This window comes from Tsukamurella ocularis (assembly GCF_024807615.1).
Taxonomy (GTDB): domain Bacteria; phylum Actinomycetota; class Actinomycetes; order Mycobacteriales; family Mycobacteriaceae; genus Tsukamurella; species Tsukamurella ocularis.
Genome location: NZ_JANUCJ010000002.1, coordinates 1,077,632 through 1,119,040, shown reverse-complemented (window position 1 = coordinate 1,119,040; position 41,409 = coordinate 1,077,632). Strand labels below are relative to the sequence as shown.

Below are 41,409 nucleotides of genomic sequence, written 5' to 3'. Positions count from 1 at the left end.
CCGAACCCGGAAGCTAAGCCCTCCAGCGCCGATGGTACTGCACTCGCGAGGGTGTGGGAGAGTAGGACACCGCCGGACTAAAATTAGATACAGGAGAAGACCCTCGGGTCGGTGAGCAGAGATGCTCTCGACGCGGGGGTCTTTTTCGTGTCCGCAGGTGATTCCATGTGGTCCGTAGTGCGTTTCAGACCGCTCCGCCGCGCCCCCGCGGGCCGGCGGGGGCGCGGCACCGTCGAACCGGTGCCGTAAGGTGGACCTCGTGCGTGTCGTGATTGCCGAGTGCCAGGTCGACTACGTGGGCCGGCTGACCGCCCACCTTCCGATGGCCCGGCGCCTGATCCTGGTCAAGGCCGACGGATCCGTCAGCATCCACGCGGACGACCGGGCCTACAAGCCCCTGAACTGGATGAGTCCGCCCTGTTGGCTGGAGACCACGCCGTCGGAGGACGACGCCAAGGACGTGCCCGAGGGGCATCAACTGTGGATCGTCCGGAACAAGGCGGAGGAGCAACTCCGCATCCTCATCGGTGAGGTCGAGCACGACAGCAGCCACGACCTGGGGATCGATCCGGGACTGGTGAAGGACGGCGTCGAGGCCCACCTCCAGGAGCTCCTCGCAGAGCACACCCACACCTTCGGGGACGGCTACACCTTGATCCGGCGCGAGTACATGACGGCGATCGGCCCCGTCGACCTGCTGTGCCGCGACGCGGATGGCAGAACCGTTGCCGTGGAGGTCAAGCGCCGCGCGGAGATCGACGGCGTGGAGCAGTTGACGCGCTACCTGGAGTTGCTCAACCGTGACCCGCTGATCGCACCCGTCACGGGCATTCTCGCGGCCCAGCAGGTCAAGCCCCAGGCCCGAACCCTCGCCGAGGATCGGGGCATCCGGTGCGTCACCGTCGATTACGACGTGCTGCGCGGCACCGAGGACACGTCCTACAAGCTCTTCTGATGGGCCGCAGGCCCGTCTCCCGCAAGCGAGCGGCGGCGCGGGACGGGCACCGTCCCCTCAGCGCCGGCGGCTTCGGCTCGCGGGTCGACCTCGGTGACGAGGCCTACCAGGTGCGTACGGTCACCGGGTCGGGCGCAGTCAAGGAGTACCGCTGTCCGGGATGCCACCAGGTGATCCCCGTGGGGACCGCGCACGTCGTGGTGTGGCCGTCCGCAGAGTGCGGGGGCGTCGCCGACCGACGGCACTGGCATCGCGGATGCTGGTCCCAGGAGGCCGGTCGGCGGGCGCGCTAGCGCTTCTCGATCGCTACCTGCTCCGTGACCGCCTCGTCGGTGGCGAAGTCGTCCGCGCCCAGGACCTGCTGCGCGCGCTGCGCGGCGGTGGGGGCGTCGTCGGCGAGGTGCTCCGCCTTGGGCGCCGCCGCGGGATCGAACGGGGCGGGGCCGATCCGCTTGTCCACGATCTCAGGCTCGCCGTCGCCGGTCGCGAGGGCTTCGGGTACCAGGGAGAGCTGTCGGCGCACCGTCTCCAGCTGATCGAGGATCGACGCTCGCAGCGCCTGCATGTCTTCCGTGATCCGGCGGGCGTTCGCGACCTGCGTGGCGATCCGGGTGTTCGTGTCCTCGAGTTTCTGCTCCGCAGTCGCGTTCGCGGTATTGAGGGTTTGCTCGGCGCGCTCGTTCGCCGAGTCGACCCGCTCGCGGGCCTCATCCTTCGAGGCGTCCTCGAGCTCGGTGATCGTGCGGATCGCCTTGTCCCTGCGCATCGACATCGCCATGTCGAAGTCGTCCTGGACGCGTTCGCGGTTCTCCGCGGCGGCCTGCGCCAGCTTCTCCGATTCCGCCTTCGCCTCGGCCTTGATGCGCTCCGCCTCGGCGTGTGCGTCCGTCATCGTCTTCTCGTGCTCGGACTCCATGGCCTCGCGGCGCGCGGTCATGTCCGAGCGCATCCGATCGGCCTCTCGCCGGGTGGTCTCCGCCTCCTGGCGGGCCAGAGAGCGCACCTCGGCGGACTCGTTCTGGGCCGCCGCGCGGATCTCGGATGCCTCGTCGGAGGCGAGGCGCATCATGCGGGCGATGCGGTCGCTCATGCCCTCGGCGCTCGTCGGCGGGACGCTGAGGCGGTCCACCTCGCGGCGCAGGTTGTCGATCTCGTCCTGGGCCTCGTCGAGGAGGTCCGTCAGCTCGCGCGCGTGCGCCGAGGCCGCGTCGCGGTCGGCGGCGAGCACACGCAGCTCGGCCTGGTACCGATGGAACTGCTCGGTGACCTGGTCCCGGTCGTACCCACGCAGGACCACCGCGAACGGTGCGGGCGCCGGGCCGCCCGGGAAGTTGTCCGTATTCGCCATGCTCCGAATGGTACGTGGACGGCCCGCGCTCGCGGCGTCAGCAGTCGCAAAAGGTCCGAATTGTGGCCCGCGCCTGTCAGGATGCGGGTTCGACCAGTTCGACGAGGATCCCGCCGGCGTCCTTCGGGTGCAGGAAATTGATCTGCGAGCCCGCGGTGCCGCCCCGCGGGGCGTCGTACAGCAGCCGCACGCCCTGCTCCTGCAAGTGCGCCGTGACGGCCGCGAGGTCCGAGACCCGGTAGGCCAGCTGCTGCATGCCGGGGCCGTTGCGGTCGATGAACTTCGCGATCGTCGACTCGGGGGTCAGGGGAGCGAGGACCTGCAGCTGGGCCGCGCTCGACGGTGCGCCGTCGGCCGCCAGCAGCGAGGCGGGGGAGAGCATGCCCTCGCGGACGCCCTGCGCCTCGTTGATCTCCTCGTGCGTGCACACCATTCCCAGTACGCGGGCGTACCACTCGAGGGCCGCGTCGAAGTCGGACACGGCGACGCCGACGTGGTCGATACCCAGCAGGTATTCGGCCGGGACGGCGTGCGCACCGGGGTGCTCGCCGTGGGCGGTGTGATCTGTTTGTCGCGATTGGCTCTCCGTCATACCTCGAATGTAGCTTTGAGGTGGAAGACCCCTGCCCACTAGGAGGAACGAAGTGGCCCCGTCCGCACCCCATCAGGACCCCACGGTCATCGTCGCCGGCGCTCGGACGCCCTTCGGCAAGCTGCTCGGCGCGCTCAAGTCGCAGTCCGGCACCGACCTCGGCGCCGTCGCCATCCGCGGCGCGCTGGAGAAGAGCGGCGTCGACCCGCAGACGATCGACTACGTGATCATGGGCCAGGTCCTCACCGCCGGCGCCGGGCAGATGCCCGCGCGCCAGGCCGCGATCGCGGGCGGCGTGCCGTGGGACGTCCCCACCCTGACCATCAACAAGATGTGCTTGTCGGGCATCAACGCCATCGCGCTCGCGGACCAGCTGATCCGGGCCGGCGAGTACGAGGTCGTCGTCGCCGGCGGCCAGGAGTCGATGACGCAGGCACCGCACATCCTCACCGGCAGCCGCGAGGGCCACAAGTACGGCAGCATCGAGATGCTCGACCACACCGCCTACGACGGCCTGCACGACGTCTTCACCGACCAGCCGATGGGCGGGCTCACCGAGCAGCTCAACACCACCGACACGGTGACCTACTCCCGCGAGGAGCAGGACGCCTTCGCCGCCGACTCGCACCGCAAGGCCGCCGAGGCCTGGGCCGCCGGCAAGTTCACCGACGAGGTCGTCCCCGTCGAGATCCCGCAGCGCCGCGGCGAACCGATCCGCGTCACCGAGGACGAGGGCGTCCGCGGCGACACCACCGCCGAGTCGTTGGCCAGGCTGCGCCCGGCCTTCGCCAAGGACGGCAGCATCACCGCCGGCAACGCCAGCCAGCTCACCGACGGCGCCGTCGCCGTCATCGTCATGCGCAAGAGCAAGGCGCAGGAGCTGGGCCTGGACTACCTCGCCGAGATCGGCGCGCACGGCGTCGTTGCCGGCCCGGACTCGTCGCTGCAGCACCAGCCCTCCAACGCCATCAAGAAGGCCTGCGAGAAGCAGGGCATCAGCCCGGCCGACCTCGACCTGCTCGAGATCAACGAGGCCTTCGCGGCCGTCGGCCTCGCGTCCACCGCCGACCTCGGCGTCGACGCCGAGAAGGTCAACGTCGATGGTGGTGCCATCGCCATCGGCCACCCGCTCGGCGCTTCCGGCGCCCGCATTGTCCTGCACCTCGCGCTCGAGCTCGCCCGCCGCGGCGGCGGCACCGGTGCCGCCGGGCTGTGTGGCGCCGGCGGCCAGGGCGACGCGCTCATCATCACCGTCCCCGGGAAGTAGAGAGAACTCCGCATGAACGAATCCCTCGCGTCCAAGATCGTCACCGCCTTCAAGGTCGTCGCCTTCCTCGAGGCCCTCACCTGGGTGTGGTTGATCATCGGCATGATCATCAAGCGGGTACAGGACAAGCCTGAAGCGATCGCAGTACCCGGCATGACGCACGGCGTCGTCTTCATGGTGCTGGTCGTGCTGACCGTCGCCACCGCCTACGCTCGCAAGTGGGATCTCAAGACCCTCGCGCTCGGCCTGCTCGCCACGGTGCTGCCTTTCTGCTCCGTCGTCTTCGAGGTGTGGGCGCAGCGCGCCGGCAAGCTCGACGCTCCCGCGGCCGCCGCGACGCAGCCGTCCGAGCCCGCCGACGCGATCGGCGGATAGGACGGCGCGCCGCCCCGCCTGCCGGTACGTTGACTCGCTGACGGAGGCTGTGGAGAGGTGGGGTACATGGTGGACATCCTGGGCGGACTGCCCGGTGGGAAGGCGCTCGAGGCGTCGGTGAACCGCCTGGCCGCGACGGCGCGCAACGGCTTCGAGGTGCTCACGCAGGGCGGCCTCGAGACCGGCGCCAAGCCCTCGCAGTTCACGGTCGTCGAGCGCTCGCCGATGTACCGCCTACGGCGGTACTTCGCGGACCGGGCGCCGGCGCCCGCGGTGGACGACCGGCCGGTGATCCTGCTGGTGCCGCCCATGATGGTCGACGCCAACGTCTTCGACGTCACCGAGAACAACGGCGCCGTCTCCGTGCTGCACCGGGCGGGACTCGACCCGTGGGTCATCGACTTCGGCGCCCCCGACCGCGAGGAGGGCGGCCTCGAGCGCAACCTCGCGGATCACGTCGTTGCCATTTCCAAGGCGATCGAGCAGGTCGCGGTGTTCCGCGGCCGCGACGTGCACATCGGCGGCTACTCGCAGGGCGGCATGTTCTGCTACCAGGTGGCCGCCTACCGGCAGTCGCGGTCCATCGCGAGCCTCGTGACCTTCGGGAGCCCCGTCGACATCTCGGCCGGCCTGCCGCTCGGCGCCCCGCCCGCCTTGGTCAATAAGGGCGCCGAGTTCGTCGCCGACCACGTCTTCAACCGCTTCTACCTCCCCAGCTGGATGGTGCAGCGCGGTTTCGAGATGCTCAACCCTGTCAAGGCGGTGCGCTCGCGGCTCGACTTCGTCCGACAGTTGCACGACCGCGACGCGCTGCTCCCACGTGAGGACCAGCGTCGCTTCCTCGAGGCCGACGGCTGGGTCGCCTACGCCGGGCCGGCGGTGGCAGACCTGCTCAAGCAGTTCGTCGTGCATAACCGCATGCTCACCGGCGGCTTCGCCATCGACGGCAATGCAGTCTCCCTCGCGTCCATCACGAGTCCCGTTCTCGCCTTCGTCGGCCTCTCGGACCAGATCGGCCGGCCCAGCGCCGTCCGCGGGATCCTGCAGGCCGCCCCGAAGGCCAAGGTCTACGAGGCGCAAGTCTCGGCCGGCCACTTCGGTCTCGTCGTCGGCAGCTCGGCGGGCGCGGTCACGTACCCGACGGTGACGCAGTGGATCAACTGGCAGGAGGGGCGCGGGCCGAAGCCGGAGAACGTCGCCGTGATGCAGCCCGACGATGGCCGCGATGTCGGCGTCAACCCGCTCGTCGCGGGCCTGGGCGGCATCGCCACCGTGGGCTTCGTCGCCGCGCGCGATGTGCTCGACGCGGCCTCGGGCGCCGCGGCCGGTGCCTCCGCCGTGGCTCGCGAGGTGACCCGCGGGCTGCCGAAGCTGGCCCGCCTCGGGCAGCTGCAGGCGCACACTCAGGTCTCGCTCGGCAAGCTGCTCGCGGAGCAGGCCGCGGCCGATCCGCACGGCGAGCTCTTCCTCTACGAGGACCGGGTGCACACCAAGCAGGCGGTGAACGAGCGCATCGACCGCGTGGTCAGTGGCCTGATCCAGGTCGGGGTGCGGCAGGGTGAACACGTGGGCGTGCTGATGCACACCCGGCCGTCCGCTCTGGTCGCGATGGCCGCGTTGTCGCGACTCGGCGCCGTGGCGGTGCTGCTGCCGCCGGGTACCGACTACGCCGCCGCGCTACGACTGGGGGAGGCCGCTTCGGTGGTGACCGATCCCGAGCACGCGCAGGAGGCGGTGGCCGTCGCCGAGCGCGTCTTCGTCGTCGGCGGTGGCGACCGCCGCGACCGGCCGGGGGCCGCCCGGCAGGACCTCGGCGCGGAACGTGTCGACCTCGAGCAGGTCGACCCGGACAACGTGCGGATCCCGCGCTGGTATCGGCCCGACTCGGGCCTGGGCCGCGACCTGGCCTTCGTGATGTTCTCCGAGGTAGGCGGGCGGCTGCGGGCCAAGCGGGTCACGAACGGCCGGTGGGCGCTCTCCGCCTTCGGCACCGCCTCGGCCGCGCGGCTGTCGCAGAGCGACACCGTCTACTGCCTCACCCCGCTCAGCCACAGCTCGGGCCTCATGACCAGCCTCGGCGGCGCGCTCGCGGGCGGCTCGCGCATCGCGCTCACCCGTGACTTCGATCCGGACCGGTTCATGGCGGAGGTCCAACGCTACGGGGTCACGGTGGTTTGTTATACCTGGAACCTCATGCGCGCGGTGCTCGACACCCCCGGCCTGGAAATCCCGCGCTACCACCCGGTGCGCGCCTTCATCGGTTCCGGCATGTCGGCGGAGCTCTCGCGCCGCGTCGGCGAGACCTTCGACGCGCAGGTCGTCGAGTTCTACGCCTCCACCGAGGGTGAGATCGTGCTCGCCAGGGTCCGCGCCGGCAAGCCGGGTGCGAAGGGCCGGCGTTTGCCGGGCAGCGCCGACGTGGCCCTGGTCGACTACTACTTCGACTCCGGGCGCTTCGTCGAAGACGGGGACGGCTTCCTGCAGGAGGTCGGGGACGGCGAGGTGGGCGTGCTCATCGGCCGTGCCGATCCCGACGCCACGCACCGCGATGTGTTGCTGCGCGGCGTCTTCCGGCCGGGCGACGCCTGGTTCTCCACGGGCCACCTCTTCCGGCGCGACGAGGACGGCGACTACTGGCTGGTCGACGACGTCCGCACCGTCGCCGTGACGGAGCGTGGGCCGGTGTACTCCATCCCGATCACCGACGTGCTCGAGCAACTCGGGCAGGTCGAGCAGGCCGTCGTGTATCAGGTCCCGGGCGACGGGGCCGACGGTGCGCCGCGCGTCGTCGCGGCGGTCACGGTGCGGGACGACGCGGAATTGACCGCCGACGAGATCAGCGACGCCTTCGCCGGCAGGCACGGCCAGTATCCCGATGCGGTGCACATCGTCGACGAGGTGCCGCTCACCAGTTGGTACCGCCCACGGCGGGGCACGCTCGCCGCCGCAGGGATGCCCGCACCCGGGCCCGCGTCCTGGCGGTTCGACCCGGATCAGCAGCGCTACCGCTGATCCCGGGCCGGGCGGTCGCCGCGCGCGGCCGCTGCATCGGGCGTGCCAAGATGGAAGGGTGACTACACCTCGAGGCGCGTCTCCACAGGATCAGGCACGAGCGCTGCGCACCGCCGCGGCGATGGCCGGGGCGGTCGACCTCTCGGGCCTCAAGGCTCGCGCGGACGCGAAGGCCGCCCAGCAGGCCCGCCCGGCACCGTCGGGCGAGGCGGAGCCGGGCGGCGCCGCCCCTGGGTCCGGCGTGGTCGACGTGACGGACCAGAGTTTTCCGGTCGAGGTCATCGACCGTTCCGCGAACCAGTTGGTGGTCGTACTGCTGGGCGCGTCGTACAGCGAGCAGTCGCAGTCGATGGCGGCCGTGTTGGAGAAGCTCGCCGCGGATGACGCGGGCCGGTGGACCCTCGCCCGCGTCGACGTCGACGGGGCGCCCGGCGTCGCGCAGGCCTTCGGCGCGCAGTCGGTGCCGATGGTGGTCGCCGTCGCCGCCGGGCGCGCGGTGACGGCGTTCGCCGGCGCCCAGCCGGAGCAGGCGGCGCGGCAGTGGCTCGACGACGTGCTCGCGCAGCTACCGCCGGAGTTCGGGGGCGGCGCGGCGGCGGGCGAGGCCCCGTCGGATCCGCGGCGCGACGCGGCGGAGCAGCTCGCGGGCGACGGTGACTACGAGGGCGCTCGCGCTGCCTATGAGGCGATCCTCCACGCGAATCCGGGCGACGCCGAAGCCGCGGCGGCGGTGAAACAGATGGCCTTCTTCGCCCGTGCGACCCGGGGCGAGCCCGGGGCGATCGCGCGGGACGATGCCGCGGCGGGCGCGACGGGCGAGGAGCGGGTCGCACCGGCCCTCGCCGCTGCCGACGAAGAGCTGCTCACCGGCTCGCCGAAGGGGGCCTTCGACCGGCTCATCGCCGCGATCCGCGTGACCGCGGGCGACGACCGGTCGGCGCTGCGCACCCGACTGCTGGAGCTCTTCGAGCTCTTCGATCAGGCGGATCCCGTGGTGCTCGCTGCCCGCCGCGATCTGGCGGGCGCCCTGTTCTGACGCGGCCCGGTCCGCGAGCTGGACGAAGGTTTGCGATACTTACCCGGTGTCTGACCATGGTGTGTCCCGGCGGGCGGTGCTGACCGGCGTCGGCGGCCTGACTCTTGCGGGCGCCCTCGCGGCGTGCGGTGGTAACACCGGTCGCGGCGGCGGGGCCCGCGGTGACCTACGGGCCTGGTTCCACCAATACGGCGAGCAGGGTGCGCCGGAGGCGCTCACGCGCTACGCCGGCGAGTACCCGGACGGCGGCGTGCGGGTCAGCACCTTCCCCGGCGACTACGACCAGAAGGTGTCGTCGGCGCTGGTCAGCGGCGACGGCCCCGACGTCTTCGAGTTCGGTAACGGCCCCACGATCGACATGATCGCCGCCGGCCATGTGGCGGACCTCACCGACCTGCTGGGCGACGCGCGCTCCGACTTCACCCCGGCGCTGCTCGACCGGATGACGCTGGGCGGCCGGGTCTACGGGATTCCGCAGGTCACCGACACCCAGCTGCTGGTGTACCGGAAGTCCATGCTCGCCGAGGCGGGCGTCGTCCCGCCGCGCACACTCGACGAGCTGGTCTCGGCAGCGCGAGCGCTGAACCGTGGCCGGGTCAAGGGGCTCTTCCTCGGCAACAGCGGCGGCGCGGACGTCCTCGGCGGAGTCCTGCTCTGGTCGTCCGGGCACGATTACCTGACCCCCGACCACAGGCCGGGCTTCGTCGACGAGGAGGTCGCGGTCGGCCTGCGCGCCATGCGTGGCCTGTTCACGTCGGGGGACCTCTTGCTCGGCGCGCCACAGGACTGGTCCGACCCGGGGGCCTTCATCGCGGGGCAGACGGCGATGCAGTGGACGGGTCTGTGGGCGCTGCCCGCGATCCGGGCGGCGGTCGGCGACGACTTCGGCGTGCGGCCGTTCCCGGCGATCGGCCCGAACGGCGGCACCAGCGTGCCGTTCGGCGCGTACGGCGCCGCGGTCAACGCCGGAGGCAATGTCGAGCGGGCGAAGAAGTTCGTGCAGTGGCTGTGGGTTACCCGCACCGACCTCCAGCTCGACTGGGCGCAGGGCTACGGCCTGCACGTCCCGGCGCGCCGCTCGCTGGTGCCGCAGGCCACGAAGCTCGCCACCGGCGTGTACAACGAGGCGGCCGACCTGGTGAATTCTGTCGGCCGTCCCCAGACCCCGCTGCTGTGGACGCCGCGTAGCGCCACCGCCTACCGCGATGCGCTCGACCGGGTGATCCGCGGCGGCGCCGATCCGATGGCGGAGCTGCGGGAGGTCGCGTCGGTCGTTGAGAAGGAACTCGAGCGGTTCCCGCGCTGATGTCCCTCCGGCAGGCCCGTCGCTCGCCGTCCCGGCCCGACCCGGGCGGGGCATGGCGCGACTCGCCGCACCTGTGGTTCTGGTTGATGACGGGTCCCTTCCTCGCCGGCCTCGCGGTGTTCGTCCTCGTCCCGATCGGGTGGAGCGTGTGGCTGAGCCTGTTCGACGCCCACAACACGGTGACGCCGACGCGGTTCGTGGGCCTGGACAACTACCGGGACATGCTGGCGGACCCCGCTTTCCGCTCCAGCCTGGTCACGTTCGTCGTCTTCGCAGCGATCGTCGTGCCGCTGACCTTCGCCGGCTCGCTCGTCCTCGCGGTGCTCGTGAACGGGGTGCGCCGGTTCCAGGCCTTCTTCCGCTCGGTCTTCTTCCTGCCGCTGGCGTGCAGCTACATCGCCGCGTCACTGATCTGGCGCGGCGCGATCTTCCCCGGGGTGCCGACGGGCGTCGCCAACGCGGCGCTGCGCGCTGTGGGGGCCGAACCCGTCGCGTGGCTGTCGGTGGTCGATCCCCCCTGGTACTGGCTGGTACTGGTGACGCTGCGTCTGTGGCTGCAGCTCGGTTTCTACATGATCTTGTTCCTCGCCGCCCTGCAGCGCGTGCCGCGGCACTTGTACGAGGCGGCCGCGCTCGACGGCGCCTCGGGGTGGACGACGTTCATGCGCATCACGCTGCCGCAGTTGCGTGCAGTCTCCGTCGCGGTGTTGCTGCTGGCGACGGTCAACGCCTTCGAGGCCTTCGACGAGTTCTACGGCGTGATGGCCACCGCGCAGGGCTATCCGCCGTACGCCCGCCCGCCGCTGATCTACCTCTACTACGTGGCCGTCGGCAACGGCCAAGACTTCGGGCACGGCGGCGCGGGCGGGATCCTGCTCACCGCGCTGATCGCGGTGATCGCCCTGGCCCAGGGCCGGTTCACGGGGCTGTTCCGCGGACGGGGCGAGCGGTGAGCGCGGCCCGCGCGGGGCGGTACGTCCTGCTGATCGGCCTCGCGGCCCTCTTCCTGCTGCCGCTGTACCTGCTGGCGCGCGGCGCGGTCGGCACGCCGATGGACGTCGCGACGGGGGACTGGCTGCCGCGTCGCGTTGACGGCGCGGCCTTCCGGCAGATCTTCGCCGACGATGCCCGCCCGCTCGCTCGGGCGCTGCTCAACTCGACGACGGTGGCCGTGCTGCAGACCGCGGGAACCGTCGTCGTCGCGCTGCCCGCCGGGTACGCCTTCGCTCGGATCCGGGTGGTGTACGCCGACAAGGTCTTCGTCGTCGTGCTCGCGACCCTGCTCGTCCCCGCCGCCGTGACCTTCGTCCCGACGTTCGTCATGGTCTCCACGCTGGGTTGGGTGTCGTCGCTGCAGGGGCTGGTCGTGCCCGGCCTGTTCCAGGCGACCGCGGTCTTCCTGTTCCGGCAGCACTTCCTCGGTCTTCCCCGGGAGCTCGAGGAGGCCGCTGTGCTCGACGGTGCCGGGCCCGTCCGAGTATTCCTCGCGGTCGCGCTGCCCGGGGCGGGAGCGGTGACGGCGGCGGTCGCGACGATCACCTTCGTCGGGAGTTGGAACGCGTTCCTCTGGCCGCTGGTGATCGGTCAGGATCCGCAGTCGTGGACCGTCCAATTGGTGCTGTCGAGCTACATCACGGCGCAGTCGGTGAACGTGCCCGCGATGTTCGCGGCCGCCGTGGTATCGATCGCCCCCTTGCTGGCGTTCTTCCTGGTAGCGCAACGTTGGATCGCCGCCGGAGTGGAACGGACGGGGATCTCCGGCTGACCGCGCGTGACGTGCGTCATGACCGTCGGGGGCTCGTCGACCGGGACACGCCGGGAGTGGTGATAGCCCGATTCACTGGATCTATCGGTGGCATCGGCCTAGTCTGAACCGGTTCTGTTCGGCCCCGTCGGGGCCGGACGAGAGGAGACGATGATGTCGGTCACCGAACACCGCGGTGTGAGCGCCCAGTCGGCGCTGGCGATCGCGGGGGCGCGGCTGCTGCTCAAGCCCCTGATCGCGCTGTACCCGGTGCGGGCCTGGTCGTTCGCCCCGCTCGCCCTGGGCGAGGGACTGGCGAACCTCATCGGATGGACCCCGAACGACGTCGAGGTGGAGCGGATCGAGCTCGCCGGCGTCCCCGTGGAGCGGCTCGTGCCGACCGCGGGCGATCTGCGGCCCGACGTCGCGATCTGCTACTACCACGGCGGCGCCTTCCTCGCGGGCGGGCCCGGCACCCATCGCCGCGTGGCGGCGGCGCTCGCGCGCACCCTGGGTGTCACCGTCTTCAACGTGGACTACCGTCAGCTGCCCGACGTGGGCGTCGGCACGTCCGTCGACGACGGCTACCGCGTGTTCCGGGCGGTCACGGACTCCGGCCGGTACCAGCAGGTCGCGGTGGGCGGCGATTCCGCGGGCGGCTACATCTCGGCGAAGGTGGTGGAGCTCGCCTACCTCGACGCGGTGCCCACCCCGGCCGCCTACTTCGGTTTCTCGCCGCTGCTCACGCCCACCGTCATCGACGACGACCCGCGGCACGACATCGACGACGCGTATCTCACCGCGGGCAAGCTCGCCGGGCTGCGTGGCTTCTTCGACCGCGGCCCGATCGCGTTCCGCGGCCACGACGACGCCACCGAGATCGAGCCCGCGGCGTTCCCGCCGGCGCTCGTCATCGCCTGCACCGACGAGATGCTGCGCGTCGACGCCGAGCGCCTGCACGAGCGCCTCGACCGCGCCGGCAAGCCCTGCGACCTGCACCTCTACGAGGGCGGCGTACACGCCTTCCCCGTGCTCGCGGGCGTGACGCCCGAGAGTGCGCAGGCCGTCCAGATCACCACGCTCTTCCTCAACGCGGCGTTCGACGCGCGCCTGCAGTACCGCGCCGCCTGACCGGGCGCCGCGCGGCATATTCTGGGGCCATGCTGCTGCCGCACACGGTCACGCCCGTCCCGCCCGGCTCCGACGGTGAGCCGGCCGTCACCGTCGGGGGCCGCACCCTGACCCGGACCGAGCTCATCGGGGCCACCACGGCGGTCGCCGAGCGCCTGGGCGGACTCGGCGTGCGCGGCCCCGTCGCGGTGTGGGCCGAGCCGACGCTCGCCACCGTGATCGCGATCGTCGGCGGCATCCGCGCCGGCGTTCCGGTGGTGCCCGTCCCGCCGGACTCAGGGACCACCGAGATCGCCCATGTGCTCGTCGATTCGGGCGCGCAGGCGTGGCTCGGCGTGACCCCGCAGGACCCGCATGGACTGCCCGCGGTCCCCGTCCGTGAGCACGCCCGGGGTTGGCACGCGCTGCCCGAGCCGCCCGCGGCCGCGACCGCGCTGCTCATGTACACCTCGGGCACGACGGGTGCGCCGAAGGGCGTCCCCATCCGCCGAGAGGCCATCGCCGCGTGCATCGACGGCCTCGTGGACGCCTGGGGCTGGACCGCGAACGACACCCTGGTGCACGGCCTCCCGCTGTTCCACGTGCACGGCCTCATCCTCGGCGTCCTCGGCCCGCTGCGCGTGGGCAGCCCGCTGGTGCACACCGGGAGGCCTACGCCCGAGGCCTACGCGGCCGCGGGCGGCACCATGTACTTCGGCGTGCCCACCGTGTGGTCGCGCATCGCGCGCGATCCGGAATCCGCTGCGGCGTTGCGCGAGGCGCGGCTGTTGATCTCCGGCAGCGCGCCGCTGCCCGCGCCCGTCTTCGAGCGCATCCGCGAGCTCACGGGCCACGAGATCATCGAGCGCTACGGCATGACGGAGACTCTCATCACCGTCAGCGCCCGCGTCGACGGCGAGCGCCGCCCCGGTTGGGTCGGCGCGCCGATCACGGGCGTCGAGTCGCGGATCATCGCGGAATCGGGCGACGCGGCACCGCACGACGGCGAGTCGATCGGCGCCCTGCAGATCCGTGGCCCGATGGTCGGAACGAAGTACCTGAATCGCCCCGACGCGACGGCCGAGTCCTGGGTGGGCGACGGCTGGTTCGATACCGGCGACGTCGCGGTGATCGACGGCACGGGCTTCCACCGCATCGTCGGCCGCGCCTCGACCGATCTCATCAAGACCGGCGGTTTCCGCGTCGGCGCCGGCGAGATCGAGGCCGCGCTGCTCGGCCACCCGGACGTTCGCGAGGCGGCCGTCGTGGGGCTGCCCGACGACGATCTCGGGCAGCGCCTCGTCGCCTTCCTCGTCGCCGACGGCCCCTGCGACGACGCGGCAGCCGCCGCGATCGTCGAGTTCGTGGGGGAGACGCTGTCGAAGCACAAGCGGCCCCGCGAGATCCGCTTCGTCGACGACCTCCCGCGCAACCCGATGGGCAAGGTACAGAAGAAGCTCCTGCTGTAGGCGGTCCGCGCCGGGCGTCGTCCGCTGATCACCCCGTCTCGGCGGTGTCGAGGATGAAGTCGTGCAGGTGTCGGGTGGCCGGCGCAAGGGTGGTCGTCGCACGGGCCACAGCGACGGCGCGGCTGTACTCGCCCGTCAGCGGCACTTCCGCCACGTCCGACGGTGCGCGGTCGTCGTGCGGGAGCAGGGCAACGCCGAGCCCTCGGGCGATGAGCTCGCGGATGGTCGCGAACTCGGTGACCTCGACGGCGATCGCGGGCGTGAATCCGGCTGCCGCGCACCAGCGCTCGGTGCTGCCTCGCAGGTGGTAGTCGGGCGGATTGGCGATGAAGGTGTCGGACTGCAGCTGCGCCAGACGGATCTGCTTCTCCGCGGCGAGCGGGTGAGTGCGGGGGAGTGCGGCCAGGATCTCCTGGGATCCGATCACGGTGTGCGGCAGCCGCTCCGGCGGCGGGATGATCACCGCGAGGTCCAGGGCTCCTGCCTCGATCTCGCGGACGAGCTCCGACCCGTGCCCCTGCTTGAGCGTCACGGTGATCCCGGGGTGCGCGCGACGGAAGGCGGAGAGCAGGTCCGGTAGGCGACCCGAACCCATGGTGAGCGGGAAGCCGAACCGTACGGTGCCGTGTTCGCCGTCGCCCTCGCCCACCACCGCGTCGATCGCGAGGCCGAGCTCGCGCAGTGGATCCCGGATCCGCCGGGCCAGGTCCTCGCCCGCGGCGGTCAGGCGCACGGTGCGCCCGGCGTGGACGAGCAGCGGGGTCCGCAGATCGGCCTCGAGGGCGTGGATCCGGCGACTCATCGACGACTGGGGGATGCCGAGCGTGGCCGCGGCGCGGGTCATGTGCCCGCCGTGCGCCGCGAGGGCGGCGAGCGCCTGCAACTGCGGCGCGAACAGGCTCAGCCATTGATCCATATTCGGATCATATCTCCGCAAAATTTCATTGGACGGATGAATGCCTTACGTTCGATGCTGGTGCCGAACCCACCTAGAGGAGGATCCGATGGTCACCCACTCCACCCCGGGATTCGACGCCGACGTCGTCCTGATCGGCGGCGGCATCATGTCCGCGACGCTCGGCGCGATGCTCGCGCAGGAGCGGCCCGAGTGGCGGATCCTGCTGCTCGAGCGCGCCGACGCGCTCGCCACCGAGAGCAGCGGCCCCTGGAACAACGCCGGCACCGGCCACAGCGGCTTCTGCGAGCTCAACTACATGCCCGACCCCGCCGACGGCACGAAGGCCCTGTCGATGGTCGAGCAGTTCGGCCGCACGCGCGCCTGGTGGGACGGCCTCGTCGCGGCGGGTCTGCTCGACCGCGGCTTCCTGCACCCGACCCCCCACCTCGACGTCGTCTTCGGCGAGCGGGACATGACTTACCTCCGCCGGCGCTACGAGACCCTGCATACACACCCGGAGTTTGCGGCGATGGAGTACACCGAGAATCCCGAGACGATTCGGCAGTGGGCGCCCCTGGTCATGGAGGGCCGCGGGCCCGAGTCCATGTGGGGCCGGATGGCTGCCACCCGCCACCCGGGCGGCACTGACGTCGACTTCGGCGCGCTGACCCGCGGCCTCACCGCGATCCTCACCGACGCCGGCGGCGACGTGCGCTTCGGCCACGAGGTGACGCGGCTGCGCCGCACCCTCGCGGGCTGGACGCTGCGTGGCCGTGGGCCCCAGGGGCGCTTCGAGATCCGCGCCCGGCGCGTCTTCGTCGGCGCGGGCGGCAAGGCACTGCGGCTGCTGCAGAGCGCGCGGTTGCCCGAAGTGCGCGGCTACGCCGTGCTCCCCGTCGGAGCGGCGTTCCTGCGCTGCTCCGACCCCGCAGTGGCGCGCCGCCTCGACGGGAAGGTGTACGGGCAGGCCGACATCGGCGCGCCGCCCATGTCGGTGCCGCACCTGGACCGTCGGTACGTCGACGGTGCCGATCACCTCCTGTTCGGCCCGTACGCCACATTCAGCACGAAACTGCTCAAGCGTGGCCGGCTCATCGACTTCTTCACCACGCTGCGGCCCGGCAACCTGCACGTCGTCGCCGCGGCCGGACTCCAGAACCTCGGCCTGGTTCGGTACCTCGTCGCCCAGCTCGCGGCGAGCCGGCGAGCGAGGTTCGCGCAGTTGCAGCGGTTCTACCCCGCCGCCAATCCGGCGCAGTGGGAACTCGTCCCCGCCGGCCAGCGGGCCCAGCTGGTGACTCCGGATCCTCGTCGCATCGGCGTGCTGCAGCAGGGGACGGAGCTCGTCACGGGCGCCGACGGCACCATCGCCGGCCTGCTCGGCGCGTCGCCGGGGGCCAGCACCGCGGTGCCGATCATGCAGGACCTCCTCACCCGTTGGGGGATCGAGCCGGCGGTGGAACTGCAATCGAACTCCGAGAAGTCGCCCGTCGGTCGCTGACGTGTGCTTTCCTCCATTCGGGTGCAATGCCCGAATTCGGTTCCGTGCCTAAGGAGGCCCGCTATGAATCGCTCCCTCGTCATCGCCTCGGCGGTGGTCTTCGCCTCGATCGGACTCGCCGCCTGCGGCGGGGGATCCGACAAGGGATCGGACTCCACGCCCACGAACACGGCATCAGCGAACACCGACGCGAAGACCGTCGTCAAGGTCGACGGCAAAGACCTCACAGGCGTCGATCTCAGCAACGTGGGCTGTGCGAAGCAGGGTGACCGCTTCGCGATCGGCGCCGGTGGCGCCTCCGGCGGGGTCGGCGCGACCCTCAAGGACGGCAACCCGCCCACGGTCGAGACGGTGGGCATCACGGTCGACGGCACCGCCCTGGCGGTCGGTCCCGGCGTCGGCAAGGCGACCGTCAAGGTCGACGGCGACCGCTACACCATCACCGGTACCGCGTCCGGCGCCAGCATCTCGAACCCGATGGCAGGCATGGTCTCGAAGGACTTCGAGATCGTCGTCACCTGTAAGTAGCGCGCGCCAGCTCGACGGCCTGGGCCGGGTCCCCGCGCCACGGTTCGCCGTGTCCGGGGGCCAGCTGGTCGGCGTCCAGCACGGCGATCGTGTCGAGTGCGGCGGCCGTGGCCGCAGGATCGTGGGAGAAGAACGCCGGCAGTAGCTGCGGTCCAGTCGTGCCCGAGAGGGGGTGGCCGGTCGCCAGCGCGTCGCCCGTCGCGACGATGCCGCCCGGGAGCAGGAAGGCGGTGTGCCCGGACGTGTGGCCCGCGCACGCCACCGGCACCGGCGCGCCCGGCAGGTCCAGCGGCGCGCCGGCCGCGCGCACCATGAAGGGCTCGGCGTAGGGCATCTCCACGTGCCCCAGCACGCCCACGCGGGCGACGTCGGCCATCCACTTCCAGGTGCGTGGCCGCCACATGGCCGGAATCAGGTCCAGCGGGGCCGCCTGTTCGTGCGCTTCGCCGCGGGCGTGCGCCAGCTCGTCCGGGTGCACAAGCACCGGCGTGCCGTACCGCTCGTGCAGCTTCGCGATGCCGCCCACGTGGTCGATGTGCGCGTGCGTCACCAGGATCGCCCGGACGTCCTGCGGGCGGCGGCCGATCGATGCCAGCTCCGCCTCTACCCGGTCCACATCGCCGGCCCAGCCAGCGTCGATGAGGGTGACGTCGGCGCCGTCGACCAGGGCGAGGAAGTTGACGTGCGTGCCGGCGCCGAACCACACGCCAGGAGCGAGCTCGCGCATCACTGCCCGTCGAAGGTCAGCCAGAGGGCGGAGTTCGGGCCGAGCACGACCTCTGCCGACGCCTCGCGGCCGTGCCAGGACCGCGCCTCCGCAGTGACGCCGCCCATGTTGCCGGCGCCGGTGCCCTCGTAGTCCGTGGAGTCGGTGTTGAGGATCTCGCGCCAGGAGCCCGCGAAGGGCACGCCCACGCGATAGCGCTCGTGGGTCTGCCCGGAGAAGTTGTAGAGGCACAACACCACGGAACCGTCACTGCCCCATCGCAGGAAGCTGAGCACATTGTTCTGCGAGTCGTTCGCGTCCACCCATTCGTAGCCCGACGGGGTGGTGTCCTGGCTCCACAGCGCGGGGTGCGAGCGATACGCGGCGTTGAGATCTCGTGTGAGCGCCTGGATCCCGGCGTGCAGCTCGCCCTCCCAGCCGTCGAGGCTGTCCCAGTCCAGGGAGCGCTCCTCCGACCACTCGCGGACCTGCCCGAACTCCTGGCCCATGAACAGCAGCTGTTTGCCGGGGTGGCCCCACATGTACGCGAGGAGGGCGCGCACCCCGGATGCCTTGGTGTGTGCATCGCCCGGCATCCGGGTCCACAGCGTTCCCTTGCCATGCACCACCTCGTCGTGGCTGATGGGGAGCACGAAGTTCTCGCTCCACGCGTACATCAGCGAGAACGTGACCTCGTGATGGTGGAAGTTGCGGTGCACCTGATCGCGCCCGAGATAGCCCAGGGTGTCGTGCATCCAGCCCATGTTCCACTTCATGGTGAAGCCGAGGCCGCCGAGGTTCGTCGGGCGCGTGACGCCCGGCCAGCTCGTCGACTCCTCGGCGACGGTGACCACGCCGGGGAAGAGCTTGTGCACGGTGGCGTTCATCTCCTGCAGGAACTCCACCGCCTCGAGGTTCTCCCTGCCGCCGTAGACGTTCGGGGTCCACCCGCCCTCGGGGCGCGAGTAGTCGAGGTAGAGCATCGAGGCGACCGCATCCACCCGCAGGCCGTCGATGTGGAACTCGTCGAACCAGTACAGGGCGTTGGCCACCAGGAAGTTCCGCACCTCGCGGCGGCCGAAGTCGAAGACGTACGTGCCCCAGTCCAGCTGCTCGCCGCGCTGCGGATCGCCGTGCTCGTACAGCGCCTTGCCGTCGAACCGCGCGAGCGCCCAGGCGTCCTTGGGGAAGTGGGCGGGCACCCAGTCCACGATGATGCCGATCCCGCGCTCGTGCAGCACGTCCACGAACTCGCGGAACTCGTCCGGGGTACCGAACCGGGACGTGGGTGCGTAGTACGAGGTGACCTGGTAGCCCCAGGAGCCGCCGAAAGGGTGCTCGGCGACGGGCATCAGCTCGACGTGCGTGAAGCCCGTCTCGGTGACGTAGTCGGCCAGCTCGCGCGCGAGGTCCAGGTAGCTCAGGCCCTGCCGCCACGAGCCCAGATGCACCTCGTAGGTGCTCATGGGGCGGTCGGTCGGGATCTGCTTGGCCCGCTCGGTGATCCACGCGGCGTCCCGCCACTCGTGAGTGCTGTGCGTGACGATCGACGCGGTGGCCGGGGGCACTTCGGTGCGGCGCGCCATCGGATCGGCCTTCTCGACGGTCCCGCCACCCTCGGTGAAGATCCGGAACTTGTAGGCCGCGCCGTCCCCGACGCCCGGCACGAAGACCTCCCAGACGCCCGAGGAGCCGAGCGTGCGCATCGGGTACGACTCGCCGGACCAGTACTCGAAGTCGCCGATCACGGTGACGCCGCGGGCGTTCGGCGCCCACACCGCGAAGGACGTGCCCGAGACCTCGCCGTCGGGAGTGGTGTAGCTGCGCAGATGCGCTCCGAGCACGTCCCACAGCCGCTCGTGCCGGCCCTCGGAGATGAGGTGCTGGTCGAGCTCGCCGATCGTCGGCAGGAAGCGGTAGCCGTCGGCCACGACGGTGGGACCGGCCGGGTAGAGCACTTCGTACCGGTAGTCGGCGAGGTCGCTGATCGGCACCTCGGCGCCCCACAGAGCGCCCTGCAGCTGCGCCAGCGGGTAGCTCTCCCCGCCGATCACAGCGGCGACGGCAGTGGCGCCCGGCTTCAGCGTGCGTAGCACGGTGCCCCGCGAGGTGGGGTGCGCGCCCAGGATCGCATGCGGATCGTGGTAGGCGCCGGAGAGCAGGCGTGCGGCGGTGTCGGGGTCGACGGCCGCTGCCGCGGCGGTGTTCTCGGTCATGGGGTGGGGCCTTCCTCAGCAGTTGCAGGGCCGTTGCGCCGCTAGGGCTCCCGGTAGGACAGTTCCCGTCGCTGCTGCGGGTCGAGTTGCGGGAGGACCAGGATGTGGGCCACGTTGCGCCAGGGTTCCAGTCGGACGAAGTTCGCTTGACCCCAGTGATACACCTCGCCGGAGACCTCGTCGCGCACCGGGAAGCGCTCGTGCCAGTCCCGGCCGAGTGCCGGCAGGTCCAGCCACACGTTGCCCGCCTCCGCCCCGAACGGGTTGAGATTGACCACCACCAGCACCAGGTCGCCCGTGGTCGCGTCGTGCTTGCTGAAGGCGATCAGCGCGTCGTTGTCGACGGCGTGGAAGTGGAGGTTGCGCAGCTGCTGCAGGGCGGGGTGGCGGCGGCGGATTTCGTTGAGTCGCGTGATCCACGGCTCCAGCGACTCGCCGCGGCTCTGCGCCGCCTTGTAGTCGCGCGGGCGCAGCTCGTACTTCTCGGAGTCCAGGTACTCCTCGCTGCCCTCGCGGACCGGGACGTGCTCGTAGAGCTCGTAACCCGAGTACATGCCCCAGCTGGGGGAGAGCGTGCCCGCGAGCGCCGCCCGGATCGCGAACATGCCGGGCCCGCCGTGCTGCAGGCTCTCGTGCAGGATGTCGGGCGTGTTCACCCACAGGTTCGGCCGGCACACGTCGGCCTGCGCCGCGTGCTCCCGCGCGAACTCCTCGAGCTCCCACTTCGCGGTGCGCCACGTGAAGTACGTGTAGCTCTGCGTGAAGCCCGCTTTGGCGAGCCCGTACATCCGTGCCGGGCGGGTGAACGCCTCGGCCAGGAACAGGACGTTCGGGTTGACCTTCTTCACCTCGGCGATCAACCAGTACCAGAAGTCCGGCGGCTTGGTGTGCGGGTTGTCCACCCGGAAGATCTCGATGCCGCGTTGCACCCAGAACAGGGTGACGCGCAACAGCTCCCGGTAGATGCCGGTCCGGTCCTCGTCGAAGTTGATCGGGTAGATGTCCTGGTACTTCTTCGGCGGGTTCTCGGCGTAGGCGATGGTGCCGTCCGGCAGCACGGTGAACCACTCCGGATGCTCCCTCGCCCAGGGATGATCCGGCGCGGCCTGGAAGGCCAGGTCGAGCGCGACCTCCATGCCGAGGTCGCGGCTGCGCTGCACGAAGTAGTCGAAGTCGTCAAGGGTCCCGAGCCCGGGATGCACCGCATCGTGCCCGCCCTCGTCGGAGCCGATCGCCCAGGGGACGCCGACGTCGTGCTCCTCGGGCGTGAGGGTGTTGTTGCGGCCCTTGCGGTTCACCTTCCCGATCGGATGGACCGGCGGGAGGTAGACGACGTCGAAGCCCATCTCCGCGATGCGGGGCAGCTCCTCCGCCGCGGTGTGGAACGTGCCGTGCACGGGCCTGCCCTCGGCGTCCCAGCCGCCGGTCGACCGCGGGAAGAGCTCGTACCAGGATCCGAACAGGGCTCGGGTGCGGTCCACCCAGACCCGGTAGGTGCGGGACTTGGTGATCAGCTCCCGCACCGGGTACTGCTGCAGCAGCCGGGTGACGTCGGGATGCAGTGCGGCGCCGGTGCGTTCGACGAGGCTGCGATCGTCGGCCCGGAGCGCGGCGGCGGCGGCGAGGACCGGGCCGCGGTCACCGTCGGGCACGCCGGCGGCGGCGCGTTCGAACAGTCGCGCCCCGAGCTCCAGGTCGTTCGCGAGCTCCGTGGGGCCCTGGCCGGCGGCGAGCTTCTTCTGCACGGCGCTGCGCCAGGTGGTGGCCGGGTCCGACCACCCCTCGATCCGCAGCGACCAGTAGCCCGTGAGGTCCGGGCGGAAGACGGCGTGGAACCGGTCGGGTTCGGCCGCGGGCGACATGCGGATGTAGGTCGACGTGCCGTCCGGCCCCGTCACGACGACGGACGCCGCGACGGCGTCGTGGCCCTCGCGCCAGACGGTGGCGGACACCGGCACGACCTCGCCGACGACCGCCTTGCTCGGGTATTGCCCGCCCGACACCACGGGTTCGATGTCGTCGATGCCGATGCGCCCTGTCACCGGGTCAACGGTAGTCGAAGCGGCCGGTTTACGGGCGAGTACTTCCGCCCCGCGCGGGCCCCCGCGCGGCCGCACCTGCGGGCCTTTCCGGTTGTGCCCGGACGGGTCCGGAACCGCGGGTCAGGACTGCGAGAGGCGCTGCAGCGCCGCCACCGCGGTGGCGCGGTCCGCCGTCTCCCAGAACGGCGGCAGCGAGGCGCGCAGGAAGCCGCCGTAACGGGCCGTCGCGAGGCGCGAGTCCAGCACGGCGACCACGCCCTTGTCGTCGGTGGAGCGCAGCAGCCGGCCCACGCCCTGCGCGAGCAGCAGGGCCGCGTGGGTGGCCGCGACCGCCATGAAGCCGTTCCCGCCCCGCGATTCGACGGCGCGCTGCCGGGCTGTGAGGAGGGGGTCGTCCGGCCGGGGGAAGGGGATCCGGTCGATGAGCACGAGCGAGAGCGACGGCCCCGGCACGTCGACGCCCTGCCACAGGCTGAGCGTGCCGAACAGGGACGTCGCGGGGTCCGCGGCGAAGTCCCGGACGAGCTGGCCGGTGTTGCCCTCGCCCTGGCACAGGATGGGCGTGTCCACCCGTTCGCGCAGGGCCTCCGCGGCTGCCTTCGCGGCGCGGGTGGAACTGAACAGGCCCAGGGTGCGCCCGCCCGCGGCCGTCAGCAGCGTCTCGATCTCGTCGAGGATCGCGGGCGCCGTGCCGTCGCGCCCGGGCGGCGGAAGCTTCGTGGCGACGTACAGGATCCCCGACCGGGGGTAGTCGAAAGGGGAGCCGACGTCGATGTGGCTCCACTCGAGGTTTCCGTCCGGCTTCTTGCCGGTCGCCAGCGCCGGGTCCCGGTCGGGTTCGGGCGACGGCGCGTCGCCGCCCGCGCGCGGCAGGCCCCACGATCCGGCGACGGAGTCGAAGGCGCCGCCCACCGCCAGCGTCGCCGAGGTGAGGACGACCGTCGACTCGCCGAACAGGCGTGTGCGCAGCAGGCCGCCGACCGACAGGGGCGCGACGTACAGCGTCCGGCGGAAGCCGCCGCCGCGGTTCGGGACGTCGGAGGTCCAGACCACGTCGCGGCGCTTGGACTCGTCGGGCTCGTCGAAGGCGGTGAGCACGCGGACCGCGGTGTCGTGCACGTCGTCGAGGGCGGTGAGTGCTGCGCTGCGCGCCGCGGCGGCGTCGGCGTCGAGGTTGGCGCCGCGCGCCGGGCCGACGGCGGTGCGGGTGGCCCACGCGGCGTCGCGGACGGCGGCCAGGGCGGGGCCGGCACCGTCGGGCAGGCCGAGCCAGCGGCGCGTGCCGGAGTCGTCGAGCAGGCGGGTGAGCCCCTCCGAGGCCGCGACGAGGGAGTCGGCGATCTCCTCCTCGACCAGTTTGCCTGCGCGGCGGGCTGCTGCCGCGACGGTCGCGCCCGTGAGCTCGGCGGTGGCGACGGAGGTGACCCGGTCCACCAGCTCGTGCGCCTCGTCGACGATGACGGCGTCGTGCTCGGGCAGCACCTTGACCTCGGTCATCGCGTCGATCGCGAGGAGCGCGTGGTTGGTGACCACCACGTCCACCTGGCCGGTCCGCTTGCGCGCCGCCTCGGCGAAGCAGTCCTGCCCGTAGGTGCAGTTGGTGGCGCCGAGGCACTCGCGGGCGCCGACGCTGACCAGCCGCCAGGACTGGTCGCTCACGGCGGGGGTGAGCTCGTCGCGGTCGCCGGTCTCGGTGTCGCTGCTCCACTCGCGCAGGCGCTTCATGTCCCGGCCGAGCCGCGACGCGGCGAACGGGTCGAAGAGCTCCTCGCTGTCGGGCTCGGAGGCGACGGAGCTGTGCAACTTGTTGAGGCACAGGTAGTTCCCGCGGCCCTTGAGGATGGCGAACTCGGGCTCGCGGCCCAGGTCGGGCTTGAGCGCCTTCGCCAGGCGGGGCAGGTCCCGGTCCACGAGCTGCTGCTGCAGCGCGATGGTCGCCGTGCTCACGACGACCGTCTTGCGGGAGGTCACGGCGTGCCGGATCGCGGGCACGAGGTAGGCGAGCGATTTGCCGGTGCCGGTGCCGGCCTGCACGGCGAGGTGCTCGCCGGTGTCCAGCGAGTGGGCGACGGCCGCGGCCATCCGCACCTGGCCCTCGCGCTTGCTGCCGCCGAGCGCGGTGACCGCGGTGTCCAGCAGTTTCGGCACGATCGGCGGTTCGCTCACCCGGGGAGTCTAGCCGTCCGGCGGCGTCGCGCCGGGGAGGCCCGGCCGGGGCTAGAGGTGCGGGCCGCCGGTGCCGTAGCTGTCCCGCTGATGGGCGTCGAGGAGCCGTGTGAACTCGATGGTGTCGCCCGCGACGGCGGCCGCGAGCACGGCGCGGTGGTCGGCGATCGTGTGGTCGGCGTCCCCGATGATGCGGCCCGTGTGGTGGGTCAGCGAGAACCGCTGCCGGTCCCGCAAGCGGGCGTAGGTCGCGGACATCAACGCGTTGTCCGCGTGGTCGACGAACGCGCTGTGGAAGACCATCGCGGCCTCGGCGAAAGCGGGGAAGTCGCGGGCCCGCAGCGCCCGCTCCTGTTCCTCTGAGGTTCGGCTGCATGCGCTCGTCGAAATCCCGCCGCGCCGCCTCGCTGGAGTGGAAGACGCTGGCGGCCTCGTCTCGGCATGGTCGTCTCGGCGTGGACCTACCCGGCGCTGGGGCTCGGCGTCGCCGGGCTCGCGGTGGTCGCGCTCGGCGCGGCCCTGACCCGCTGGCGGCCCGCGGCCGCCTGATCGCCGGTGAGGTGCTCGCGCAGCGTGCGGGTCATCGCGCCCGCCGCCGCCGACGGTGCCGCCCGCGTCGCGAGGGAGAGCTCCGTCCGGGCCGACCGGGCCAGGGGCACCGTCGCCAGGCCGGGCCTCCCGGCCGCCATCGAGGCGGTGAGCACCGCGACCCCCGCCCCGTGCTCGACGAGGGCGAGCAGGGCCTCGGGGGAGTGCGCCTGCACCGTCGGCTCGACGACGGTGCGCTCCGCGGCACAGGTGATGTCGAGCGCCGCGCGCACGCCGGTGCCCCGCGGCAGGCACAGCACCGTCGCACCGGCGAGGTCGGCGCAGTCGGCCGACGCCTTGCCGGCCCACGGGTGGTCCTCGGGCACGACCACGGTGAGCGGCTCGCGGATCAGCCGGTGCGCGGCGAGCGACTCCGGCAGCGGCCGGGCGTGCGCGACGAGCGCGACGTCGAGGACGCCGCCCACGAGGTCGGCGACGAGGTCCTCCGAATCGCCCTCGACGACGTCGACGGTGACCGCCGGGTGCGCGGCCCGGAACGCGGCGAATCCGGCGAGGTAGCCGGGGATCGTGCACCCGATGACGGTGCCGAGGCGCACGTGGCCCCGGACGACGCCGGTCAGCTCGTCGGCGACGGTCCGGACGGCGTCCACGGCGGCGAGCGCGGCCCGGGCGTGCGGCAGCAGCTGGGCCCCCTCGGGCGTGAGGCCGACGGTGCGCGCCCCGCGCTCGAGCAGGCGGTGCCCCAGCTCGCGTTCGAATTTGGCGACCTGGGCGGAGACGCCGGACTGGGCGACGTGCAGCGCCTCGGCGGCGGCCGTGAAGGAGCCGCGGTCGGCCACGGCGACGAGGTAGCGGAGCTGGTGCACTTCCATCACTGATGATGATAGTTCGAATCACAGGCGGCTGTTGGACTTCTAGTTTTGGCGGCCTCAGGATGGAGTCATGACCGAGAACAGCACGCCCCGCCTGATCGCCGAGACCTACTTCCGCTGCTGGGAGGCCAAGGACTTCGCTCCCCTCCGTCCGTACCTCGCGCCCGACTGCACCTTCACCGGGGTCTTCGGCGTCGCGCACGGGCCCGACGAGTTCCTCCAGGGCCTCGGCGGCATGGCGCAGGCGACCGACTCGCTCGTGGTCCGCGCCCGTCTCGTGGACGACCGCGACGTGATCACCTGGTTCGACCTGGGTATGGGCGGCGCGCCGGCGACCGCGGTCGCGAACTGGACCCGCGTCGAGGACGGCCTGATCACCGCGGTGAATGTCACCTTCGACCCGCGCGAGATCCTCGCCGCCTCCGCCTGATCCGCCGGCGCCGCGGGCGATACGCTGGACCGATGAGCGAAACCGAGGGGCGCCGCTACAGCGGCGCGAGCGCCGGCGCGCGCCGCGAGGAGCGGCGCGCGCGGTTCCTCGACGCCGCGCTCACCGTGGTCTCCCGCGACGGCGTCGCGGCGGTGAGTGCGCGGTCACTGTGCGCCGAGGCGGGCCTGCACGCGCGCTACTTCCGGGAGGCCTTCGACTCGCCGGACGAGGTGCTCACCGCGGCCTTCGACGCCATGGCGGCGGGGCTCATGGACGATGTCGCCGCCGCGATCGCGGCGGTCCCACCCGAGGCGGCGGACGTGGTCGAGCGGAAGGTGCGCGCGGGCGTGCGCAGCTCGCTCGCCGCTATCAGTGACGATCCGCGCCGGTCCGCGCTGCTGATGAGCGCGGACGCGCACCCCGGCCTGCGGGCGCGGCGGGAGGCGCTGATCGACCTGCTCGCGGGCGCGATGGCGGCCCAGGCCGAGGAGATCCTCGACGATCCGCCCGAGCACGAGGACGCGCAGTTGTCGGCCCGAATGATCGCGGTGGGCGGGATGCACCTCGCGATCGCGGCGCGCGCCGGCCGGATCGACGCCTCGCCCACGCGGGTCGAGGAGATCATGGTGGCGGGGATCCTCAGCAACCGCGAACTGCCTGCGTTGCTCCGTCGTCTCCGGGCGTCGCCGTAGGGGCGCGGAGCCGATACGAAATTGTGGCTACAGACTGTGGCCAGATTGGGCTACGCTCGGGTCATGACCCTCGCAGCCCCCCGCACCGTCGACACCCCGGCACGCTTCGACCGCGACCCCGAGTGGGCCGCCGGCAGCGTGCGCGCCCTCCGGCTCCTGCAGAAGGACCGCCGCCCGTTCACGGCGGAGGAGATCGCCTGGGCGGGGGAGGCGGTGAACCGCGGCGACGAGCTCGGCAACCGGCTCGGCCGCGCGATGATCGACGACCGGGCGTTCTCCATGCGCGACCTGGACGAGGCGCTGGCGTCCGGCACCACGGAGAATCCCGTGCTCAGGGAGCTGCTCGACGCCGTCGGTGCCGCCGCGACGCCCGCCTGGGTGGACTTCGACGCCTGCGAGCGTGGCGCCGCCGTCTGCCGACGGTCCGGCTCCCTCGGGCTCGACGTCCTCGCGACGGCGTCGCTGATGACCGGGTACACGACCTCCGCCACCACGCGCCAGCTCGTCGCGACGGGCCGCCTGGTCGACGGGGTGGACGCCCGCATCCACGAGACCACGCAGTGGTGGTCGGAGATCGTCGGCGGCGACGTGCGACCGCACGGGCTCGCCTGGCGGTCGGCCGTGAAGGTCCGGGTGATCCACGGCCTCGCCAACACGACCCTGCTGCGGCGTGACGACTGGGACCGGGCGGAGTGGGGCGTGCCGATCAACCAGTCCGACCAGCTGGGCACGCTCGGTCTCTTCTCCACGACCTTCCTGCTCGGTCTGCGCGCGCTGGGCATGCCGGTGTCCGTGGACGAGGGACGCGACGTGATGGCGCTGTGGCGCTACGTCGGCTGGTTGCTCGGCCTCGACGAGCCTGTCCTGCCGGCGACCGAGGGGGAGGGGCGGCGGCGCATGGTGCAGATCGGCCAGTACGCGCCCGGACCCGACGCGGACTCCGCCGTCCTCGGACGCGCGCTGTACGGCAACTGGGGCCGGCACAACTACCCGGTCGCGCAGGGGCTGCGGCGGGGCTTCTATCAGCGGTACCTGGGCAGCCTCGAGAGCGTCTTCGCCGGCCGGGAGGGCCTGCGCGACCTGGGACTGCCCGCCGAGCTGCCGTGGGCCGTGCCCGTCGCGTGGGCGAGCCACGCACCCGTCCAGATCGCGGCGCGGTTCTCGCCCTCCGCCCGGCGCTGGGCGACGGCGCGCGGCGAGCGCCATATCGCCACCTGGCTGCGCCGCAACCTCCCCAGCTGACCACATCGCTCAGCGGTCGGGCGGCGCCGATCAGCCCAGCCGGCCGCCGGCGCCCGCGGCGATGGACCGGCCGATGCGACGCAGCAACTCAGCGGCGTTCGCCATCGAGCGCGCGGGATCCGGCTCGATCTCGGACAGCGCCAGCATGCGCCGGAAGCCCGCCGCGTGGATCTGCTCCGCCGTGAGCGCGCTGCGCCCCGCCACGGCGATGACCGGGACCCCCGCGGCGCGGGCGGCGGAGGCGACCCCGACCGGCGCCTTTCCGTGCAGGGACTGCGCGTCGAGCGATCCCTCGCCCGTGATCACGAGATCCGCCGCTCGGACCTTGTCCGCGAAGTCGGCGAGCTCCAGCACGATGTCGACGCCGGGTCGGGCCACGGCGCCGAGCACCGCCATCGCGCCGAAGCCCGTGCCGCCCGCGGCCCCCGCGCCGGGCGTCTCCCGCAGGTCGGCGCCCGTCGCCTCCGCCACCACGTCGGCCCAGGTGCGCAGGGCACCGTCGAGCAGGGTGACCTGCGCGGCGGTCGCCCCCTTCTGCGGGCCGTAGACCGCGGCCGCGCCGTCGGGGCCGAGCAGCGGATTGTCGACGTCGCACGCGAGCGTGAACCGCGCGCCGCGGGCCGCGGGGAGCAGACCGGAGAGGTCGACGCGCGCGGCCTGTAACAGCGCGGTGCCGCCCGGCCGCACGGGCGCTCCCGCGCGGTCGGTGATCGTCACGCCGAGCGCCTGCAGCATGCCGGCGCCCCCGTCGGTCGAGGCGCTGCCGCCCAGGCCGAGGACGATGTGCTCCGCGCCGCGCGCGAGGGCGTGCCGGATCACCGTGCCCAGGCCGAAGGTGGTGGCGCCGAGCGCGTCCGGCGCGCCGCCGGGTAGGAGCTCCAGGCCGACGGCCGAGGCGAGCTCGACCACGGCCGTCGGGCCGCCGCGGGCGTACGACGTGGTGTGCGGGACCCCGGTGGGGCCCGTGGTCTCCACCGCGATCCGCTCCCACCCCGCGGCCACGGCGGCGTCGACGGTGCCGTCCCCGCCGTCCGCGATGGGGGCGCGGACGCACACCCAGTCCGGCGCGACGTCCGCGATGCCGCGGGCGAGCGCGTCGGCGACGCCCGCCGCGGACAGGGAACCCTTGAACTTGTCGGGCGAGAGCAGCACCGTCGTCACGTCGTCCCTCCTAGTCGAGTAGCAGGAGGGCGGTGGGCGCGTCGGTGCCGACGGTCGCGAGGTCCTCGAACTCGGCGACGTTGTCGAGCTCGGTGCCCATCGCGATGTTGGTGACGCGCTCCAGGAAGATCTCGACGACGACGGGCACCTTGTGCTCGCGGGCCATCTGCTGCGCGCGGGTGAGCGTGGCGGCGATCTCCGACGGATCGGTCACGCGCACCGCCTTGCAGCCCAGGCCCTCGGCCACCTTGACGTGGTCGACGCCGTAGCCCTTGGGGGCCAGGGGCATCGGGTCCGAGCCGGTTGGAGCGGAGGCGTCGCCATGGGTGTCGCTGGTATCGGTGTTGATGTTGTCGAAGCCCAGCTGGACCTGGAAGTCCATGTCGAAGGCGCGCTGTGCCTGGCGGATCAGACCCAGGTAGGAGTTGTTCACCACGACGTGGACGTAGGGCAGGTTGAACTGCGCCGCGACCGCCAGTTCCTCGATCATGAATTGGAAATCGTAGTCGCCCGAGAGCGCCACCACGTCGGTTCCGGGCACGGCCTTGACGACGCCGAGGGCCGCGGGGATGGTCCAGCCCAGCGGGCCTGCCTGGCCGCAGTTGATCCAGTGGCGCGGCTTGAAGACGTGCAGGAACTGCCCGCCGGCGATCTGCGAGAGACCGATCGTGCTGACGTACCGGGTGTCCCGGCCGAAGGCCTTGTTCATCTCCTCGTAGACGCGCTGCGGCTTGATCGGCACGTCGTCGAAGTGCGTGCGGCGCTGCATGGTCCGCTTGCGCTCGGCGCAGGACTCGACCCAGGCGGAGCGGTCCGCCAGCGTACCGGCGGCCCGCCGCTCACGGGCGACCTCCACCAGCTGCTCCAGCGCGGCCCCGGCGTCGGAGACGATGCTGTAGTCCGGCGCGAAGACCCGGCCGATCTGGGTGGGGTCGATGTCCACGTGGACGAACGTCCGGCCCTCGCGGTAGGTGTCCAGCCCGCCGGTGTGCCGGTTCGCCCAGCGGTTACCGATGCCCAGCACGAAGTCCGCGGCGAGCATCGTCGCGTTGCCGTAGCGGTGCGCGGTCTGCAGGCCCACCATGCCCGCGGCGAGGCGGTGGTCGTCGGGGATCGTGCCCCAGCCCATGAGGGTCGGGATGACGGGGACGTCCAGCAGCTCGGCGAGCTCGACCAGCGTGTCGGAGGCGTCGGCGTTGATGATGCCGCCCCCGGCCACGAGGAGCGGGCGCTCCGACGCGGCAAGCATATCCAGCGCCTTCTCCGCCTGCGCGCGGGTCGCGGAGGGCTTATGCACGGGCAGCGGGGTGTAGGTGTCCGGGTCGAACTCGATCTCGGCGAGCTGCACGTCGATGGGCAGATCGATGAGGACGGGGCCGGGCCGACCCGAACGCATGAGGTGGAAGGCCTGCGCGAAGACGCCCGGCACCTGCGCGGGCTCGAGCACGGTGACGGCCATCTTGGTGACGGTCTTCGCGATGGACGCGATGTCGACCGCCTGGAAGTCCTCCTTGTGCAGGCGCGCGACGGGCGCCTGGCCGGTGATGGCGAGGATCGGGATGGAATCGGCCATGGCCGAGTACAACCCGGTGATCATGTCGGTGCCGGCGGGGCCGGACGTACCGATGCAGACGCCGATGTTGCCGGCCTCGGCGCGGGTGAAGCCCTCCGCCATGTGCGAGGCGCCCTCGACGTGGCGGGCCAGCACGTGACCGATGCCGCCGTGCGCGCGCATCGCCGCGTAGAAGGGGTTGATGGCGGCGCCGGGCACGCCGAACGCCTGGGTGGCGCCCTCGAGCTCCATGATCTTGACCGCTGCCTCGGCGGCACGCATACGAGCCATGTCAGTTCTCCAATGGGTCGGTGGGTTACGAGGTGCGGCCGGACAGGCGCTCGACGCCGCGCAGCAGCGCGGAGTGGTCGAGCGCGCCGTCGCCGTTGGCGCGGGCGGAGGCCATGAGCTGGGCGACGAGGCCGCCGAGCGGTGCGACGACGCCCGCCTCGCGGGCGGCGGCCGTGACGATGCCGAGGTCCTTGTGGTGCAGCTCGATCCGGAAGCCGGGCTCGAATTCGCGGTCCAGCATCTTCTGCGCCTTCTGGTTGAGCACCGCGGAGCCCGCGAGCCCGCCGCCGAGCACCTCGACGGCGGCGGCGGTGTCCACGCCGTACGCCTCGAGGAAGACGATGGACTCGGCCAGGAGCTGGATGTTGCCGGCCACGATGAGCTGGTTCGCGGCCTTGACGGTCTGCCCGGAGCCGTTGGGGCCGACGTGCACGATGGTCTTGCCGACCACGTCGAGCACGGGCCGCGCCGCGGCGAAGTCCTCGGGCGTGCCGCCGACCATGATCGAAAGTGCGGCGTTGATCGCGCCCGCCTCGCCGCCCGACACGGGCGCGTCGATGAGGCGGAAGCCGCGTTCGGCGGCCTGCTTCGCGAGCTCGGTCGTCACGTCCGGCCGGATGCTGGAGAAGTCGATGATCAGCGCGCCGGCGGGGGCGTTGTCGAAGACGCCGCCCTCGCCCGCCAGCACGGCCTGCACGTCGGGGGAGTCGGGCACCATCACCGCGATGACCTCGGCGTCGGCGACGGCGTCGGCGATCGAGGCGGCGGCGCGGCCGCCGGCGTCGACGAGCGGCTTGGCCCGCTCGGGGGTGCGGTTGAAGCCCGCCACGGTGTGGCCGGCGTTCGCGAGGTGCACGGCCACGGGGCTGCCCATGATGCCGAGTCCGATGAAGGCGATGTTCGTCATGAGGTTCCTTGTCGGGTCGTCGATCGGAGGATCGGGTGGCTGGGGGCTCAGGAGGCGGAGGCGACGCGGGCGGCCCGCCGCTCGCGGGGGAGCCAGGCGAAGGGATCGTCCTGGGTCTGCTTGTACTCCAGGCCGATCGGCCCGCGGTAGCCCACGCGCTCGAGGTGGGCGAGGTGGCCGTCGAGGTCGAGGGTCCCGGTGCCGGGTTCGCCGCGCCCGGGGTCGTCGGCGATCTGGACGTGGCCGATCAGGCCGGCGTGGGTGTCGATGGCGGCGGCGACGTCGTCGCCGTTGACCTGCAGGTGGTAGAGGTCGGCGAGCAAACGCAGGGAGTCGACGCCGGACTGCTCCCGGACGCGGTCGATGACGGTGACGGCGTCGGCCGCGGTGAGCAGCGGGTAGCGCGGGGCGCCGCTGACCGGCTCGATGAGGACGACGGCGCCGATCCCGGCGGCGGCGCGGCCCGCGGCGGCGAGGTTCTCGGCGGCGACGGCGTCCTGCTCGGCGGGGTCCACCCCGTCGATCCGGTTGCCGTACAGCGCGTTGAAGGCGGGGGTGCCCAGGCGCTCGCCGATCCCGACGACGACGTCGATGTTGTCGCGGAACTCGGTGACGCGGGTGGGGTCGGACAGGATGCCGCGCTCGCCGCCGGGCATGTCGCCGGCCGCGAAGTTCAGGCCCGTGAGCTGCACGCCCGCGTCCTCGATCGCCGCCACGAAGGCGTCGACCTGACGGTCGCTCGGCACGGCCGTGGGGAAGGGCCACCAGAACTCGACGGCCTCGAAGCCGGCCTCGCGGGCCGCGCGGGGCCGCTCGAAGATCGGGGTGTCGGCGAGCAGAATCGAGCAGTTGACCGTGTACTTGGCGGGGGCGTTCGCGTTCATGGGGGGCTCCTTCATCAGGCGGGGCGTACGGGCGATGCAGGTTCTGGCGAGGTCCGATACGACCTGCAAGCTTTCGCCTGTCGGAAAGATCATTTCCGTACAATGGAATTGTGGCATGTGATGGTGGTCACGTCAAGAGGTTCGGGAATGCGAGAGCCGGAGTGTGCAGCGCACACTCCGGCTCTCGTCGGGGCGGTGCGGCCGGGCGGCCGACCGGGCGGACCTCAGTCGCCGTTCGGGATCGGATTGCCGCGTTCGTCGGGGGCCGCCGCGAACACCGAGACGTCCGGTCGGTTACCCGCCGTGATCTCGTTGAACAGGAAGTTCAGGACCACCGCGACCACGGCGGCGGCGCTGATTCCCGAGTGCATGACCGTGCCGACAGCGGTCGGGAAGGTGTGCCAGAAGTCGGGCGCCGCCACGGGGATCATGCCCATGCCGATGGAGACGGCGACGATCACCATGTTGAGGTTGCCGTCGAAGTTCACGCGGGAGAGCGTCTTGATGCCGCTGGCGGCGACGGAGCCGAACAGCACCAGGCCAGCGCCGCCGAGCACGGGGTAGGGGATCGCCGCGATCACCCGGCCCACGACGGGGAGCAGGCCGAGGAACGCGAGGATGCCGCCGCCCATCGCCACCACGTACCGGCTCTTGATCCCCGTGAGCGCCACCAGGCCCACGTTCTGCGCGAACGCGCTGCACGGGAAGGCGCTGAACGCGGGGGCTACCGCGGTCGAGAGCATGTCGGCGCGCAGGCCGTTCGCGACCCGCTTCGAATCGACGGGGGTGCCGACGATCTCGCCGATGGCGAGGATGTCGGCCGTGGTCTCCGTCATGATCACCAGGATCACGATCGTCATCGAGATGATGGCGCCGATCTGGAACGTCGGGCTGCCGAAGTGCATGACCGGCGGCAGCGAGAAGATCGGTCCGTCACCGACTTTCGAGAAGTCGAGTTTGCCCATGAAGGCCGCGATGACCGTGCCGACGACGATGCCGATGAGGATCGACAGCCGCGAGATCGCGCCCTGGAACAGGCGGCTGATCACCAGGATGATCAGCACCGTGGCGCCGGCCAGCCCGATGTTGGCCATCGAGCCGTAGTCGGCGGCCCTGGCGTTGCCGCCCTGCGCCCAGTTGAAAGTCACGGGCAAGAGCGACAGGCCGATCACCGTGATGATCGTGCCCGTCACCACCGGCGGGAAGTACCGCACCAGCTTCGCGAATACGGAACTGAGGACGAGGCCGATCAGTCCGGCGACGATGATCGCGCCGAAGATGGGCCGCACGCCGCCGTCCTGCGCGATGGCGGTCATCGTCGAGACGCTGGCGAACGAGAGCCCCTGCACGATCGGCAGGCGCGCGCCGAGCGGGCCGATGCCGATGGTCTGCAGGATCGTCGCGAGGCCGCTCACGAACAGGCCCGCGGTCACGAGCAGGCTCATGTCCGTGGCGGACAGGCCCGCGGCGCCGCCGACGATGAGCGGGGGCGCGATGACGCCGCCGTACATCGTGAGGATGTGCTGGAGTCCGTAGACGAAGGTCTTGCCGAGCGGGAGGCGTTCGTCTTCGGGCCGGGCCTCGATGGCTGTGGTCATGGTCGTCGTCCCGCTAACAGAATCCGGGCACGCCGTGCCACGCCGAGCCGGCGTCGGAGGCGTCGTCGCGCACGACGCTCGCCTCGATCAGGCCGTACGGGCGGTCGGCCGCGATGAACACCTCGCCGGGGTTCTCCACGCCGAAGGGGGAGAGGTCCACCAGGAAGTGGTGCTTGTTCGGCGCCGAGAACTTGATCTCCGCGACCTCGGGGTGCTGCTCGAGCACGGACTGGCCCATGCCGTACAGGGTCTGCTGCAGTGCCTTGCTGTGGATCTCGGCGAAACGCTGGAGCATGATCGCGCGGATCGAGTCGAAGGACTTGTCCCAGTCCACGTCCGTGTGGTCGTAGCGCCACTTGGCGACGAGCGACGTGGCGAGGATCCGGTCGTCCGTCTCCTGCAGCGTCGTGTACTTGTCCTTGAGGAAGCCGTGGAACTCCGAGCCCGTGGACTTGAGCAGCGTCAGGTCGTGGATGCCGGACACCACGTGCGCGCGACGGTCGGCGCCGCGGCCGTCGACGTTGACGACGGTGGACCGTACACCGCCGCCGGAGCGGACGAAGGCGTGGTCGTGGCCGGCGCCGTCGACCTGGATCCGGTCCCACGGGTACTCGTGCACCTCGATGCGGGCGCCGTCGGCCTTGGGGGTCGAGTCGATGAAGTGGCCGCCCAGCGTGAGGGCGTAGTCCTCGATCGCGCCGATGCCCTTCTCCTTGGCGAAGGCGAACGCGGTGTTCTTCTGGGTATCGGTCGGCAGCACCGCCGCCTGATCGCCGCTGATGTGGGCGTCGCTGAAGTCGCCGCGCAGCGCCGAGGAGACGTTGAGGTCGCGGATCGTGTGCCGGGCGGTGTCGCGGTAGATCCGCACCACGCGGTTCTCCGCCTTGCCGTACTGGTTGGGGCCCAAGTGGATTGCCATGGTGATCAGCTTCCTTTGTAGGTGGAGTAGTGGAACGGGCTGAGGAGGAGCGGGACGTGGTGGTGGGGGACGGCGCCGTCGACCGCGATCAGGCGGAAGGTGATTGCGACCTCGGGGAAGAAGTTCTCCTGTCCCGTCGCCGCGGAGTACGCCGCGGTGTCGAAGGTCAGGCGGTAGACGCCGGCGGCCAGGCCTTCCGGGCCGAGGTCGCGGATCCGGCCGTCGTCGTCCGTGACGCCCTGCGCGACGGGGTCGACGGTGCCGTCCGGTCCGACCCGGTCCATCCGGATCGGGACCCCAGCGGCGGGCACACCGCGCGCGGTGTCGAGGACGTGGGTGGTGACGGTGCTCATGACTGCTCCTCTGCGAGTTCGTCTTCCAGTTCCAGGACGCGGGCAAGGCGGCGCAGCGCGATGCCCCGCAGCTCGTGGGCGACCTCCGCGGCCTCGGCGTCGGGCGTGTTCTCGAGGCGGCGGTGCAGCTCGGCGAGCACCGTGGTCGCGTCCAGTCCCGCGGCGTTGATGAGGAAGACGCGGTCGAAGCGCTGCTCGTACGCGCCGTTGCCCGCGAGTAGGGCCGCCTGCGTCTCCGTGTCGGTGGCGACGCCCGACTGCTCTCTGCGGGACCATGCCGCCTCCGTGGAGGCGCCGGTCGCGCGCTCGCCGATCCGGGGGTGCGCGGCGAGAGCGCGGTCGACGTCGGAGGGGCTGAACTCCAGCGCCGCGGTGCCGGCCACCTGGAGGGCGTCGGAGGCGTTGACGTAGGGCCGTCCGTCGATGACCGCATCGCTCCAGGAGCGAACATCGCAACACGCGAGTAGAGTCGCCCGGATATCGGCCTCAGGTGCCGAGTTGAAGTCTTCGAGGTCCATCTGACCTGCCTTCTTTCGGTCTGCGGAAGAGGTTTTCCACTCATCGAAGAATGACATGTGATCTGTGTCACGTCAACAGTTTGTTGAAAATTTGTCGGGGCTACGATGCGGACATGCGTCTCACCGCGGAATTCACCAGCGAGCCCTTCGAGGGTGAGGGGGCGGTGCCCTCCCATGCCGTGCGGGCCGTCGAGGTGCTCCGCGCCCGGGGGCTCGACCACGACTTCGGGCCGCTGGGTACCTCCGTGGAGGGCGAGGCGGAGGCGGTCCTTGACGCCCTTCGTGCGGCGCTGGCCGGGGCCTTCGCTGGCGGCGCCACCCGGGTCACGGTGCAGATCGACCGCGCCGATGACTGAGTCGGCAGCGGGGACCGGTGTCGACCATCCGCTGGTCGAGGCGGTCCACGCGCTCGTCGCGCGCCTGGGCGCCGAGATCGTGACGCCGGACGCACTGCGCCACGGCGACGTGCCCCTCGTGTGGGAGGGGGAGATCGTCGCGGGCGTCCGGCTTCCGCCGGCGGAGACGCCCGTGGGCGACCTGGATTCCCTGCTCGCGAGCGTTGCCGACGAGCTCGGCTCGCCGCTGGGTGAGCTCGGGCGGGCAGAGAAGCAACGCGCGGTGCGCCTGCTCGAGGAACGCGGCGCCTTCGCCTACCGCAAGTCGGCGGAAGCGGTGGCTGAGGCGCTCGGGGTCACCAGGTTCACCGTCTACAACTACCTCAATCGGATCCGCGGCTGAGGTGGGCGAGGTCGCGCACGGCGGCCTCGGCCTCGTCGGCGGTGACGACCCCGATCAGCGCGCGGTAGGCGAAGCCGTCCGCAGCGGCGAGCAGGGTTCGGGCGCGAGTCCGGTCCCCGTTGAGCAACTCCGTCGCGAGATCCTCGGTACCCCGGAGGGTCTCGTCGACGATGGCGCGAAGGCCCGGATCGGTGACGGCCTCCGCGAGGTAGGCGTACCAGACCTTCGCGCCGAGCCGCCGTGCGCCGTCGCGCGGGATCGCGTGGGTCAGCAGCATGAGCAGCGCTGCGCGTGGATCGTCGGGGACGGGGTGGGCCCGCTCGGCCAGGGAGAGGTACGAGGTCAGCGCGTGCCGCACGATGGTCTCCCGCGTGGGGAAGTAGTGCTGGACGCGACCCATCGAGATCCCACCGCGCGCGGCGATCGCTCGCAGGGTGACCGCGGCAATGCCTTCCTCTGCGATGATCGCCCACACGACCCGGTCGATCTCCGCGCGACGCTCCTCGTGGTCCACCTGTTTCGGCACCCGTCAATCGTAGCAATGCGGGTGCATCGCGATCTTGATACAATGCGAATGCATTGTTAAGGAGGTGTGCCATGGGGCCACGGATCCGCCGCGCGGCGGTGGCCGGGCTGGCCGTGACCGCGGTCCTCGTCGGCACGAGCGCCTACCTGCTGCGTGACCCGAGCCCCGTCGGGTACTGGCGGTCGGCGGACGCGCGCGCGACGTACCTCGAGCGGTACGACCGCGCTCTCCGCGACCTGCCGGCTCCGTCGGAGATGCGGGACGTGCGCACTGGATACGGCATCGTCCGCGCGTACCGGTTCGGGACACCGCGGCCCGGGGAGGAGCCGATACTGCTGGTGCCGGGCCGGTCGTCGGGCGTCCCCATGTGGGCCGACGTGCTGGGGCGGCTGCGCGATCGGGAGGTCTACGCCGTCGACGCGTTGGGCGACGCGGGTATGAGCGTGCAGGACCGCCCGCTGGCCGATGCCGACGACCAGGCGGCCTGGCTCGCGGAGGCGATGACGGCCCTCGGGATCCGCCGCGCACACCTCGTCGGGCACTCCTTCGGTGCCTGGAGCGCCGCGAACCTCGCGGTGCGCCATCCCGATCGGGTCGCCACCCTGACGCTGTGGGAGCCGATTCTCGTGTTCGCGGGGCTGCGTTGGCAGATGTACGTCGCGACACTGCCGTCGGCGCTGCCCTTCCTGCCCGAGTCGTGGCGGCGGAAGGGGCTCGCGTCGATCGGAGGGGCCGACGAGGCCGATACGACCGACAGCCCAATCGGCGCCATGATCGACGCCGGAGCGGCGGGGTACCGCGCCGCGCTCCCGACGCCCGTCCAGCCCGACGACGCCGCGCTCGCGCGGCTGACGATGCCGGTCTTCGTCGGCCTCGGCGGTCGGAGCGCGGTCACGGACACGGCTGCCGCCGCGGAGCGGGCCCGCACCCTGCCGAACGCGACGGTCCGCGTCTGGCCCGACGGGACGCACTCCCTGCCGATGGAGTACCCCGACGACCTGCTCACCGAGCTCTCGGCGTTGATGGCATGACGGCCCGGATGAGTCGGAGGCTCAGGCGACCGTGATCCCGGCGGCGGCGAACTCCGCCAGCGCGGCGCGCGTCGACTCCTCGGCGACGCCCGCGGTGTAGTCCGCGAGCACGCGGACCGTCAGGCCGGCCGCGAGAGCATCGAGCGCGGTCGCGCGCACGCAGTAGTCGGTAGCGATGCCCACCACGTCGACCGACGAGACGCCGCGCGCCGCGAGCCATTCCGCGAGCACGGCGCCGTCGGTGTCGTGCGCCTCGAACCCCGAATAGGCCGCGGAGTAGGCGCCCTTGCTGAACACAGGCACCCGCACCGGAAGCCGCAGGTTCGGATGGAACTGCGCGCCCTCCGTGCGTGCCCGGCAGTGCACGGGCCACGAGTCCACGAAGTCCGGGCTGGCGGAGAAGTGCGCGCCGGGGTCGACGTGCCAGTCGCGGGTCGCGGCGATCACCGGATAGGACTCCAGCAGGTCGTCGTGGATGCGGCGCGCCACCTGCGCGCCGCCCGCGACGGCCAGCGAGCCGCCCTCGCAGAAGTCGTTCTGCACATCCACGACGATCAGCGCCGTCGTCATCGCTTCTCCTCCAACCGGGTCGGGATCGCGGGCTCGCCGTTCGACAGGCCCAGGCCCTCCCACGGCAGCGTCACCAGCGCGTCGCGCAGGTGCGCCCGCGCGTCCTCGAGGCCCGGCAGCCCGTCGACCTGATCGCCGCCGCGCACCAGCGGGATCTGCAGTGGTGTCGCGGTGAGGTGCGCGGGCACCGTCGGCGTCGCCCCGGGCCGGTGCAGCAGTTCCTCGACGATGGTGCCGGTGCCGCGCGCGAGCCGCACGGCGCGCTTCTCCCCGCCCTGGGTCTCCTTGTGCGAGCTGCGTTTCGCGACGGGCAGGCCGTCGACCTCGACGAGCTTGTAGACCATGCCCGCGGTGGGGGCGCCCGAGCCGGTGACCAGCGAGGTGCCGACGCCGTAGACGTCGATCGGCTCCGCGCGCAGCGCGCCGATCGCGTACTCGTCCAGATCGCCGGAGACCACGATTTTCGTCCGCGTCGCGCCCAGGCCGTCGAGCTGCGCCCGCACCTGCCGGGTGATGATGCCGAGGTCGCCCGAATCGATCCGCACGCCACCGAGCTCCGGTCCCGCGGCGCGCACCGCGCGGTTCACGCCCTCGGTGATGTCGTAGGTGTCCACCAGGAGCGTGGTGCCGGGCCCCTGCGCGGCCACCTGGGCCGCGAAGGCGGCCTCCTCGTCGGGGCCGTCCGGGCCGGTGTGCAGCAGGGTGAAGGCGTGTGCGGCCGTGCCGCCCGACGGGACGCCGTACGTCCGGGCCGCCTCCATGTTGGAGGTGGTGGCGAACCCGGCGAGGTAGGCGGCGCGGGCGGAGGCCACGGCGGCCCGCTCGTGGGTGCGCCGCGAGCCCATCTCGATCAGTGGGCGCCCGGCGGCGGCGGAGACCATGCGGGCCGCGGCGGAGGCGATCGCGCTGTCGTGGTTGAGGATCGACAGGATCAGCGTCTCCAGGATCACGCCCTCCGCGAAGGTGGCGCGCACAGTGAGGAGTGGGGAACCGGGGAAGTAGAGCTCGCCCTCGCGGTAGCCGTCGATCTCGCCGCTGAACCGGTAGTCCTTCAGCCACGCCACCGTCTCCGCGTCGAGGAAGCGCTCCACGACCGCGAGCTCCGCTGGGCCGAAACGGAAACGGCGGAGCTCGTCGAGGACGCGCGCGGTGCCGGCGACAACCCCGTAGCGGCGCCCCGCCGGCAGCCGTCGCGCGAAGACCTCGAAGACGCACGGGCGGTGCGCGGTGCCGTCCTGGAGGGCCGCCGCCAGCATGGTCAACTCGTACTGGTCCGTGAGCAGGGCGGAGCTGCGCCAGAAGGAGTCGGCCCCGTTTTCATCTACCGTCACACTGGGTACCCTAGAACCATGACCGACAGCAGCGCAGCGGCCCCGGGAAGTGACGGTGGTCCGGGCGGAGGTTCCACTGCTGCCCAGCCCGGCACGTCCGCGGTGCTGGAGCGCAAGACCGACGAGGCGCTCGACAAGCCCTGGGTCACCGTGGTCTGGGACGACCCGGTGAACCTCATGTCCTACGTGACCTTCGTGCTCCGGAAGCTGTTCGGCTTCAGCACGGCTAAAGCCAAGGAATTGATGATGCAGGTGCACACCGAGGGGAAGGCCGTGGTCTCCACGGGCGACCGCGACAAGGTGGAGGCCGACGTCCGCAAGCTGCACGCGGCCGGTCTGTGGGCGACGATGCAGCGAGACGACTGAGTGCGTAACTGGCAGGTCAAGCGGGGCGTGCGCGGCGATGTCCGCTTCGTCTCGAAAATGGATCCTGAGGAGGTCGGCCTCGTCCGGTCCCTCGTCGGCTCGCTGGTCGAGCTCTTCGACGAACGGGAGGACTCGGCCCCGCACGACGACCTCGCCGAGCTGACCGGGCTGCGGACCGGCCACGCCGAGCCGCCCCAGGAGACCGTGCTGCAGCGCCTGCTGCCCGACTTCTACCGCCCCGACGCGAACGCGCCGGGTGCGACCGAGGCACCGTCGGGCGAACTGGCCCGCGACCTCAACGGCGCGCTCCGCTCCCTCAACGAGCCCGAGGTGATCGACGCCAAGCGCGACGCCGCGCAGACGGTGCTCGCGACCCTGCCCGAGCGGGCCGGCACCGTCTCCCTCACCGAGTCCGAGGCGCAGGACTGGCTGACCTGTATCAACGACCTGCGACTCGCGCTCGGCACGCTGCTGGGCATCACGGCCGACCTGCCCGACGGGCCGTCCTCCGAGGACCCGGCCCGGGCCGGGCACGTGGACGTCTACCACTGGCTCTCGGCGATGCTCGACGTGCTGGTTTCGGTGATGCTCGACCGCGAGCCGGAATA

Annotated in this window: 41 protein-coding genes and 1 rRNA gene (1 of these 42 running past the window's edge); 22 read left to right on the top strand and 20 right to left on the bottom strand. The window is 71.8% G+C overall.

The window, feature by feature from the left end:
- The 3 genes from rrf to HNP44_RS11290 all read left to right on the top strand — a co-directional run.
- A 5S ribosomal RNA gene (gene rrf, locus HNP44_RS20945) occupies positions 1-78 on the top strand; the annotation flags it as partial.
- 181 nt (positions 79-259) lie between these two features.
- A complete protein-coding gene (gene nucS, locus HNP44_RS11295; protein ID WP_259139546.1) occupies positions 260-955 on the top strand; it encodes an endonuclease NucS in 696 nt (231 codons plus the stop codon).
- The gene (locus tag HNP44_RS11290; protein ID WP_259139547.1) at positions 955-1,248 is read left to right on the top strand and encodes a hypothetical protein; all 294 of its coding nucleotides are present in this window, start codon (positions 955-957) and stop codon (positions 1,246-1,248) included. The genes nucS and HNP44_RS11290 overlap by 1 nt, the downstream gene beginning before the upstream one ends.
- Here the strand turns inward: HNP44_RS11290 and HNP44_RS11285 are convergent.
- Both HNP44_RS11285 and mce read right to left on the bottom strand, forming a co-directional pair.
- The gene (locus HNP44_RS11285; RefSeq protein WP_259139548.1) at positions 1,245-2,303 is read right to left on the bottom strand and encodes a hypothetical protein; all 1,059 of its coding nucleotides are present in this window, start codon (positions 2,301-2,303) and stop codon (positions 1,245-1,247) included. The two genes, HNP44_RS11290 and HNP44_RS11285, sit on opposite strands and share 4 nt — an antisense overlap.
- Positions 2,304-2,379: 76 nt before the next feature.
- Positions 2,380-2,895 (bottom strand): methylmalonyl-CoA epimerase, encoded by a 516-nt coding sequence (gene mce, locus HNP44_RS11280; RefSeq protein ID WP_374758766.1) that lies wholly within the window; start codon positions 2,893-2,895, stop codon positions 2,380-2,382.
- A gap of 52 nt (positions 2,896-2,947) precedes the next feature.
- On the opposite strand from mce, the gene HNP44_RS11275 reads away from it, so the two are divergent.
- The 9 genes from HNP44_RS11275 (at position 2,948) to HNP44_RS11235 (ending at position 14,214) form a co-directional block, all read left to right on the top strand.
- On the top strand, positions 2,948-4,162 hold the full coding sequence (locus HNP44_RS11275) for an acetyl-CoA C-acetyltransferase (protein WP_259139549.1): 1,215 nt from the start codon (positions 2,948-2,950) through the stop codon (positions 4,160-4,162).
- A gap of 12 nt (positions 4,163-4,174) precedes the next feature.
- Positions 4,175-4,537, top strand: coding sequence for a DUF3817 domain-containing protein (locus HNP44_RS11270; protein ID WP_259139550.1), 363 nt, complete (start codon positions 4,175-4,177; stop codon positions 4,535-4,537).
- A gap of 66 nt (positions 4,538-4,603) precedes the next feature.
- The gene (locus HNP44_RS11265; protein WP_259139551.1) at positions 4,604-7,549 is read left to right on the top strand and encodes an AMP-binding protein; all 2,946 of its coding nucleotides are present in this window, start codon (positions 4,604-4,606) and stop codon (positions 7,547-7,549) included.
- A 58-nt stretch (positions 7,550-7,607) separates the two neighbouring features.
- Positions 7,608-8,585 (top strand): tetratricopeptide repeat protein, encoded by a 978-nt coding sequence (locus tag HNP44_RS11260; RefSeq protein ID WP_310437676.1) that lies wholly within the window; start codon positions 7,608-7,610, stop codon positions 8,583-8,585.
- Between the two features lie 46 nt (positions 8,586-8,631).
- On the top strand, positions 8,632-9,891 hold the full coding sequence (locus HNP44_RS11255) for an ABC transporter substrate-binding protein (protein ID WP_259139552.1): 1,260 nt from the start codon (positions 8,632-8,634) through the stop codon (positions 9,889-9,891).
- Positions 9,891-10,844, top strand: a complete 954-nt coding sequence (locus HNP44_RS11250; protein ID WP_259139553.1) for a carbohydrate ABC transporter permease — start codon at positions 9,891-9,893, stop codon at positions 10,842-10,844. Before HNP44_RS11255 ends, HNP44_RS11250 begins: the two co-directional genes overlap by 1 nt.
- Positions 10,841-11,656 (top strand): carbohydrate ABC transporter permease, encoded by an 816-nt coding sequence (locus HNP44_RS11245; RefSeq protein WP_259139555.1) that lies wholly within the window; start codon positions 10,841-10,843, stop codon positions 11,654-11,656. Before HNP44_RS11250 ends, HNP44_RS11245 begins: the two co-directional genes overlap by 4 nt.
- Before the next feature lie 153 nt (positions 11,657-11,809).
- Positions 11,810-12,766 carry an alpha/beta hydrolase gene (locus HNP44_RS11240; RefSeq protein WP_259139556.1) on the top strand — a complete coding sequence of 319 codons (957 nt, stop codon included), beginning with the start codon at positions 11,810-11,812 and terminating at the stop codon, positions 12,764-12,766.
- 29 nt (positions 12,767-12,795) lie between these two features.
- A complete protein-coding gene (locus HNP44_RS11235; protein WP_259139557.1) occupies positions 12,796-14,214 on the top strand; it encodes an acyl-CoA synthetase in 1,419 nt (472 codons plus the stop codon).
- A gap of 28 nt (positions 14,215-14,242) precedes the next feature.
- On the opposite strand, the gene HNP44_RS11230 is transcribed toward HNP44_RS11235, so the two are convergent.
- Positions 14,243-15,130 carry a LysR family transcriptional regulator gene (locus tag HNP44_RS11230; protein WP_259139558.1) on the bottom strand — a complete coding sequence of 296 codons (888 nt, stop codon included), beginning with the start codon at positions 15,128-15,130 and terminating at the stop codon, positions 14,243-14,245.
- Between the two features lie 88 nt (positions 15,131-15,218).
- Between HNP44_RS11230 and HNP44_RS11225 the strand changes: the two genes are divergently transcribed.
- Together HNP44_RS11225 and HNP44_RS11220 are read left to right on the top strand one after the other, a co-directional pair.
- Positions 15,219-16,613, top strand: a complete 1,395-nt coding sequence (locus tag HNP44_RS11225; protein ID WP_259139559.1) for a malate:quinone oxidoreductase — start codon at positions 15,219-15,221, stop codon at positions 16,611-16,613.
- A 63-nt stretch (positions 16,614-16,676) separates the two neighbouring features.
- Positions 16,677-17,141: a lipoprotein LpqH gene (locus HNP44_RS11220; protein WP_259139560.1), complete on the top strand. Its 465-nt coding sequence runs from the start codon at positions 16,677-16,679 to the stop codon at positions 17,139-17,141.
- Here the strand turns inward: HNP44_RS11220 and HNP44_RS11215 are convergent.
- The 6 genes from HNP44_RS11215 to HNP44_RS11190 form a co-directional block, all read right to left on the bottom strand.
- Entirely contained in the window at positions 17,128-17,868 is a 741-nt protein-coding gene (locus HNP44_RS11215) for an MBL fold metallo-hydrolase (protein ID WP_259139561.1), read from the bottom strand. The genes HNP44_RS11220 and HNP44_RS11215 overlap by 14 nt on opposite strands.
- Positions 17,868-20,063, bottom strand: a complete 2,196-nt coding sequence (glgB, locus tag HNP44_RS11210) for a 1,4-alpha-glucan branching protein GlgB (protein WP_259139562.1) — start codon at positions 20,061-20,063, stop codon at positions 17,868-17,870. Before glgB ends, HNP44_RS11215 begins: the two co-directional genes overlap by 1 nt.
- A gap of 41 nt (positions 20,064-20,104) precedes the next feature.
- A complete protein-coding gene (locus HNP44_RS11205) occupies positions 20,105-22,105 on the bottom strand; it encodes an alpha-1,4-glucan--maltose-1-phosphate maltosyltransferase (protein WP_259139563.1) in 2,001 nt (666 codons plus the stop codon).
- 120 nt (positions 22,106-22,225) lie between these two features.
- Positions 22,226-24,271, bottom strand: coding sequence for an ATP-dependent DNA helicase (locus HNP44_RS11200; RefSeq protein WP_259139564.1), 2,046 nt, complete (start codon positions 24,269-24,271; stop codon positions 22,226-22,228).
- A 51-nt stretch (positions 24,272-24,322) separates the two neighbouring features.
- The gene (locus HNP44_RS11195) at positions 24,323-24,661 is read right to left on the bottom strand and encodes an FCD domain-containing protein (protein WP_259140247.1); all 339 of its coding nucleotides are present in this window, start codon (positions 24,659-24,661) and stop codon (positions 24,323-24,325) included.
- Positions 24,662-24,732: 71 nt separating this feature from the next.
- Complete coding sequence (locus HNP44_RS11190; RefSeq protein ID WP_259139565.1) at positions 24,733-25,692, bottom strand: LysR family transcriptional regulator; 960 nt, start codon at positions 25,690-25,692, stop codon at positions 24,733-24,735.
- 70 nt (positions 25,693-25,762) lie between these two features.
- Here HNP44_RS11190 and HNP44_RS11185 point away from each other — a divergent pair, with 70 nt between their 5' ends.
- From HNP44_RS11185 to HNP44_RS11175, 3 genes are all read left to right on the top strand, one after another.
- Positions 25,763-26,122: a nuclear transport factor 2 family protein gene (locus HNP44_RS11185; RefSeq protein WP_259139566.1), complete on the top strand. Its 360-nt coding sequence runs from the start codon at positions 25,763-25,765 to the stop codon at positions 26,120-26,122.
- A gap of 32 nt (positions 26,123-26,154) precedes the next feature.
- The gene (locus HNP44_RS11180) at positions 26,155-26,814 is read left to right on the top strand and encodes a hypothetical protein (protein WP_259139567.1); all 660 of its coding nucleotides are present in this window, start codon (positions 26,155-26,157) and stop codon (positions 26,812-26,814) included.
- Positions 26,815-26,877: 63 nt separating this feature from the next.
- Complete coding sequence (locus HNP44_RS11175; RefSeq protein ID WP_259139568.1) at positions 26,878-28,056, top strand: oxygenase MpaB family protein; 1,179 nt, start codon at positions 26,878-26,880, stop codon at positions 28,054-28,056.
- 30 nt (positions 28,057-28,086) lie between these two features.
- Here the strand turns inward: HNP44_RS11175 and HNP44_RS11170 are convergent, their stop codons facing one another.
- From HNP44_RS11170 to uraD, 8 genes are all read right to left on the bottom strand, one after another.
- The gene (locus HNP44_RS11170; RefSeq protein ID WP_259139569.1) at positions 28,087-29,217 is read right to left on the bottom strand and encodes a glycerate kinase; all 1,131 of its coding nucleotides are present in this window, start codon (positions 29,215-29,217) and stop codon (positions 28,087-28,089) included.
- Positions 29,218-29,227: 10 nt separating this feature from the next.
- On the bottom strand, positions 29,228-31,060 hold the full coding sequence (gene gcl / locus HNP44_RS11165) for a glyoxylate carboligase (RefSeq protein ID WP_259139570.1): 1,833 nt from the start codon (positions 31,058-31,060) through the stop codon (positions 29,228-29,230).
- Positions 31,061-31,085: 25 nt separating this feature from the next.
- A complete protein-coding gene (locus HNP44_RS11160) occupies positions 31,086-31,967 on the bottom strand; it encodes a 2-hydroxy-3-oxopropionate reductase (protein ID WP_259139571.1) in 882 nt (293 codons plus the stop codon).
- 47 nt (positions 31,968-32,014) lie between these two features.
- A complete protein-coding gene (locus tag HNP44_RS11155; protein WP_259139572.1) occupies positions 32,015-32,851 on the bottom strand; it encodes a hydroxypyruvate isomerase family protein in 837 nt (278 codons plus the stop codon).
- 224 nt (positions 32,852-33,075) lie between these two features.
- The gene (locus HNP44_RS11150; protein ID WP_259139573.1) at positions 33,076-34,449 is read right to left on the bottom strand and encodes a nucleobase:cation symporter-2 family protein; all 1,374 of its coding nucleotides are present in this window, start codon (positions 34,447-34,449) and stop codon (positions 33,076-33,078) included.
- Between the two features lie 13 nt (positions 34,450-34,462).
- Complete coding sequence (gene pucL, locus HNP44_RS11145; protein ID WP_259139574.1) at positions 34,463-35,368, bottom strand: factor-independent urate hydroxylase; 906 nt, start codon at positions 35,366-35,368, stop codon at positions 34,463-34,465.
- A 5-nt stretch (positions 35,369-35,373) separates the two neighbouring features.
- Complete coding sequence (gene uraH / locus HNP44_RS11140) at positions 35,374-35,721, bottom strand: hydroxyisourate hydrolase (protein WP_259139575.1); 348 nt, start codon at positions 35,719-35,721, stop codon at positions 35,374-35,376.
- Positions 35,718-36,239, bottom strand: coding sequence for a 2-oxo-4-hydroxy-4-carboxy-5-ureidoimidazoline decarboxylase (uraD, locus tag HNP44_RS11135; protein ID WP_259139576.1), 522 nt, complete (start codon positions 36,237-36,239; stop codon positions 35,718-35,720). Before uraD ends, uraH begins: the two co-directional genes overlap by 4 nt.
- Before the next feature lie 113 nt (positions 36,240-36,352).
- On the opposite strand from uraD, the gene HNP44_RS11130 reads away from it, so the two are divergent.
- Both HNP44_RS11130 and HNP44_RS11125 read left to right on the top strand, forming a co-directional pair.
- Positions 36,353-36,595 (top strand): thiamine-binding protein, encoded by a 243-nt coding sequence (locus HNP44_RS11130; protein ID WP_259139577.1) that lies wholly within the window; start codon positions 36,353-36,355, stop codon positions 36,593-36,595.
- Positions 36,588-36,977, top strand: coding sequence for a helix-turn-helix domain-containing protein (locus HNP44_RS11125; protein ID WP_259139578.1), 390 nt, complete (start codon positions 36,588-36,590; stop codon positions 36,975-36,977). The genes HNP44_RS11130 and HNP44_RS11125 overlap by 8 nt, the downstream gene beginning before the upstream one ends.
- Here the strand turns inward: HNP44_RS11125 and HNP44_RS11120 are convergent.
- Positions 36,958-37,503, bottom strand: coding sequence for a TetR/AcrR family transcriptional regulator (locus HNP44_RS11120; protein ID WP_259139579.1), 546 nt, complete (start codon positions 37,501-37,503; stop codon positions 36,958-36,960). The two genes, HNP44_RS11125 and HNP44_RS11120, sit on opposite strands and share 20 nt — an antisense overlap.
- 71 nt (positions 37,504-37,574) lie before the next feature.
- Between HNP44_RS11120 and HNP44_RS11115 the strand changes: the two genes are divergently transcribed.
- The gene (locus tag HNP44_RS11115; RefSeq protein ID WP_259139580.1) at positions 37,575-38,534 is read left to right on the top strand and encodes an alpha/beta fold hydrolase; all 960 of its coding nucleotides are present in this window, start codon (positions 37,575-37,577) and stop codon (positions 38,532-38,534) included.
- 21 nt (positions 38,535-38,555) lie between these two features.
- Here the strand turns inward: HNP44_RS11115 and HNP44_RS11110 are convergent, their stop codons facing one another.
- Together HNP44_RS11110 and HNP44_RS11105 are read right to left on the bottom strand one after the other, a co-directional pair.
- On the bottom strand, positions 38,556-39,104 hold the full coding sequence (locus HNP44_RS11110) for an isochorismatase family protein (RefSeq protein ID WP_259139581.1): 549 nt from the start codon (positions 39,102-39,104) through the stop codon (positions 38,556-38,558).
- Positions 39,101-40,435: a nicotinate phosphoribosyltransferase gene (locus HNP44_RS11105; RefSeq protein ID WP_259139583.1), complete on the bottom strand. Its 1,335-nt coding sequence runs from the start codon at positions 40,433-40,435 to the stop codon at positions 39,101-39,103. The genes HNP44_RS11110 and HNP44_RS11105 overlap by 4 nt, the downstream gene beginning before the upstream one ends.
- 18 nt (positions 40,436-40,453) lie before the next feature.
- Here HNP44_RS11105 and clpS point away from each other — a divergent pair, with 18 nt between their 5' ends.
- The gene (clpS, locus tag HNP44_RS11100) at positions 40,454-40,801 is read left to right on the top strand and encodes an ATP-dependent Clp protease adapter ClpS (protein ID WP_224646359.1); all 348 of its coding nucleotides are present in this window, start codon (positions 40,454-40,456) and stop codon (positions 40,799-40,801) included.
- Positions 40,802-41,409, top strand: partial view of a DUF2017 domain-containing protein gene (locus HNP44_RS11095; protein WP_224646357.1) — the 5' portion only. 1 nt of this gene lie beyond the right edge of the window; 608 of the gene's 609 nt are visible here — the first part of the coding sequence; the start codon lies at positions 40,802-40,804; only part of the stop codon is in view: it crosses the right edge, with 2 bases visible at positions 41,408-41,409.

Bases quoted from the DNA above. Each gene is read 5' to 3' on its own strand.
- HNP44_RS11175 (WP_259139568.1), top strand. From the start codon at position 26,878: ATGACCCTCGCAGCCCCCCGCACCGTCGACACCCCGGCACGCTTCGAC.
- HNP44_RS11115 (WP_259139580.1), top strand. From the start codon at position 37,575: ATGGGGCCACGGATCCGCCGCGCGGCGGTGGCCGGGCTGGCCGTGACC.
- HNP44_RS11185 (WP_259139566.1), top strand. From the start codon at position 25,763: ATGACCGAGAACAGCACGCCCCGCCTGATCGCCGAGACCTACTTCCGC.
- HNP44_RS11225 (WP_259139559.1), top strand. From the start codon at position 15,219: ATGGTCACCCACTCCACCCCGGGATTCGACGCCGACGTCGTCCTGATC.
- HNP44_RS11180 (WP_259139567.1), top strand. From the start codon at position 26,155: ATGAGCGAAACCGAGGGGCGCCGCTACAGCGGCGCGAGCGCCGGCGCG.
- HNP44_RS11125 (WP_259139578.1), top strand. From the start codon at position 36,588: ATGACTGAGTCGGCAGCGGGGACCGGTGTCGACCATCCGCTGGTCGAG.
- HNP44_RS11160 (WP_259139571.1), bottom strand. From the start codon at position 31,967: ATGACGAACATCGCCTTCATCGGACTCGGCATCATGGGCAGCCCCGTG.
- HNP44_RS11190 (WP_259139565.1), bottom strand. From the start codon at position 25,692: ATGGAAGTGCACCAGCTCCGCTACCTCGTCGCCGTGGCCGACCGCGGC.
- uraH (WP_259139575.1), bottom strand. From the start codon at position 35,721: ATGAGCACCGTCACCACCCACGTCCTCGACACCGCGCGCGGTGTGCCC.
- HNP44_RS11285 (WP_259139548.1), bottom strand. From the start codon at position 2,303: ATGGCGAATACGGACAACTTCCCGGGCGGCCCGGCGCCCGCACCGTTC.
- HNP44_RS11240 (WP_259139556.1), top strand. From the start codon at position 11,810: ATGTCGGTCACCGAACACCGCGGTGTGAGCGCCCAGTCGGCGCTGGCG.
- HNP44_RS11270 (WP_259139550.1), top strand. From the start codon at position 4,175: ATGAACGAATCCCTCGCGTCCAAGATCGTCACCGCCTTCAAGGTCGTC.
- HNP44_RS11290 (WP_259139547.1), top strand. From the start codon at position 955: ATGGGCCGCAGGCCCGTCTCCCGCAAGCGAGCGGCGGCGCGGGACGGG.
- HNP44_RS11220 (WP_259139560.1), top strand. From the start codon at position 16,677: ATGAATCGCTCCCTCGTCATCGCCTCGGCGGTGGTCTTCGCCTCGATC.
- HNP44_RS11150 (WP_259139573.1), bottom strand. From the start codon at position 34,449: ATGACCACAGCCATCGAGGCCCGGCCCGAAGACGAACGCCTCCCGCTC.
- HNP44_RS11250 (WP_259139553.1), top strand. From the start codon at position 9,891: ATGTCCCTCCGGCAGGCCCGTCGCTCGCCGTCCCGGCCCGACCCGGGC.
- HNP44_RS11215 (WP_259139561.1), bottom strand. From the start codon at position 17,868: ATGCGCGAGCTCGCTCCTGGCGTGTGGTTCGGCGCCGGCACGCACGTC.
- HNP44_RS11235 (WP_259139557.1), top strand. From the start codon at position 12,796: ATGCTGCTGCCGCACACGGTCACGCCCGTCCCGCCCGGCTCCGACGGT.
- HNP44_RS11110 (WP_259139581.1), bottom strand. From the start codon at position 39,104: ATGACGACGGCGCTGATCGTCGTGGATGTGCAGAACGACTTCTGCGAG.
- clpS (WP_224646359.1), top strand. From the start codon at position 40,454: ATGACCGACAGCAGCGCAGCGGCCCCGGGAAGTGACGGTGGTCCGGGC.
- HNP44_RS11265 (WP_259139551.1), top strand. From the start codon at position 4,604: ATGGTGGACATCCTGGGCGGACTGCCCGGTGGGAAGGCGCTCGAGGCG.
- glgB (WP_259139562.1), bottom strand. From the start codon at position 20,063: ATGACCGAGAACACCGCCGCGGCAGCGGCCGTCGACCCCGACACCGCC.
- gcl (WP_259139570.1), bottom strand. From the start codon at position 31,060: ATGGCTCGTATGCGTGCCGCCGAGGCAGCGGTCAAGATCATGGAGCTC.
- HNP44_RS11155 (WP_259139572.1), bottom strand. From the start codon at position 32,851: ATGAACGCGAACGCCCCCGCCAAGTACACGGTCAACTGCTCGATTCTG.
- HNP44_RS11230 (WP_259139558.1), bottom strand. From the start codon at position 15,130: ATGGATCAATGGCTGAGCCTGTTCGCGCCGCAGTTGCAGGCGCTCGCC.
- uraD (WP_259139576.1), bottom strand. From the start codon at position 36,239: ATGGACCTCGAAGACTTCAACTCGGCACCTGAGGCCGATATCCGGGCG.
- mce (WP_374758766.1), bottom strand. From the start codon at position 2,895: ATGACGGAGAGCCAATCGCGACAAACAGATCACACCGCCCACGGCGAG.
- HNP44_RS11130 (WP_259139577.1), top strand. From the start codon at position 36,353: ATGCGTCTCACCGCGGAATTCACCAGCGAGCCCTTCGAGGGTGAGGGG.
- pucL (WP_259139574.1), bottom strand. From the start codon at position 35,368: ATGGCAATCCACTTGGGCCCCAACCAGTACGGCAAGGCGGAGAACCGC.